56 protein-coding genes and 1 tRNA gene (2 of these 57 only partly in view) are annotated in these 56354 nt (G+C 71.6%); 24 read left to right on the top strand and 33 right to left on the bottom strand.

Translation table 11 applies throughout. From position 1 onward, the window contains the following. The 3 genes from ACIPKM_RS01285 to ACIPKM_RS01275 form a co-directional block, all read left to right on the top strand. On the top strand, positions 1–466 hold the 3' portion of the coding sequence (locus tag ACIPKM_RS01285; RefSeq protein WP_402735982.1) for a Gfo/Idh/MocA family protein. It extends 704 nt beyond the left edge of the window; only the last 466 of its 1170 coding nucleotides appear in the window; its start codon lies beyond the left edge, outside the window; the stop codon is at positions 464–466. Beyond that, positions 463–1386, top strand: a complete 924-nt coding sequence (locus ACIPKM_RS01280; protein WP_402735981.1) for a sugar phosphate isomerase/epimerase family protein — start codon at positions 463–465, stop codon at positions 1384–1386. The genes ACIPKM_RS01285 and ACIPKM_RS01280 overlap by 4 nt, the downstream gene beginning before the upstream one ends. Before the next feature lie 120 nt (positions 1387–1506). Beyond that, positions 1507–3846: a bifunctional metallophosphatase/5'-nucleotidase gene (locus tag ACIPKM_RS01275; RefSeq protein ID WP_402735980.1), complete on the top strand. Its 2340-nt coding sequence runs from the start codon at positions 1507–1509 to the stop codon at positions 3844–3846. Between the two features lie 305 nt (positions 3847–4151). Here ACIPKM_RS01275 and efeB read toward each other — a convergent pair whose 3' ends face one another. Genes efeB through efeU form a run of 3 tightly spaced genes read right to left on the bottom strand, consistent with a single transcriptional unit; the run spans position 4152 to position 8270 of the window. Further along, the gene (gene efeB / locus ACIPKM_RS01270; protein WP_070418156.1) at positions 4152–5477 is read right to left on the bottom strand and encodes an iron uptake transporter deferrochelatase/peroxidase subunit; all 1326 of its coding nucleotides are present in this window, start codon (positions 5475–5477) and stop codon (positions 4152–4154) included. Beyond that, on the bottom strand, positions 5474–6697 hold the full coding sequence (gene efeO, locus ACIPKM_RS01265; protein WP_071296022.1) for an iron uptake system protein EfeO: 1224 nt from the start codon (positions 6695–6697) through the stop codon (positions 5474–5476). The genes efeB and efeO overlap by 4 nt, the downstream gene beginning before the upstream one ends. Then, positions 6684–8270: an iron uptake transporter permease EfeU gene (gene efeU / locus ACIPKM_RS01260; protein WP_402735979.1), complete on the bottom strand. Its 1587-nt coding sequence runs from the start codon at positions 8268–8270 to the stop codon at positions 6684–6686. Before efeU ends, efeO begins: the two co-directional genes overlap by 14 nt. A gap of 69 nt (positions 8271–8339) precedes the next feature. Between efeU and ACIPKM_RS01255 the strand changes: the two genes are divergently transcribed. Together ACIPKM_RS01255 and ACIPKM_RS01250 are read left to right on the top strand one after the other, a co-directional pair. Next, a complete protein-coding gene (locus ACIPKM_RS01255; protein ID WP_070418153.1) occupies positions 8340–9125 on the top strand; it encodes a trimeric intracellular cation channel family protein in 786 nt (261 codons plus the stop codon). Between the two features lie 284 nt (positions 9126–9409). Continuing rightward, positions 9410–10039 carry a TetR/AcrR family transcriptional regulator gene (locus ACIPKM_RS01250; protein WP_070418152.1) on the top strand — a complete coding sequence of 210 codons (630 nt, stop codon included), beginning with the start codon at positions 9410–9412 and terminating at the stop codon, positions 10037–10039. Positions 10040–10181: 142 nt separating this feature from the next. Here the strand turns inward: ACIPKM_RS01250 and ACIPKM_RS01245 are convergent, their stop codons facing one another. The 5 genes from ACIPKM_RS01245 to ACIPKM_RS01225 form a co-directional block, all read right to left on the bottom strand. After that, positions 10182–12533 (bottom strand): transglutaminaseTgpA domain-containing protein, encoded by a 2352-nt coding sequence (locus ACIPKM_RS01245; protein WP_402735978.1) that lies wholly within the window; start codon positions 12531–12533, stop codon positions 10182–10184. After that, positions 12530–13861 carry a DUF58 domain-containing protein gene (locus ACIPKM_RS01240; protein ID WP_071302792.1) on the bottom strand — a complete coding sequence of 444 codons (1332 nt, stop codon included), beginning with the start codon at positions 13859–13861 and terminating at the stop codon, positions 12530–12532. The genes ACIPKM_RS01245 and ACIPKM_RS01240 overlap by 4 nt, the downstream gene beginning before the upstream one ends. Continuing rightward, positions 13861–14853, bottom strand: a complete 993-nt coding sequence (locus ACIPKM_RS01235) for a MoxR family ATPase (protein ID WP_083295231.1) — start codon at positions 14851–14853, stop codon at positions 13861–13863. The genes ACIPKM_RS01240 and ACIPKM_RS01235 overlap by 1 nt, the downstream gene beginning before the upstream one ends. Before the next feature lie 175 nt (positions 14854–15028). Continuing rightward, a complete protein-coding gene (locus tag ACIPKM_RS01230) occupies positions 15029–16033 on the bottom strand; it encodes a sugar phosphate isomerase/epimerase family protein (RefSeq protein WP_402735977.1) in 1005 nt (334 codons plus the stop codon). After that, positions 16030–17253 (bottom strand): Gfo/Idh/MocA family protein, encoded by a 1224-nt coding sequence (locus ACIPKM_RS01225; protein ID WP_402735976.1) that lies wholly within the window; start codon positions 17251–17253, stop codon positions 16030–16032. Before ACIPKM_RS01225 ends, ACIPKM_RS01230 begins: the two co-directional genes overlap by 4 nt. A 96-nt stretch (positions 17254–17349) precedes the next feature. Between ACIPKM_RS01225 and ACIPKM_RS01220 the strand changes: the two genes are divergently transcribed. After that, the gene (locus tag ACIPKM_RS01220) at positions 17350–18348 is read left to right on the top strand and encodes a LacI family DNA-binding transcriptional regulator (RefSeq protein ID WP_229086066.1); all 999 of its coding nucleotides are present in this window, start codon (positions 17350–17352) and stop codon (positions 18346–18348) included. Between the two features lie 91 nt (positions 18349–18439). Here ACIPKM_RS01220 and ACIPKM_RS01215 read toward each other — a convergent pair whose 3' ends face one another. Genes ACIPKM_RS01215 through ACIPKM_RS01205 form a run of 3 tightly spaced genes read right to left on the bottom strand, consistent with a single transcriptional unit; the run spans position 18440 to position 20613 of the window. Continuing rightward, positions 18440–19105: a Type 1 glutamine amidotransferase-like domain-containing protein gene (locus tag ACIPKM_RS01215; RefSeq protein WP_071296030.1), complete on the bottom strand. Its 666-nt coding sequence runs from the start codon at positions 19103–19105 to the stop codon at positions 18440–18442. Next, a complete protein-coding gene (locus ACIPKM_RS01210; RefSeq protein WP_083403426.1) occupies positions 19102–20115 on the bottom strand; it encodes a glycosyl hydrolase family 18 protein in 1014 nt (337 codons plus the stop codon). Before ACIPKM_RS01210 ends, ACIPKM_RS01215 begins: the two co-directional genes overlap by 4 nt. Positions 20116–20163: 48 nt before the next feature. After that, positions 20164–20613 (bottom strand): MarR family winged helix-turn-helix transcriptional regulator, encoded by a 450-nt coding sequence (locus tag ACIPKM_RS01205; RefSeq protein ID WP_070418145.1) that lies wholly within the window; start codon positions 20611–20613, stop codon positions 20164–20166. A gap of 134 nt (positions 20614–20747) precedes the next feature. Between ACIPKM_RS01205 and ACIPKM_RS01200 the strand changes: the two genes are divergently transcribed. Beyond that, positions 20748–21941 (top strand): MFS transporter, encoded by a 1194-nt coding sequence (locus tag ACIPKM_RS01200; protein WP_071296031.1) that lies wholly within the window; start codon positions 20748–20750, stop codon positions 21939–21941. A 262-nt stretch (positions 21942–22203) separates the two neighbouring features. On the opposite strand, the gene ACIPKM_RS01195 is transcribed toward ACIPKM_RS01200, so the two are convergent. From ACIPKM_RS01195 to ACIPKM_RS01180, 4 genes are all read right to left on the bottom strand, one after another. Further along, positions 22204–22293, bottom strand: a tRNA-Ser gene (locus ACIPKM_RS01195). A gap of 396 nt (positions 22294–22689) precedes the next feature. Next, positions 22690–24150 (bottom strand): LCP family protein, encoded by a 1461-nt coding sequence (locus tag ACIPKM_RS01190; protein WP_254790891.1) that lies wholly within the window; start codon positions 24148–24150, stop codon positions 22690–22692. A 195-nt stretch (positions 24151–24345) separates the two neighbouring features. Next, positions 24346–25020 (bottom strand): GntR family transcriptional regulator, encoded by a 675-nt coding sequence (locus tag ACIPKM_RS01185; RefSeq protein WP_402735975.1) that lies wholly within the window; start codon positions 25018–25020, stop codon positions 24346–24348. Positions 25021–25169: 149 nt separating this feature from the next. Then, positions 25170–26627 (bottom strand): MFS transporter, encoded by a 1458-nt coding sequence (locus tag ACIPKM_RS01180; protein WP_368073351.1) that lies wholly within the window; start codon positions 26625–26627, stop codon positions 25170–25172. Positions 26628–26839: 212 nt separating this feature from the next. On the opposite strand from ACIPKM_RS01180, the gene ACIPKM_RS01175 reads away from it, so the two are divergent. After that, positions 26840–28225: an AAA family ATPase gene (locus ACIPKM_RS01175; protein WP_070418142.1), complete on the top strand. Its 1386-nt coding sequence runs from the start codon at positions 26840–26842 to the stop codon at positions 28223–28225. Continuing rightward, positions 28218–30230: a VWA domain-containing protein gene (locus ACIPKM_RS01170; RefSeq protein ID WP_092386028.1), complete on the top strand. Its 2013-nt coding sequence runs from the start codon at positions 28218–28220 to the stop codon at positions 30228–30230. Before ACIPKM_RS01175 ends, ACIPKM_RS01170 begins: the two co-directional genes overlap by 8 nt. Before the next feature lie 352 nt (positions 30231–30582). On the opposite strand, the gene ACIPKM_RS01165 is transcribed toward ACIPKM_RS01170, so the two are convergent. From ACIPKM_RS01165 to ACIPKM_RS01145, 5 genes are read right to left on the bottom strand one after another with little or no spacing between them, the layout of a single operon-like run. Next, a complete protein-coding gene (locus ACIPKM_RS01165; RefSeq protein ID WP_070418141.1) occupies positions 30583–31356 on the bottom strand; it encodes an SCO1664 family protein in 774 nt (257 codons plus the stop codon). Further along, positions 31353–31880, bottom strand: coding sequence for a DUF3090 domain-containing protein (locus ACIPKM_RS01160; RefSeq protein WP_070418140.1), 528 nt, complete (start codon positions 31878–31880; stop codon positions 31353–31355). Before ACIPKM_RS01160 ends, ACIPKM_RS01165 begins: the two co-directional genes overlap by 4 nt. A gap of 34 nt (positions 31881–31914) precedes the next feature. Further along, positions 31915–32637, bottom strand: a complete 723-nt coding sequence (locus tag ACIPKM_RS01155; protein WP_402735974.1) for a histidine phosphatase family protein — start codon at positions 32635–32637, stop codon at positions 31915–31917. 10 nt (positions 32638–32647) lie between these two features. After that, entirely contained in the window at positions 32648–33373 is a 726-nt protein-coding gene (locus tag ACIPKM_RS01150; protein ID WP_402735973.1) for an ABC transporter ATP-binding protein, read from the bottom strand. Beyond that, positions 33370–34470: an FtsX-like permease family protein gene (locus tag ACIPKM_RS01145; protein WP_229086093.1), complete on the bottom strand. Its 1101-nt coding sequence runs from the start codon at positions 34468–34470 to the stop codon at positions 33370–33372. The genes ACIPKM_RS01150 and ACIPKM_RS01145 overlap by 4 nt, the downstream gene beginning before the upstream one ends. 175 nt (positions 34471–34645) lie before the next feature. Here ACIPKM_RS01145 and ACIPKM_RS01140 point away from each other — a divergent pair, with 175 nt between their 5' ends. The 4 genes from ACIPKM_RS01140 (at position 34646) to ACIPKM_RS01125 (ending at position 38209) form a co-directional block, all read left to right on the top strand. After that, the gene (locus ACIPKM_RS01140) at positions 34646–35815 is read left to right on the top strand and encodes a sensor histidine kinase (RefSeq protein ID WP_402735972.1); all 1170 of its coding nucleotides are present in this window, start codon (positions 34646–34648) and stop codon (positions 35813–35815) included. Then, positions 35812–36432, top strand: a complete 621-nt coding sequence (locus ACIPKM_RS01135) for a response regulator transcription factor (RefSeq protein WP_070418136.1) — start codon at positions 35812–35814, stop codon at positions 36430–36432. Before ACIPKM_RS01140 ends, ACIPKM_RS01135 begins: the two co-directional genes overlap by 4 nt. Before the next feature lie 63 nt (positions 36433–36495). Further along, on the top strand, positions 36496–37704 hold the full coding sequence (locus ACIPKM_RS01130; RefSeq protein WP_402735971.1) for an MFS transporter: 1209 nt from the start codon (positions 36496–36498) through the stop codon (positions 37702–37704). Positions 37705–37780: 76 nt separating this feature from the next. Beyond that, complete coding sequence (locus ACIPKM_RS01125) at positions 37781–38209, top strand: BLUF domain-containing protein (protein WP_083295228.1); 429 nt, start codon at positions 37781–37783, stop codon at positions 38207–38209. Positions 38210–38242: 33 nt separating this feature from the next. On the opposite strand, the gene ACIPKM_RS01120 is transcribed toward ACIPKM_RS01125, so the two are convergent. From ACIPKM_RS01120 to ACIPKM_RS01110, 3 genes are all read right to left on the bottom strand, one after another. Beyond that, the gene (locus ACIPKM_RS01120; protein ID WP_402735970.1) at positions 38243–38560 is read right to left on the bottom strand and encodes a hypothetical protein; all 318 of its coding nucleotides are present in this window, start codon (positions 38558–38560) and stop codon (positions 38243–38245) included. Between the two features lie 4 nt (positions 38561–38564). Further along, positions 38565–39176: a ScbR family autoregulator-binding transcription factor gene (locus ACIPKM_RS01115; RefSeq protein ID WP_070418133.1), complete on the bottom strand. Its 612-nt coding sequence runs from the start codon at positions 39174–39176 to the stop codon at positions 38565–38567. Between the two features lie 83 nt (positions 39177–39259). Next, entirely contained in the window at positions 39260–40810 is a 1551-nt protein-coding gene (locus ACIPKM_RS01110) for an alpha-L-fucosidase (RefSeq protein WP_402735969.1), read from the bottom strand. A 120-nt stretch (positions 40811–40930) separates the two neighbouring features. On the opposite strand from ACIPKM_RS01110, the gene ACIPKM_RS01105 reads away from it, so the two are divergent. The 3 genes from ACIPKM_RS01105 to ACIPKM_RS01095 are packed head-to-tail and all read left to right on the top strand — an operon-like array spanning position 40931 to position 43358. Further along, positions 40931–41923 carry an aldo/keto reductase gene (locus tag ACIPKM_RS01105; RefSeq protein WP_402735968.1) on the top strand — a complete coding sequence of 331 codons (993 nt, stop codon included), beginning with the start codon at positions 40931–40933 and terminating at the stop codon, positions 41921–41923. Next, a complete protein-coding gene (locus ACIPKM_RS01100) occupies positions 41920–42930 on the top strand; it encodes a LacI family DNA-binding transcriptional regulator (protein ID WP_402735967.1) in 1011 nt (336 codons plus the stop codon). Before ACIPKM_RS01105 ends, ACIPKM_RS01100 begins: the two co-directional genes overlap by 4 nt. Continuing rightward, positions 42927–43358, top strand: a complete 432-nt coding sequence (locus ACIPKM_RS01095; protein WP_402735966.1) for an RbsD/FucU domain-containing protein — start codon at positions 42927–42929, stop codon at positions 43356–43358. The genes ACIPKM_RS01100 and ACIPKM_RS01095 overlap by 4 nt, the downstream gene beginning before the upstream one ends. A gap of 312 nt (positions 43359–43670) precedes the next feature. Here ACIPKM_RS01095 and ACIPKM_RS01090 read toward each other — a convergent pair whose 3' ends face one another. Genes ACIPKM_RS01090 through ACIPKM_RS01080 form a run of 3 tightly spaced genes read right to left on the bottom strand, consistent with a single transcriptional unit; the run spans position 43671 to position 47015 of the window. Then, positions 43671–45044, bottom strand: a complete 1374-nt coding sequence (locus tag ACIPKM_RS01090) for a sugar ABC transporter substrate-binding protein (RefSeq protein ID WP_071296045.1) — start codon at positions 45042–45044, stop codon at positions 43671–43673. A gap of 10 nt (positions 45045–45054) precedes the next feature. After that, positions 45055–46011, bottom strand: a complete 957-nt coding sequence (locus ACIPKM_RS01085) for a carbohydrate ABC transporter permease (RefSeq protein ID WP_083295227.1) — start codon at positions 46009–46011, stop codon at positions 45055–45057. Between the two features lie 29 nt (positions 46012–46040). Further along, positions 46041–47015, bottom strand: coding sequence for a carbohydrate ABC transporter permease (locus tag ACIPKM_RS01080; RefSeq protein WP_083403428.1), 975 nt, complete (start codon positions 47013–47015; stop codon positions 46041–46043). 199 nt (positions 47016–47214) lie between these two features. On the opposite strand from ACIPKM_RS01080, the gene ACIPKM_RS01075 reads away from it, so the two are divergent. Beyond that, positions 47215–48447, top strand: a complete 1233-nt coding sequence (locus ACIPKM_RS01075) for a Gfo/Idh/MocA family protein (protein WP_402735965.1) — start codon at positions 47215–47217, stop codon at positions 48445–48447. A gap of 74 nt (positions 48448–48521) precedes the next feature. After that, on the top strand, positions 48522–49535 hold the full coding sequence (locus ACIPKM_RS01070) for a LacI family DNA-binding transcriptional regulator (protein ID WP_229087208.1): 1014 nt from the start codon (positions 48522–48524) through the stop codon (positions 49533–49535). 154 nt (positions 49536–49689) lie between these two features. On the opposite strand, the gene ACIPKM_RS01065 is transcribed toward ACIPKM_RS01070, so the two are convergent. After that, positions 49690–50139, bottom strand: coding sequence for a helix-turn-helix domain-containing protein (locus ACIPKM_RS01065; RefSeq protein ID WP_071302807.1), 450 nt, complete (start codon positions 50137–50139; stop codon positions 49690–49692). Positions 50140–50223: 84 nt separating this feature from the next. On the opposite strand from ACIPKM_RS01065, the gene ACIPKM_RS01060 reads away from it, so the two are divergent. Then, a complete protein-coding gene (locus ACIPKM_RS01060) occupies positions 50224–50919 on the top strand; it encodes an SDR family oxidoreductase (protein WP_071302808.1) in 696 nt (231 codons plus the stop codon). 282 nt (positions 50920–51201) lie between these two features. On the opposite strand, the gene ACIPKM_RS01055 is transcribed toward ACIPKM_RS01060, so the two are convergent. Then, a complete protein-coding gene (locus ACIPKM_RS01055) occupies positions 51202–51726 on the bottom strand; it encodes a GrpB family protein (protein ID WP_402735964.1) in 525 nt (174 codons plus the stop codon). 113 nt (positions 51727–51839) lie between these two features. Between ACIPKM_RS01055 and mtnN the strand changes: the two genes are divergently transcribed. Next, on the top strand, positions 51840–52550 hold the full coding sequence (mtnN, locus tag ACIPKM_RS01050; protein ID WP_175473689.1) for a 5'-methylthioadenosine/S-adenosylhomocysteine nucleosidase: 711 nt from the start codon (positions 51840–51842) through the stop codon (positions 52548–52550). A 9-nt stretch (positions 52551–52559) separates the two neighbouring features. On the opposite strand, the gene ACIPKM_RS01045 is transcribed toward mtnN, so the two are convergent. The 3 genes from ACIPKM_RS01045 to ACIPKM_RS01035 form a co-directional block, all read right to left on the bottom strand. Further along, entirely contained in the window at positions 52560–53087 is a 528-nt protein-coding gene (locus ACIPKM_RS01045) for a GNAT family N-acetyltransferase (RefSeq protein ID WP_402735963.1), read from the bottom strand. Between the two features lie 153 nt (positions 53088–53240). After that, entirely contained in the window at positions 53241–53456 is a 216-nt protein-coding gene (locus ACIPKM_RS01040) for a hypothetical protein (protein WP_402735962.1), read from the bottom strand. A 77-nt stretch (positions 53457–53533) separates the two neighbouring features. Continuing rightward, a complete protein-coding gene (locus ACIPKM_RS01035; protein WP_402735961.1) occupies positions 53534–53722 on the bottom strand; it encodes a hypothetical protein in 189 nt (62 codons plus the stop codon). A 112-nt stretch (positions 53723–53834) separates the two neighbouring features. Here ACIPKM_RS01035 and ACIPKM_RS01030 point away from each other — a divergent pair, with 112 nt between their 5' ends. Continuing rightward, on the top strand, positions 53835–54041 hold the full coding sequence (locus ACIPKM_RS01030) for a hypothetical protein (protein ID WP_402735960.1): 207 nt from the start codon (positions 53835–53837) through the stop codon (positions 54039–54041). Positions 54042–54085: 44 nt separating this feature from the next. Here ACIPKM_RS01030 and ACIPKM_RS01025 read toward each other — a convergent pair whose 3' ends face one another. Together ACIPKM_RS01025 and ACIPKM_RS01020 are read right to left on the bottom strand one after the other, a co-directional pair. Further along, positions 54086–54706, bottom strand: a complete 621-nt coding sequence (locus ACIPKM_RS01025; protein ID WP_402735959.1) for a hypothetical protein — start codon at positions 54704–54706, stop codon at positions 54086–54088. Between the two features lie 163 nt (positions 54707–54869). Continuing rightward, positions 54870–55262, bottom strand: coding sequence for a hypothetical protein (locus tag ACIPKM_RS01020; RefSeq protein ID WP_402735958.1), 393 nt, complete (start codon positions 55260–55262; stop codon positions 54870–54872). Between the two features lie 17 nt (positions 55263–55279). Here ACIPKM_RS01020 and ACIPKM_RS01015 point away from each other — a divergent pair, with 17 nt between their 5' ends. The 3 genes from ACIPKM_RS01015 to ACIPKM_RS01005 form a co-directional block, all read left to right on the top strand. Further along, a complete protein-coding gene (locus tag ACIPKM_RS01015; RefSeq protein WP_402735957.1) occupies positions 55280–55654 on the top strand; it encodes a hypothetical protein in 375 nt (124 codons plus the stop codon). A gap of 307 nt (positions 55655–55961) precedes the next feature. Further along, positions 55962–56162 (top strand): hypothetical protein, encoded by a 201-nt coding sequence (locus tag ACIPKM_RS01010; RefSeq protein ID WP_402735956.1) that lies wholly within the window; start codon positions 55962–55964, stop codon positions 56160–56162. 54 nt (positions 56163–56216) lie between these two features. Further along, positions 56217–56354: the 5' end (the start) of a hypothetical protein gene (locus ACIPKM_RS01005; protein WP_402735955.1), read on the top strand. The gene runs 255 nt beyond the window's last position; only the first 138 of its 393 coding nucleotides appear in the window; its start codon is at positions 56217–56219; the stop codon falls past the right edge of the window.

Below are 56354 nucleotides of genomic sequence, written 5' to 3'. Positions count from 1 at the left end.
CGCCTCGCAGCGCGCCGAGGTCACCACCGAGGACACCGCGGTCGCGACCTTCCGGACCGGCACCGGTCGCATCGGCAACGTGGTCATCTCGCAGGTGGCCTCCGGGCGGAAGAACCGGCTGTGGTTCGAGGTCGACGGCACCCGCGGATCTGCCGCCTTCGACCAGGAGCAGCCCGAGTCGGCGTGGTTCGGGAACGAACGCGGCGCGCAGATCGTCGTCCGCGACCCGTCGCTCGGCGTGCCGGACCAGCGGCGCCTGGCCGTGGTGCCGTCGGGGCACCCGCAGGGCTACCTCGACGCGTTCGCCGCGTTCGTCGCCGACACCTACGAAGCGGTCCGGAGCGGCCCCGACCCGGACGGGTGGCCCGAGGGTCTGCCGACGTTCGCGGACGGGGCCCGGTCGGCCCACATCATCGACGCCGTGGTCGGGAGCGCAGCCGACGGCACGTGGGGGGAGATCCGGTGAAGCTCGGGATGCTGACGGCCTGCCTGCCCGGGTGGTCGCTCGACCGCATCGCCGCGTTCGCCCAGCAGCAGGGGTACGAGCGCCTCGAGGTCGGCGTCTGGCCCGGCACCGGCGGGCGTGACTTCGAGGCGGCGCACCTGCCCGTGGCCACCTTCACGGACGACGACGCCCAGGCCACGCGGGAGCTGCTGGACCGCACCGGGCTCGAGATCTCGGCCTTCGCCTACTACGAGAACAACCTGCACCAGGACCTCGACCGCCGGGCCGAGATCAAGGAGCACCTGTTCCACGCGATCGACGCCGCCCAGGTGCTCGGGGTGCCGTACGTCGGCACGTTCATCGGCCGCGACAACAGCAAGTCGGTGCGCGAGAACATGCGCCTGGGTGACCAGGTGCTGCCGGAGCTCGTCGACCACGCCGGCGAACGCGGTGTGCGGTTGATCATCGAGAACTGCGTGATGGAGGGCTGGCACCCGGACGGGTACCCGGGCAACCTCGCGTACTCCCCCGAGCTCTGGGACTGGGTCACCGGGCTCGGCTTCGGCTTGAACTGGGACCCCTCGCACCTGACCTGGATCGGCATCGACCCGGTCGAGACGATCCTGCCGTTCGCCGAGCACATCGTGCACGCGCAGGCGAAGGACGTCGAGCTCTTCCCGCGCAAGCGCGACGAGTACGGGTTCTTCGGCAAGGTCGACAAGGGCGACGACCCGTGGGACATGGGCTGGTGGCGCTTCCGGGTCCCCGGTCGCGGGGTCGTGGACTGGCCGCACGTGGTCGACCGGCTGTACGAGGCCGGCTTCGACGGCACCCTGAGCGTCGAGCACGAGGACCCGCTGTGGGGCGGGACCGACGACAAGGTCCTCGAAGGGCTCCGGATCGCCCACCGCACGCTGCGGCCCCTCATCGCCGTCGACTGAGCCCGGGGTGGCCCGGGGCGGCGCGGGGCGTGCGTGCCCGTGTTGCGTGTGTGAACAACACGTGACGTGTTGCGGCACACCCTGGCGCGTCGGCTGTACGACTTCATAGGTTCTTGGGCGATGAACGCTCACACCTCCCCGCGCCGACGAGGGCGCCTCGTCGGCGGCGCAGCACTCGCCACCGCCGGCGTGCTCGTCGCCCTGTCCGTCCCGTCCGCTGCGATCGCCGCCGACGGGGACACCACGATCGACCTCTACGACGTCAACGACTTCCACGGCCGCATCGCACAGTCGATCTCGCAGACCGACGGCAAGCCGACCCCGCGCGACGGCGACGCCGCCGGTGCCGCGACCCTGGCGGGTGCGCTCGAGCAGCTCCGCGGGCCGGACCCGACGACGTCCGCGTTCGTCAGCTCCGGCGACAACATCGGCGGATCGACGTTCGAGTCCTTCATCCAGGACGACCAGCCGACGATCGACGTCCTGAACCAGATGGACCTCTCCGTCAGCGCCATCGGGAACCACGAGCTCGACAAGGGCCAGGACGACCTGCGCGACCGCGTCATCGGACCCCAGGGCGACCGGAACGCGCAGTGGGACTACGTCTCGGCGAACATCCTCGACACCGCGACGGGTGAGCCCGCGTTCGACCCGTACGCGATCGAGGAGATCAGCGGCAAGCGCGTCGGGTTCATCGGCGCCACGGTCGACCTCGTCGGACAGGGCCTCGTGAGCCCGGCCGGCATCGAGGGCCTCGAGATGGGCGACATCACGACCGAGGTGAACAAGGTCGCAGCGGACCTCACCGACGGCGTCGAGGGCAACGGCGAGGCCGACGTCCTCGTCCTGCTCGTGCACGACGGTGCCGAGTCCGCTGCTGCGACGGACCTCGACGGCGACTCCGACTTCGCCCGTGCCGTCCGCGACGTGGACCCCCGTGTCTCGGCGATCCTCTCCGCGCACACCCACCAGACGTACGTGCACCAGGCGAAGATCGGCGACGGTCCGGCCACCCGCCCGGTGATCCAGACCGGCTCGTACGGCTTCAACCTCGGACACGTGCAGCTCACCGTCGCGGCGGACGGCACCGTCACGTCGACCGTCGCGGAGAACATCCGGCTCGTCGACGGGACCTTCACGCCCGACGCCGACGTGCAGGCCACCGTCGACGACGCGGTTGCCGAGGCCGAGGTCCTCGGTGCGGTCGAGCTCGGCACGGTCGACCGCGACCTGGGCCGTGCGAAGCAGCGCAACGGTTCCGAGAACCGCGGCGGCGAGTCCACGCTGGGGAACTTCGTCGCCGAGGTGCAGCGCGCCGCGACGACCCGCCAGGGCTCGCAGATCGCGTTCATGAACCCCGGCGGGCTCCGGGCCGACATCGCGTCGGGCACGGTCACCTACAAGGAGGCCGCGGTCGTCCAGCCCTTCGCCAACACGCTCGTCGTCCTCGACCTGACCGGCGCGCAGATCCGGCAGGCGCTCGAACAGCAGTGGCAGCCCTCCGGGTCGAGCCGGCCGTTCCTCAAGCTCGGCGCCTCGGACGGCTTCGGGTACACCTACGACCCGGGTGCTCCGGCCGGCTCGCGCATCACCACGATGACCCTCGACGGAACGGCGATCGACGCGGACACGACCTACAAGGTCACCGTCAACTCGTTCCTCGCGGGCGGCGGCGACAACTTCGCCGCGTTCAAGCAGGCGGCGGCGAAGCAGGACAGCGGCAAGGTCGACCTCGAGGCGCAGGTCGAGTACTTCCGCGCGGACCCCACGGTGACGGTCGCCCACGACCAGCGCTCCACCGGCATCCGCACGACGGCGACCCCGGACGGCGGCTTCCAGCCCGGTGACCGGGTCACCATCGAGCTCTCCTCGCTGACGTTCAGCAACGAACCCGACCAGGGCGGCACGGTCACCGTCAGCGCCGGTGGGAAGGAACTCGACCGCGCGACGATCGACACGACGATCGTCGACACGACGGACGAGCAGGGACAGGCGACGCTGTCGTTCCTCGTCCCCGGCGCGACCACGGACCCCGCGACCGCACTCGGCCGGGCAGCCGGCACGACGACCCTCGCGGCAGCCGTGGCCCCGGCCGCCACGACCGACGAGCCCCTCGTCGTCACGCTGCCGAACGGGCAGACGATCACGCTCGCGGTGACGATCCCCGTCGCCGCGGCCGTGGACCCGACCGACCCCGCTGACCCCACGGACCCGGCCGACCCCGGCACGCCGGGCACCCCCGGCGGCGGTGACGACGGTGCGGTCGGTGTCGACACCGACGGTGACGGCGTCGTCGACGGCACGGTCCCGGCGAACGCCGGCGGAGCGCTCGCGTACACCGGTGCCGACATCGCGGGCCCGGCCGTCGCAGCCGGCCTCCTGCTCCTCGCGGGCCTCGTGGCGCTGGTGCTCACGCGTCGGAAGCGCGCCGAGCGCGAGGCGACGGACCTGACGGACTGACGCCGCGCCTCCAGGCAGGAGAACGGGCCGCCCCACCCAGGTGGGACGGCCCGTTCTCGTGGGTCCAGGAGGCGCGGTGCCGGTCCGCAGCGTCGGCGCCCGTCCGCGGGTGGCCCGCGACGCTTGTCCCATCACGGTACTTCCCTGCTGTACCGGCGATCGGCGGGGTACGCTCAGCCCTGTCGCATCGCGACGCGTCGCGCTGGGTCGCCTCTCATCCCGGACGGTGGTTCCGCCCGGGGGACTCCGCGACGCGGGTGCTCTCCGTCTCCAGGGAAACGACGGAGGGCACCCATCTCACTTCCTCAGCGGAAGAGCTGCTCGCCGATGTACGAGCCCTTGCGCGGCGCCGGCGGGACGGCGAACACGCCGCTCCCGATGTGCGAGACGTACTCGTTGAGCCGGTCGGAGGCACCGAGCTTCCGCTGCAGCGTCGTGAAGTGCTCCGGGTCGTTCATGTACGCCGCGAAGAGCAGCCCCGCGTCGAGCTGACCGTACTGGTTGAGCCCGTCGGTGTAGTTGTACGGCCGCCGCAGGATCTTCACGCCGCCGTTCGCCTCGTGGGCCGCGAGCGCGATGTGCGACGTCGGGTCGATCTTCGTCGTGCCGTCGGACGCCGTCGCGTGGAAGTCGGGCGTGGTGTGCTCCGAGCCGCCGGAGAGCGGTGCGCCCTCGATCTTCGTGCGACCGAACACCCGCTGCTGGTCGCTGACGACGTCCGCGTCCCAGATCTCGATGTTCATCCGGATCTTCCGCACCACCTGGTACGTGCCGCCGCGCATCCAGCCGGCCCCGGACCCCGGTTCGTCGACCCAGACGAAGCGGTCGTAGTCCTCGTCGGTGGTGATGTTCCGGGTGCCGTCCTTGAACCCCATGAGGTTGCGGGGCGTGGACTGGTCGGGCCCGGCCGAGGCGCGACCGAAGCCGAGCACAGTCCACCGCACGGTCGCGGTGCCGCGGGCCATCCGGGCGAGGTCGCGGACCGCGTGGTACGCCACCTGCGGGTCGTCCGCACACGCTTGCAGGGACAGGTCTCCCCCGGTGAGGGCACGGTCGAGGTTGTCGCTCGGCAGCGTCGGGATCGCGGCGAGGTGCGCCGGCTTCTTCGACGCGAGACCGAAGCGCTCGTCGAAGAGCCCCGGGCCGAGGCCGACGGTGACCGTCAGGGACGCAGGACCGAGGTCGAGCGCCTCCCCCGTGTCCGCACCGACGCCGTCGCCGTGGGCGGGTTCGACGCTGCCGACGGTCTTCCCGGCCTGCAGCTGCGCGATCGACGCCGACCAGCGGGCGAGGAGCACCTGCAGGTCGGTCCGGACCGTCGAGGACATGTCGAACGTCATGAACACGCAGTAGCGCTGCGGAGCGGTCTGCACCCCGCCCTGCGGCTGCCGCGCGGCGGTCGCGTAGAACGGGTGGCTCCGCGAGAGGTCGATCGACTCGTCGCCGTTCGTCGCCGCGGTGAACGGGTTCACCCCGGTCGCGGCCGTGGCACCGGCGACCCCGGCGGCGGCGCCGAGGCCGGCTCCGGCCGCAGCGACACCGGCGGTCACGCCGGCGCCGAGGAGCCCGCGGCGGGAGAGGGGCGCGGGGCCCGTCCCGTCGCGGGCCGGCTCGTCGTGCGGGGTCGTCACGCGGTGGCGACCTTCTCGGCGAGGCGGGACAGCGGGTCCTGCAGCGCCTGGACCTGCTGCGAGATCGTGTTCGCGTCCGAGGCCTTGGTCGCGGCGTCCCACGTGTCGAAGCCGCCGAGGTCGTCGGCGTTGCGGTAGCCGTCCATGAGCGTGTTCGTGCGGTCGAACTGCGTCGCGATCTGCTTCGTCAGCGTCGGGTCGAGCTTCGTCAGGCCCGGCTTGAGGTACGCGAAGGCCTGGCGGGCGCCCTCCACGTTCGCGGCGAGGTCGACGAGGTCGATGTGGCTGTACGCCTCCTCCTCGCCGGTGATCTTGTTCGACTGGACCTCCTCGAGCAGGCCGGCGGCACCGTTGGCGAGGTCCTCGGGCTTGTAGTCGAGGGTCGGCACGAGCTTCGCGAGCAGCTGCACGTTCTCGGTCAGGTCCGCGGCGGTCTGCTTGGTCGACGCGGTGATCGCCCCGGCCTCGAACAGGTCCTTCTCGACCGCGTGGAACCCGCTCCAGCCGACGGCCGGGTCGAGGTTCGAGGCGCGCATGTCGATGAGGTAGTCGAGGTTGCCGGCGTTGTCGGTGGCCTTGAAGCCCTTCTTCACGAAGCCGTCGACGTCGCTCTCGACGTGCTCGTAGAACGGGCGGGCGTTCGCGTAGTCGGTCTTCGCGGCGGCGAGGTCACCCGCGTCGACGTCCTTCTGCAGCTGCTCGACCGCGGCGACCATGTCGGTGACCTGGCCGTCGACGTACTCGGCGTAGCCCTTCGTGCCCTCGTCGAGGAGGGTCGCGGCGCTGCTGTTCGCCGTCGAGGTCACCTTGCCGGTGACGGTGAAGTCGGTGAGTTCCTGGTCGGCCCCGGGGCAGTACACCTGGTACTTGCCGCCGGTGAGCGTGGCGGTGAACGTGACGGCGGCGAGCCCGGGCGCGAGGTTCTCCTTCTCGCCGAGGATGCGCTGGTCCTGCAGCAGCTCGACCTCGGTGATCGCGGTCGACGACTCGTTCTTGACGGTGAACGTGACCGGGCCGGCGGGGACCTTCGTGGTCGACACGGCGCACTTGTCGGAGCCGTCGTTCGTCAGCGTGACCGAGACGCGGGAGACCTTGCCGGAGCTGCTCGCGGTGTCACCCGCCGACGTGGACGAGTTCGCGCACCCGGTCAGGGCGAGGGCGGTGACGACGCCGAGGGCGCCGAGGGTGGTCAGGGGGCGGGCAGTCCTACCGAACGGCATACTCAGGGCTCCTCGTGGGGTCGTCCGCGGGTGGGCCGCGTGACGGGTCGGTTTCGGGGGTGGTGGTCGTGGGCTCCGGCCGCCGACGGCGGTCGCGGAGGGCGAGCAACGCCTGGGCAGCGGCGGCGACGCCCAGGGCGATCGGCAGCCAGGCCTTCCAGAGCAGCAGCTCGGCGGAGCGGGTGTCCGCGGCCGCCACCGCGGTGGCGGCCTGCTGGACGCGGGCGTCCGGCACGGACCAGACGGTGCGGTCCAGGGTCGTGGTCCGAGCGGACGGGAGGCCCCCACCGCTCAGCGTGAGCACGGTGCGTTCCGCGCGGCTCGCGTCCAGGACCCCACCCCGGACGGTCCAGAGGCTCACGGTGTCGCGGACGGCCCAGCGCGCCGAGAACGGCCCGGGGTTCGTGCTCGGTGAGATGCCGACGGGGACGCGGCCGAACAGGTCGACGAGGTCGTCGAGCGTCAGGCTCGACGGCCGCTGCGCGGCCGACCCGTCCTCGGTCCGCCGCCAGCGGTCGGCGGTCACGCCCGCGCGGGTGACGCTCCGGTGGGTCGACGCCGGGAAGGCGACCCGCGCCTCCTGGCCCGTGCCGCTCGTGCGCATGCTCGCGGCCGTCCCGTCGACGGACGCGGTGACGGAACCGCCGCCGGTCACGGCGGTCGTGGACGGGAGGTCGACGCCGCCGGTCGGGACCGCGATCGCCAGGGTCGCAGCGGCGACGGCGAGGACACCGGCGATGCCGAGTCGCAGGGCGGGGACCCGTTCGCGCGACGGACGCCAGGCACGCGGCCAGAGGGAGATCGCGAGGACGGGGACGACGTAGAGCACCCAGCCGAGCACCTCGATGACCCGGGGGTCCGGCGGGATGCCGAGGACGCCGGTGACGAGGGCGCCCTGCACGGACCCGTTCGGCGCGAGCCAGCTGAGGTCGACCGTGCGCTGCTGCCCGATCACGATCCACCCGGCCTCGTGCGCGCGGCGGAGCACGGTCAGCACGAGGCCGCCGGCGACGAACACGAGGAAGATCCCCGTGCCGGTGAAGAACTTCGACAGGTTCAGCCGGACGCCGCCGGTGTAGATGCCGTACCCGACGACCACGGCGCCCGCGATGCCGATGACCGCACCGAGCGCCGCGAGCCCGGTGTCCGACGACGCCTGGAACGTGGCGAGCAGGAAGACCGCGGTCTCGAAGCCCTCCTTGAGGACGGCGAGGAAGGCCATGCCGGCGAGGGCCCAGGCGGTGCCACGGCCGAGGGCCTCGGTCGCGCTCGCCTCGAGCTCGGTCGTGAGCGTCCGCGCGTGGGTGCGCATCCAGACGATCATGCCCGTCACGAAGACGACGGCGACGATGCCGATGATCGCCTCCATGCCCTCCTGCTGGGCCTGCGGGAGCGCCTGCTCGACGACCTGCAGGCCGAAGCCCACGGCGATGCTGAGCACCACGGCGACCCCGACGCCGAACCACATGGGGGCGAGGGGGACGCGGTTGCGACGGAGGAACGCGGCGATGATGCCGACGATGAGCGTCGCTTCGAGGCCTTCACGGAGGCCGATGACGAGGGTGGCGAGCATGGCAAAGGTGAGGCTAACCTAACCAGCGCGCGACCCGCCACCTCCCGCCGGTGATGTTTGATGGTTCTCATGAACCTGCTGTCCGTCGATGGCCTGGCGTCGGTCACGAACGTGCTCGACCTGGCCGGGGTGTTCGCGTCGGCGCTCCTCGGCGGATCGCTCGCGCGGACGATGGACTTCGACCTCTTCGGGTTCCTCGTCGTCGGGTTCGTGTCCGGCCTCGGCGGCGGCATGCTCCGCGACACCCTGTTGCAGAACGGGCCGCCCGTCGCGCTCGTCGACCCGCTGTACGTGCCGGTCGCGATCGCCGGTGCGCTCATCGCCTTCTTCGTGTCGTTCTCCGAGCTGACCTGGGACCGGTTGTTCACCGTGCTCGACGCCGCGGTCATCGGCTTCTGGTCGGTGGTCGGGGTGCAGCGGACGTTCGACGCCGGTCTCGACTGGCCGGCCGCGATCATCATGGGCACGATCACGGCGGTCGGCGGTGGTGCGATGCGGGACCTGCTGCTCCGCCGGGTCCCCGCGGTGTTCGGCGGCAACGCGCTCTACGCCACGGTCGCCGTCGCCGCGTCCGCCGTGATGGTCGTCGCGTCGCACCTCGGGTCACCCTCGATCGGCATCGTCGCCGCGATCGTGCTCTCCCTCGGGCTACGGTGGGGCGCGGTCCGGCGCGGCTGGGGGCTGCCGAACGGTCGTGAGTGGCAGCCGAAGTCTACGCTCGGATCCCTGCTCCAGCGCGGCCGGAAGCTCCGACCGGACGCGATCCGGTTGCTGCGACGGCCGGGGCGACGGTCCGGCGCGGGAAGCGTGCACCACGAGAACGAGTCGGGGCCCGCGGACGCGTCGGACGGCTGAATCCGCGAAGGGGCTGTCATCTGTCGGTGCTCGGTCGTACAATCAGTACCGCCGGGTATCGACCCGGCATCCATGGTCCGCTGGTGCACCGACGCGACCCGAACGCGCCGGTTCCGTACGGACCTGTGGTTGGGGGCTTCGCTGATGCCGCGCGGGATCAGACGCGCGGCGCGGCAGGTCTCCCGACGCACCCTGCCTCCAGCACAATGGTCGTGACCCACCACCACGCCAGCCCGACGAAGCCGGACCCGACGGATCACGGCGGGCCCGTCGAATCAGGAACAATGAGCGACGACGCCTCCGACCCCAGCCCCTCCGTCACCGGCTCGCCCACGCCCCGGACCCCGCGGGCCGAGGTGCGGGAACGACTCCTCACCGCCGGGGCCCAGGTCTTCGCCGAGCAGGGCGTGCACGAAGCTCGGCTCGACGAGGTCGCCGCCCGCGCCGGGTTCAGCAAGGGCGCCGTCTACTCGAACTTCTCGTCGAAAGAAGACCTCGTCGCGCAGGTCATGCAGCGCGCGACGAACCTGGTGCTCGGGTCGCTGCGGGAACTCGTCCGCGCCGACATCGCCGCGGTGGACATCGGCGACGTCGTCCGGGCAGCGTTCGGGCGGCACGACCAGAGCGGCCAGTTCGCCCTGCTGTCGGAGTTCCGGGGGTACGCCACGCGCCACCCCGAGTTCCTGCCCGAGTTCGTGCGGCAGCGGCGGGAGCTGCAGGACGGCGTGTTCGAGCTCGTGGAGCTGTGGTTCGGGGCGCACCCGGAGATCGATGCGGGGATGTCGCTCGAGGACTTCTCCCGGGTGCTCATCGGGGCGAACGTGGGGATCGTGTTCGATGCGGCGGCGCTGCCCGGGGTGAACCCGGGCGAGGTCGTCGCGGCCCTCGTCGAGGCGGTCATCCGCCGGCGCTGACGCCGCGCCGTGCCGCGGCGCGGCGGGTGACGCAGTGTGCGAGGTTCCGCGCGCGGTGGGACCCTGCGGGCCCCGCACCACGCGCGGAACCTCGCACGCTACGAGCGCGCGGCGCGCGGCGCGCGGCACGCTACGCGCGCCGCTACGCCGCGCTGCGGCGTGCGCGCCGCCCCTCGTGCGACCACGCGGACGAGGGCAGCAGGCTCGGCGGCAGCAGGCGCGACCGGAGCACCCGCGCACCGGAGGCCGAGGCGTCCAGGGCGACCCGCGCCTCCTGGACCGCCACGAGCAACGACGCAGCGTCCACCGAGGCCGCACCGCCCGCGGCGAACCGCTCCCGGTCGACCGCGTCGACGATCGTCTCGAGGTGCGGCAGCACCGTCGCCGGCACCGACGGCCGGAGCCGCCCGAGCACCGCACGTGCCGTCCGCGCTGCGGCGGCGGCGTCACCCGGCGGCGCGAGGCCCGGCGCGTAGCCGTGGTCGGCGACGTCGTCGAGCGCCTCACGCCAGGCGTTCACCGCCGGTGACCTGCCCGATCGCACCGCGCCGAGTCGTGTCCGACGGCGGAGTGCCCGGACGAGCGCCGGGGACACCAGGAGCGCCACGGCGATCACCAGTCCCACCGCGAGCCCGAGCGGTCCGTTGCCCCCACCACCGGTCGACCCGGCGGCACCCGGTACGGCGGACGCGCTCGGCGTCGGCGTCTCGGACGTGGCGGGAGCGGATTCGCCCGGGGCGGGCAGCGGTGTCTCCGGCGCGGCGGCCGAGGGGGTGGAGGTGGCCTCGGTCGAGGGCGTCGCGGCGGCGTCGGAGTCGGGCGTCGGCTCGAACGCGACCCAGCCGGCGCCCTTGATGTAGAGCTCCGGCCACGAGTGCAGCTGCCGGTTCGACACCGTGTACTCGCCGTCGGCCTGCGTGGAGCCCGCCCGGTAGCCGACCGCGATGCGCGACGGGATGCCGAGCGTGCGGGCCATCACCGCCATCGCCGAGGAGAAGTGGACGCAGTAGCCCTCGCGGACCTGCAGGAACTTCGCGACGACGTCCATGCTGTCGCCGTCGTAGCCCTGTTCGACCGGCGCGGTCTCGGAGTAGGTGAACAGGTCGCTGCGGAACCACTGCTCGAGCGCGCGGCCCTTCTCGTAGTCGGTGGCCGCGCTGCCCGCGACGCGCTGCGCCGTCCGCGCGATGCTGACCGGCAGCTTGTCGGGGAGCTCGCGGTCCGTGCGGAGCTGGTTCGCCGAGGGGGTCGCGAACCCCCGGCCGTCGGCTCGCCCGAGCAGGCCGGAGCTCGCGATCGCGTCGAGGTACTCGCCGGACCACGTCGAGGCGCCGTACACCTCGTAGGTGGCACCGCGCGGGGTGGCCGGGCCGGTGGAACGCACCGTGCTCGACTCCCCCATCCAGCGCCACTGCGACAGGTCGAGGTTCGTCGAGCGCGACTCGATCGAGACCGCGCCGGCGGGGACGGGCAGGTAGTTGCTCGACAGCCCCGTGACCCGGATCGTGACGTCGCCGCGGCTGGAGAGCCGCGGGTTGATGCCGACCGCCCACTGCTGCTGGTCGGCGGTCTCGGACTTCGCGGCGTCGGTGGTGGTCGGCACCCAGTCGCCGGTGCCGAATTCGTCGAGGTTCGCGAGCTTCAGGTACTCCGGCCGACCGTCGGACGAGCGGTAGCGGAACACCTCGAGCTCGTTCGGCTGCCGGAGGTCCTGCCCGAGGTTGAGCAGCGTGCCGGGGCGCCCGGGCTGCACGGGCGACTGGATCGCCCCGGTGACGCCGGACAACCAGCTGGCGTTGAGCGGCACGATCGCGGGCAGTCCCACCGCGACGACGAGTCCGATCGCCCCGACGACGGCGGCGGGGAACGCCCGTTGGACCGGCCGCACCGAGAGCCAGAGCAGGACGAGGAAGGCGATGCCGGTGGCGATCACGAGCCCGGGTGCGGCGGGGGCTCCGGTGACGACGCCCGGCACGATGAGGATCACGAGCGCGGGGACGGCGGCGAGTGCGGCGGTCGGGGCGACGGCCGCGAGGAACAGCGAGACGCCGGCGACCCAGCCGATCGCGACCGTGACGATGAGCCGGATCGCGTCGGACTGCGGCAGCGGTGCGGGGTTCAGCCGGATCGCCGCGAGCGTCTCGCCGAGCGCGCCGTTCCGGTCGAGCCACCCGAGTGGCTGGACGTCGTTCACGACCGCAGCGGCGCACGAGCAGACCACGAGCGCCGCGACGAGTGCCACGAACCGCACCCCGGGCGCCCGACGACGGACGGCGAGCATCGTGCCGACGAGGACGGCGGCGACGAGGACGCCGGACACCCACCACGCGACGCCCTGCACGAGGGGACGCATGGCGAGGGCGGCGATGAGGACGGGCACCGGTGCGAGTGCGACGACCCAGGGGCTCGGCGAGTCCGGTCGGTCGACCCGTCGGTCGGGTTCGCGCCGCGCCTCGCCCCGGGGCGGGGCCGGACGGGTGGCGACGCCGCTCACCGGATGCTCCCGGGCGCGTGGGCACCGGCGACCGGGACCACCAGGGTCCGCCACCCGCCGCGGTCGAGGATGCCGCGCACCACCGGGTCCGGCGGGACGATGGTCGCCAGGATCCCCCGGCTCGACCCGGTCGTCGCGGAGACGAGTTCGGCGGCCTGCTCGGCGGTGCAGTTGCCGGTGACGACGGCGGTCATGCCGTGCACGTCGCGGCCGCGGACGTCCGGGAGGACCTCGGTGACCTCGCGGGCGTCGGAGCGGACCCGGACGTCGGCCAGCCCCACGAGCACGTCGGTCAGTCCGCCGGCGTCCCCCGCGTGCCGGGTGCTGCCGGACGGTCCGTCGCTGACGAGCACGACGCGCGAGGTCCGTGCGGCCAGTGCCCGTGCGACGCTCGCCGCGACGACGACCGCGTGCTCGAACGCGGCGTCGCCGCCGAGGTCCGAGAGCTCGGCCAGGTCGTCGCGGCCGAGGCGCTGGTAGGACTCGCGTCGGACGTCGAGCGCGATGACGGCCTCCGGCGGCTGCGCCTGTGTGGTCTGGCGGACGTGGAGTTCCCCGCGGCGGGCGCTCTGGGCCCAGTGCACACGGCGGATCGGGTCACCCGGGCGGTAGGGACGCAGTTCGCTGTCGTCGGCCGACCCGCCCTGCCCCACCCGGCCTTCGTCGGCGGAGACGGCTCCGGCGAGCGCACCCGCGTCGAGCGACGCGAGCGGGGTCGATGCCGGGACGACCACGACCTCTTCCGCGGCGACCACCGGTCGGTCGATGCGGAGCAGGCCGAACGGGTCCTCGACGCGGATCGTCACGGGGCCGACCACGCTGCGCCCGCGGTGCATCGCCAGGGCCTCGACGTCGAGCACCGCCGGCGGGAGGTTCGGCCCGACCGCGGCGTACGTCTCGGCGGTGGACATGCTGACGAGGGCGTCGTCGAGCTGTTCGCGCACGAGGAGCATCGATCGCGGGCCGATCGGCAGGCTCGTCCCGCCGAGGGTGATCCGTTCGCGGTACACCTCGCCGACCTGGACGATCGCGCGCGCCGTGCTCCGGCTGCCGCGCAGCGGTGCGGCGACGACGAACGCCATGACGATGCCGAGCACCACGAGCACGAGGAGCAGCAGCCCCGCGGACACCGCGACGCTCGTCGTCCCCACGAGCCCGCCGCCGATCAGCCCGATGCCGACCGCGATCACGGTCCAGCCGCGCACGGTCGGTCGGGGGAACGGCGTACGGCGCAGCAGCGCGAGGCCCCGCCGCCCGTACCGGAGCGCCCCGGAGCGCAGGGCGCCGGCACGCAGCGCGAGCGACGTCGGCGCCGGGGACCCGGACATCAGGAGCGGACGGGGGTCGCCGTGAACGGCACGGCCGTGTCGGACACGATGCGCACGACGATGTCGCGGACGGTGTCGTCGCCCGTCCCACCGAGGCCGCGGGCGACCGGCACGAGCCGGTGCGCGAGGATGACCGGCGCCAGCGTGGCGACGTCGTCCGGCGTGACGAAGGGACGGCCGAGCAGCGCGGCGTGGGCACGGGCGGCCGAGGCGAGGTGCAACGTGGCACGCGGGCTGGCACCGAGCACGATGTCGGGGTGGCTGCGGGTGGCCCGGACGATCGCGACGATGTACGCCTCGACGTCGGGCGCGACGTGGACCGTGCGCACCGACTGGATGAGGTCGCGGAGGGTGTCCACGTCGACGATCGGACGGAGGTGCGCCAGCGGGTCGCCACCACCGCGGTTGGTCAGCATCTGCCGTTCGGCGTCGGCGCTCGGGTACCCCATCGTCAGGCGGGCCATGAAGCGGTCGCGCTGGGCCTCGGGCAGCGGGTACGTGCCCTCCATGTCGATCGGGTTCTGCGTCGCGACGATCATGAACGGGCTGTCCAGCTTGCGCGTCACGCCGTCGACGGTCACCTGCGCCTCGGCCATCGCCTCGAGCAGCGCCGACTGGGTCTTCGGGCTCGTGCGGTTGATCTCGTCGCCGATGACGACGTTCGCGAACACCGGCCCCGGCGAGAACCGGAACGTGCCGGACGACTGGTCGAAGATGTTCACGCCGGTGACGTCCGACGGCAGCATGTCCGAGGTGAACTGGATGCGGTTCACGGACCCGCCGACCGATGCGCCGAGCGCCTTGGCCAGCACCGTCTTGCCGACACCGGGGACGTCCTCGACGAGCAGGTGCCCCTCGGCCAGCATCACCGTCAGGGCGGTGCGGATGGCCTCGGTCTTGCCGTCGACGACGGTGGAGACGGCGGCGGTGATGTCGTCACCGACGTCCCGGATGCGCTCGATCGGGAAGGCGGGGTCGGTCGGTTCCGGCACGCAGGCCTCCTCGGCTCAGGACAGGTGTCGTGCATGCTACAACGGCCCGGTGACAGGGACCGGGGGATGCGTCACCGACCGGGCCGCCGGACACACGGCGACGGACTGGAGGCGCGGGTCACGTGCGCCGATCAGCGCACGTGATCCGCGCCTCCAGTCCGGATCCCGCAGCAACTCAGACGCGAGCCGCCAGCGACGCGTCGGCGGCCAGCAGGACCTGCGCCGCCACGGCGACGCCCTCCTCGCGCCCGAGCTCGGTGTCCTCGTGCTCGATGTTCACCCACATGTCCGGGTCCACCTCGCGCAGGGCCTCGAGGAACGCCGACCAGTACGCCTCGTCGTGCCCCTTGCCGAGCGCGACGAAGTCCCACGCAGACGGCTTCGGCCACTCGTTCGCCCACTCGTCTCCGCCGAGGTTCGTGCGCGGCTCGTCCGGCGAGAGCCGACGGAACGAGTTGTCGAGCACGCCGTTGATCGCCGCCTGCGGGTTGATCCGGACGTCCTTCGCGGCGGCGTGGAACACGAGCGGACCGAGGTCGCGGACGACCGCCACCGGGTCCATCTGCTGCCAGAACAGGTGCGACGCGTCGAGCTCGACGCCCACGTTGGTCAGCCCGCCGCGCTCGACGAGCTCGCGGATCGTGGCCGGGTTGAAGACGACGTTCTGCGGGTGCAGCTCGAGCGCGACCTTGACCCCGTGCTCGCGGGCGAGGGCGTCGATCTCCTGCCAGAACGGCACCGCGACGCTCCACTGGTACTCGATCACGTCGAGCGCGGCGGAGTTCCAGGCGTTCACGATCCAGTTCGGCCGGGTGCCGCCGGGTTCCCCCGCGGGGAGGCCCGACATCGTCACGACCCGGTCCTGGCCGAGACGGGCCGCGAGCCGGATGCTGCGGCGGACGTCCTCCGCGTGCTTCGGCCCGATCGCGGGGTCCGGGTGCAGCGGGTTGCCGTTGCAGTTCAGGCCGGCGATCGAGACGCCGGTCCCGTCGAACTGCGCGAGGAAGGCGTCGCGCGCCTCGTCGTCGTCGAGGATCTCGTCGACGTTCGGCACGTGCACCGGCGGCAGGAACCCGCCGGTGTTCAGCTCGATGCCGGTGAGGCCGTTGCCCGCGATGGCCTCGAGCGCCGCGGCGAGCGGGCGGTCGTGGAAGATCGCGTTGTAGAGACCGAGCTTCATGCGTGTGCTCCTCCGGTGACGGACGCTGCGGTGAGGTCGACGGTTGCTCCTCCGTCGGCAGCGGACCGGGCCACCGCGTCGAGGATCTCCATGTTGTGGACGCCGTCGTCGAACGTGGCGTTCGCCGGCAGCGGGTCGGCCGTGTTGCCCACGACCTCGTCGAGGAAGGCACGCGCCTGGTACTCGAACATCTGGTTCTGCCCCCAGCCGACACCGGGAGCGTCCATCGCCATGCCGCCGGCGACGTACGGGTGGTCCGGGCCGAGGACGACCTGACGGTAGCCGCCGAGACGGGAGCCGTCGGACTGCAGCGCGAGACCGATCTCGGATGCGCGCTCCTGGTCCCAGCGTGCGGCGCCGCGCTCGCAGAACACCTCGACGACGAGGCCGTTCGGGTGCGAGGTCGCGACCCGGGAGACCTCGAGCGAACCGACCACCGAGCCGTCGCCGAAGCGCGCGTTGAACGTGGCGTAGTCGTCGTTCTCGACGTCGGCGAACTCCCCGGTCAACGGCACGGCCTGGCCACGGAGGGCGAATCCGGCGGCGATCGGCCGCTTGGTGATGGCCGTGGTGAACATGCCGCCGTTGACGCTCTGCACCTCGCCGGCCAGGAACTCGGCGACGTACGCGAGGTGCGACCCGACGTCGGCGAGTGCACCGGTCCCCGGGGCCCCCGCGAAGCGCCACGAGAACGGGACCTCGGGCGAGGAGCCGTAGTCGGTCCAGTACCGCGCGGAGACGTGCAGGACGCGACCGAGGGTGCCGTCCTCGACGAGCTGCTTGATCGCCGCGAGCCCGGGAGCGCGTCGGTAGGTGAAACCGACGCGGGCGGTGAGACCACGACCGGCCGCGAGCGAGGCCGCGGACGCCATCGCGCGGGCGTCGTCGAGCGAGTCCGAGAGCGGCTTCTCGCACAGCACGTGCTTGCCGGCCGCGAGGAGCCCCTCCACGATCTCGCGGTGCAGCGTGTTCGCGACGACGACGCTCACCACGTCGATGTCGTCGGCCTCGGCGATCGCTCGCCAGTCGGTGTCGTGCCGGTCGTACCCGAAGCGCGTCGCAGCCTCGGCCGCGAGCGGTTCGTAGACGTCGCCGACCGACACGAGCCGGACGGGCGGCAGCGTGTGACCGAACAGGGACGGTGCGTTCCGCCACGCGGCCATGTGGGCCTTGCCGGCCATGCCGGCGCCGATGACGGCGACGCCGATGCTGTCGCTCATGTTCTCTCCCTCGAGAAGTCGGTGATGGCTCTGGAACGTTCCAGAGAGCGTCGGTAGACTGTAGACGCATCCACCCATGTCCTGTCAAGGAGCCGCGTGTCCCGACCACCGACGATCATCGACGTCGCGACCCGTGCCGGGGTCTCGAAGTCGCTCGTCTCGATGGTGATGCGCGACGACCCCGGCGTCTCGGACACCCGCCGGGCAGCCGTCCTCGCCGCGGCCGCCGAGCTCGGCTACCGCCCCAACCGTGCCGCCGCGATCCTCGCCGGCACGCGGACGCGCACGATCGGCGTCGTCGTCGACGACTTCCGGAACCCCTGGTACGTCCCGATGCTCGACGGCATCCGCGACGCGCTCGCCCCGCACGGCCTGCGTCTCACGCTCGCGGACACCCGCGCGAACGCCCACCTCGACTCCTCCCCGTTCGACGACCTCGTCTCGCTCCGGGTCGACGGTGTCGTGCTCGCCGCCGAGGGCTTCCCCGACCTCGTCGTCCCCGCGGACACGCCGGTCGTCATCGCCGGCGCACGCGCAGACGTCCCGGGAGGACTCGACGTCGTCGCCTCCGACGAAGCCGCCGGCGGACGCCTGGCCGCGGACCACCTGGTCGGACTCGGTCACCGCCGCATCGCCCACGTCACCGGCGCAGGAGGCCCGGCTGCCGTCCGCCGCGAGGCCACCGTCGCCCGGATGGTCGCCTCCGGCATCGAGCCGCTGGTGTACGGCGAGGGACCGACCTCGGAGCAGACCGGCTACCGCGGCACCGTCCGCGCACTGGAGGACCACCCGGACCTGACCGCGGTGTTCGCGGCGAACGACGTCATGGCGATGGGCGCGATCGCCGCCGTGCACGAGGCCGGGCTCCGGGTACCGCAGGACGTGTCGGTCATGGGCAACGACGAGACCCCGCTCGCCGCGTCACCCCTGCTGCGCCTGACGACGGTGGACCCGCACAACGACGAGGTCGGGCGGCTCGCGGCGGACCGGCTCGTCGAGCTGATCGGTGCCGCCGAGCGGCCGGAGCCGACCCGGGTCCTCGTGCCGCCGTCGCTCGTCGTCCGATCGACGACCGCTCCCCCGCGCGCCCGCTGACCGTCCGGACGGCGGGCATCCCCCGGTCGCCGGCTGACGGGCGTCCGCCGGTCGCCGCCTGACGGGCGTCCGCCGGTCGGTGCCGATCCCGTCACGGCGCGAGCTGCACCCAGCGCCCCTCGGAGACGACCCGGACCGAGCCACCGTCGACCGCCACGGCGGTCTGCTCGTCGATGGCGTAGGCGGTCGGAACGCCGATCTCGGCCGCCCACCGCTCGGCGTTCTCGAGGGTGTTCTCCGGGAACGCGTCGAGGTGCGGGAAGATCGAGAAGTCGACGACTCCCAACGTCACGTCGTCGACCGCTGACGGCCACGCGACGAAGGACGCGCCGATGCGCGGCGTCATGACCATGCTGCCGGCGCTCACGCCCACCCACACCGTGTCGGGCAACGAGGGCAGCAGGTCCGCGAGCCCGGATGTCCGCATCCAGTGGGCGAGGTAGGTGGCGTCCCCGCCGTCGACCAGCAGGACGTCGGCTCCCGTGACCCACCGCCGCCACCGCTCGGGGTCGATCGTCGGCAGCGCCGTGAGCTCCAGCACGCCGATCGACGCCCAGCCGAGGCCGGTGAAGGCGCGGGAGTCGGGACCGCCGGCCACCAGGTCCCGGACCGAGGCCGGTCCACACATCGGATGCCCCCACTGCGCCGTGGGGACGACGAGGGCGTTGGCCTCCTCGACCGGTTTGCCGAGCATCGACACGAGCGCGGCGTGGATCGTCGGGTTGGTGACGCCTCCCGAGGTCAGCAAGAGCTTCACGTCGCCTCCGATCCAGGCAGTTCCAGCGTGTTCAGGGACCACAGTGCCACGCCGTGCAGCCCGAGGTCCTCGGCGAGCGCGACCCGCGCCCGGTAGGAACGTGCGTCGGACCAGTGCAGCTCGCGGCCGTCGTCCAGCGTCGCCGACCACTCGCCGGTCCGGGCCGACCACCGGGCATCGTCGCCCGCGAGCTCCCGCGCCCGCGCCGGGCTCACCTGCGCGTCACCCGAGCCACTCCACACGTACCCGTACCCCGCGATGCCGAGGTCGATCCGGTCGGCCGGGACGCCCGAGCGTTCGGCCGCATCGACCACCCGCTCCGCCCACGGCAGGGACCCGATGGTGCCGGCACCGCTCCAGGGCCCGTGCTGGTCGTACGTCATCAGGACGAACCGGTCGACGTGGTCCGCGAGCGCACCGAGGTCGTACCCGGTGTCGCGGTAGCCCCGCTCGTCCGTCGAGGCCATGACCGCGATCGACACCTCGGCGTCCGACCCGAGCCGCTCGTGCACGGCGTCCTCGAGCGTCGCGGCGAACGCCACGAGCCCGGCACGGTCGCGACTCCGGAGCGACTCGAGGTCGATCTGCACGCCGCGCATGTGCGCATCGGACGCGAGTTCCGCCAGGCGCTCGGCGACCCGCGAGCGGTTCCCGGCGTCCGACAGCAGCGCGGTGCCGACCTCGGGTGAGAAGTCCCCGATCGACTCGGAGAAGTTGCTGACGAGCAGTTCGGGTGCGGCTCCACCGTCATTTGCCGTACGGGCGAGTGCACCGACGCCAGCCGGCAGGTCGTTCAGCCCGGCACCGTCGTCCGCCACCGTGACGCCGTCGATCCCGATCGTCGTCGCACGACGGGACGCGTCCGAGACCGTCACCGCCGATCCGTCACCTGGTTCGACGTACGCCTCGACAGCGAGGTCGGCGTCGGGACCCTGCGTGCCGACGCAGCCACCGAGGGCCAGCGCGACCACGACCGCGCCGCCGACCACGAGTCCTGTCCGCCGCACCACCCGCTCACCGTAGCGTGCGGGGCGGGACCGAGCCGCGCCTCCTGGACCTCAGACGGTGGCACCCTCGAGCCGGTCGACCGCGACGGCGAGCTCCTCGAGCTCGGGGACCTCGCGCGCCTCGGCGAGCGCTTCCTCGAGCGCGGCTGCGTGCACGGGCGTGGCCTCGTCGAGGAGCCGTTGGCCCGCGTGCGTGAGCTCCGTGTAGAGCCCGCGGCGGTCGTCGGCGCAGAGCACGCGGGTGAGGAGGGCGCGCTCCTCCAGGCGGTTCACGAGCCGGGTCGTCGCACTCGGGCTGAGCGCTGCCGCCCGAGCGAGCTGCTGCATGCGCATGTGGAAGCCGTCCTGGCGGCGGAGGGCGTCGAGCACCGTGAACTCGACGACCGACAGGTCGACCGCGCGCAGCGCCCGCTCGAGCCGCGTCTCGATGAGGCCGTGCAGGGCCGCGAGCGTGCGCCAGCCGTGGGCGCGGACGGCGACGGAGGAGTCGTCGACGGACATGAGGGGCCTCCTGGTGTGCTTCCGGGCAGGATTGGTTGCTTGCGCGGATACCCCGCGTGTGCAACTATCGATATCCCGCGTCTGCAACAACCAGCGTACGCGGCCCAGCTGCACCGCACAACGGAAGGACATCCATGCCCGCGGGACTCATCGCCCTCGCACTCGGCGGATTCGGCATCGGCCTGACCGAGTTCGTCATCACCGGGCTCCTGCCCGAGGTCGCCGCCGACTACGGCGTGACCGAGACCACCGCCGGGTGGCTCGTCACCGGGTACGCCCTCGCGGTCATCGTCGGCGCGCTCGGACTCACCGCCGCGACCACCCGGCTCCCCCGCAAGCCGGTGCTCATCGGGTTGCTCGTGCTGTTCGTGATCGGCAACACCCTGTCCGCCCTCGCGCCGGTGTACGGCGTGATGATGCTCGGCCGGGTCATCGCGGCCCTCTGCCACGGGGCGTTCTTCGGCATCGGCTCGGTGGTCGCGTCGAACATGGTCGCGAAGGAGAAGCGGGCGTCCGCGGTCGCCCTGATGTTCACCGGGCTCACCGCCTCGAACGTGCTCGGCGTCCCGTTCGGCACCTTCCTCGGTCAGGCTCTCGGCTGGCGCGCCACGTTCTGGACCATCGCGGCGATCGGTGTCGTCGCCCTCGTCGGGGTCGCCCTGCTCGTCCCCACCGTCCGCTCGGCCGACGCCACGGTCCCCTCCCTCCGCCGGGAGCTCGGCGCCTTCCGCTCCGGCCAGGTGTGGCTCTCGCTCGGCATCACCGTGCTCGGCTACGGCGGGATGTTCGGCGCCTTCACCTACATCGCGTACACGCTGACCTCGGTGTCCGGGTTCTCGTCGGGCGCCGTGCCGTGGCTGCTCATCGTGTTCGGCATCGGGCTGTTCGTCGGCAACTTCGCGGGCGGCAAGCTCGCGTCCCGGTCGATCGACGGCACGCTGCTCGTGGTGCTCGTCGTCCTCACGGTGGTGCTCGCCGTGTTCGCGGCAGTGGCGGCCTCGCCCGTGCTCACCGTGATCGCGCTCGTGCTCATGGGGGCGTTCGGGTTCGCCACCGTGCCGGCGCTGCAGACGCGGGTGATGCAGTACGCGGACCACGCGCCGACCCTGGCGAGCGGGGCGAACATCGCGGCGTTCAACCTCGGGAACGCGCTCGGCGCCTGGATCGGTGGGCTCACGATCGCGGCGGGGCTCGGGTACACGTCGCCGATCTGGGCGGGGGCCGGGATCACGGCGGCGGCCGTGGTGCTGACGTCCGTCGCAGCGGGCGCGGCGCGGCGCGCGCGCTCGCGCGGCGCGGTGCCGACGGGCAGCGTCGCGACGGTCTGACGCGCGGGGCGGGGGCGCGGGGCGCGGGGCGCGCGGGGCGCTCCGCGAGGTTTCGTGAGCAGAAATGGTCGGGTCATGTGCGCGCACCCGACCATTTCTGCTCACGAGGTGCGTGGACGTCACGGCGCGCACGCACGGACGGGAGGTGCGGTGCGGGCTGGCACCGCGCCTCCCGTCCGGCGGCGGTCGCGATGCGCCCGGCCTCGGTGTTCCACGGGAACGACGAAACCCCGGTCCTGGAGGACCGGGGTTTCGTGTGCCGCGGAGACGGAGGGATTTGAACCCTCGGTCCCCTCAAAGGGGACTCCACCTTAGCAGGGTGGTGCACTCGGCCGGACTATGCGACGTCTCCAAGCACTCTCGCGAGCGCTCCCACCACCATACAGGAGGTCGAGCACTGTCTCGACACCGACCCTGCGTCGGGCGCACGGAAGGGTCCCCCGAAGTGGGGACAGTCGGGGGTTGTCCACCCGTACCCCGGTCAATAGCATCGTCGAGGCGCGGCCATCACATTCCGGGGTCTCACCCCGTCGCCGCGACACAGCACCGATGTCGCTCCTGGGCGGCGAGCCCGACGCGCGCCCGATCGCGCGAGGCTCAGACCGAGGAGTGACCAGGGGGCGCGGCCCACCACCGCGCCCCCGCTCTCGGTGGTTCGAGTGAGCGGGCGGTTCTTCGCGCTGGGCGACATCTCACGGGCCGGGGAGCGCGTGGAGTGTCGGTGAGCGCGAAACCTCGGGGACGGGGGTCAGGAGCCGAACGCCTTCGAGCAGGTCTGCTCGTCGGCGGACTGCCCCTGCAAGCCGTCGAGGGTCTCGGCCGGAGCCGTCGCCGCGGGGCTGCTCGCGGGCGCGGTGGCTCCGCCGGCAGCGGCACCGGCTGCACCTGCGCTCGCACCATCCGTACCGAGGTCCGCACCCGAACCGGCAGCCGCGCCCGCGCCGCTCGCACCCGTGCCCGATCCCGCGCCGACAGCCGAGCCACCGGCACCCGAAGCCGACCCCGCGCCCGCGGCCGTGCCCGCAGAGGCTCCCGCAGCGGACCCCGCAGCGGATCCCGCGGCCGACGTCCCGGCGGCGGACTCCGCGCCCGCCGCGCGCTCCGCCCCGATCCCGGTGCTGTCCGCGCCGAGCGAGAACGACTGGTCCGCCCGGATCTTCGCGAACAACTGCGCCGCGAGCTCTGCCGACGGCTGCACCTTCCCCGAGTACACCCCCGTGCCACCGGTCGTCCCCGGGTACTGCACGAAGTTGACCTGCGCGAGCGGGAGGTCCTGGAGCGCCCGCCCCATCTCCACCATCGTGCCGGCGTCGTTCAGGCTCTGCGACAGCTGCATGTTCGAGGCCGCTGCCCGGGCCAGCTTGTACAGGGTGGGCGGCGAGGTGAGGGTGTCGTTCGACTTCACCGTGCGCAGCAGCGAGGACAGGAAGGCCTGCTGGCTGGAGATCCGCCCGAGGTCCGAGCCGTCTCCCACACCGTGCCGGGAGCGGAGGAACGCCAGCGCCTGGTCACCCTGCAGCGTCGAGGTGCCCTGCGGCAGGTCGAGCCCCGTGTAGCGGTCGTGGATCGGCTGCGCGACGCACACCGGCACACCGCCGATCGCGTTCGACATCTCGATGACGCCCTGGAACGACACCGCCGCCGAGTACTGCACGTCGAGGCCGGTCAGCCCCTGCACGGTCTGCACGACGCAGTTCAGCCCGCCCTCGCCCCACGCACTGTTGATCGGCTGCGCTGCCATGGCGGGTGTCGTCCCGGAGCCGTCCTGCTTGCGGCACGCGGGGATCGGCGTGACGAGGTCGCGCGGGATGCTCACCGCGGTGGCGTTGGTGTGGTCGGCCGAGACGTGCAGCAGGATGTTGACGTCGTTCAACGTGGCGTCGCGTTCGCCGTACGCCGTGCCCTGCTCGGGGTCGTTGTCCGTGCCGACGACGAGCATGTTGAAACCGCCCTGGTACGAACTCAGCGCTGCCGGTCCCTTCGCCGGCTGCGCTGGCTGCCCCTGGATCGCGACGCCGTCGCCGAAGTCGTCGGTGACCTGCTTGGCGGCGATCGCGGCGACCGACGCCGTGCTCACGAGGGCGACCGCGGCCACGCCGGAAAGTACCTTCATCGCGGTGCCGACGGGGTTGCGGTGTCGGAGACGTCCGTGCCGTGCGATCCCGGTCGCTCGGTTCAGCCGGTGGGATCGGTCGCGGACGTCGTTCACGGGCACTCCTGTCGTGTGCGGACACGGTGCGTGCTCGAGCGGACGAGCACGCGGGCAGTGCCCTCCCTGTCGGGCACCGTGGGGTCCCGCGCTGGCCCGGTCGGTCCCGGTGCCGCGGGGACGGCAACCGGACCACCCTGCCATGCGCCCGCCTGTCGATTCAGTGCGAGCAGCCCCGGAATCCGCGGTGAGTGCTCAGGCGGCCGCCCGGAACCGTTCCGGCAGGCCGATCAGGGCATCGGCGAGCTCGACCAGAGCCACCGCGCACTCGTCGAGCGCGTCCCGCTCGGCCGCGGTGGTCGCGCGTTCGGCGATCTTCCGGCGTTCCCGACGAGCGACCACGGCGTCGATCCCGTTCGCCAGCGCCACGTCGTCCGTGAAGAACGCGTCGAGCACGGCGCGCTGTGACAGGAGCCAGTCGGCACTGACGGCCGCACCGCTCCGGCGGAGCCACCACGAACCGAGCTCGACGAAGACCCCGCCTTCGGTCACGCACTCGCGGAGCCAGGCGACGTCGAAGCGATCCGCACACCGCACCGCGCCCGCCGAGGGCTCGGTGATCATCGTCCGCGCGATCCGGATCCGCTCGATCATGTGGTCGACGGTCCAGTGCGCGACGACCACCCCGACGTACCGCTGCACCGAGACGAGCCGCAGGTTCTCGAGCGGCACGAGCGCTTCGCGCACCGGCGTCCGGGACACCCGCATGTCCGCCGCGATCGTGTCGAGCCGGATCCGCTGGCCACGGCGGTAGACCCCGCGCAGCACGTTGTCGAGCAGCCGCGCGAAGACCGCGTCCCGCAGCAGACTGCGTCGGATGCCGTTTGGGTCGTCGTCGTCGCGACCCGGTCGGTGCTGTGCTCGCTCCATGCCGCCAGGATCACGCACGGCCCACGCCGCCGGCTTCGCGAGTGGTCGGCCCGTGGACCGTGCAGGACACTGTCGTGCTGTGGAGGACTGCCATGCGAGGACGATGACAGACCCCGGAGCGCGGCGCTAAACACTCCGCATACGGAATACTACTTCCGCGCCGCGTCCGCCTCCTTGGTCAGGACGGACAGGGGTTGCGTGACGTCCTCGAGCCCCTTCCGGGCCGCGTCGACGCCGAAGATCAGCGCCACGACACCGCCCGCGATCATCACCGCGGACCCGAGCAGGTACCCCCAGAACAGCGGCTCGCGGGACGACCCGTCGCCGATGAGCGCGCCGTAGATGAGCGGAGCGACGGCACCGAAGATCTGCGCCAGCGCGAAGAAGTACGAGATCGCCTGCGACCGGAGCTCCAGCGGGAAGATCTCGCTCACGGTCAGGTAGGCGCTGGACGCACCCGCCGAGGCGAAGAAGAACGAGATGCACCAGAAGACGACCTGCACGCCCGCGCTGATCGCGTCCGCCTGGAACAGGAACGCCGAGGTGGCGAGCACGAGCCCGGACACCAGGTACGTCGAGAAGATCATCTGCCGACGACCCCAGGTGTCGAAGAACCGACCGAGGATGATCGGTCCGAGCAGGTTGCCGATCGCGAACGGGAAGAAGTACACGCTCGTCTCGGCGGTCTTCAGGCCGAAGAAGTTCGTGAGCACCAGGGCGTAGGTGAAGAAGATCGCATTGTAGAGGAACGCCTGCGTGATCATCATGGTCGCGCCGACCAGGGTCCGGGTCGGGTACTGCCGGAACAGCACCTTCACGATCGTCCGGAACTTCACGTTCTCCGTCGGCGTGACGGTCATCGCCTTGGACTCGTCGACCTCCGGCAGCCGGTGCCCGGTGGACTTCTCGACCGACTCCTCGATCTGCGTGACCGTCGCCTCGGCTTCCTCCTCGCGTCCGTGCGTCATGAGCCACCGCGGACTCTCCGGGATGTGCCGCCGCAGGAAGATGATCGCGATGCCGAGCACCGGGCCGAGGAAGAAGCCGATGCGCCAGCCGATGTTCTCGGCGAAGTTGGCCGTGTCGAGCAGGTAGATGTTCGCGAACGCGCCGAGTGCCGCGCCGCCCCAGTACGTGCCGTTGATCGCGATGTCGACGTGCCCGCGGTACTTCGCGGGGATGAGCTCGTCGATCGCCGAGTTGATCGCGGCGTACTCACCGCCGATGCCGAGCCCGGCGACGAACCGGAAGGCCGCGAGGAACCAGAAGTCCTGCGCGAGCCCCGCGATGCCGGAGCCGATCAGGTAGATGGCCAGCGTGAGGATGAAGAGCTTCCGACGACCCAGCCGGTCGGACATCCGACCGAAGACGATCGCGCCGACGACCTGCCCGACGAGGTAGATGGTGCCGAGCGAGGTCACCTGCTGCGTCGACAGGTCCAGGTCGGCCTGGAACCCGGCGTTCGACACGATCTGGATCTCGAGGCCGTCGAGGACCCACGAGACGCCGAGTCCCACCACGACACTCCAGTGGAACCGTGTCCACGGCAGTCTGTCCATCCTGGCGGGGACCAGGCTCTTGATCGCCCCGTTCGTCGTGCTGCTCACGAGAGGGGAACGTACGCCCAGATCGACGAGATGGTTCAGATCCGGAAACGAACGGGTTCCGGGCTCGGAGCCGGATCCCCCTAATCGAATCCGGCTCCGATGCCGGAACACCAATCATTGCAATTGCTATGAAAACTCACAAGCAGGTGGCCTGGAGGCGCGGTGCCAGCCCGCACCGCGCCTCCAGGCCCGAACGGCGTAACGTCGAAGAGGTGACCCGACCCGACATCCGAACGGTCGGCGAGCTCCGCACCTCTGGCCACCTCCAGAAGACGGTCCGCGCCGAGATCCGCGACAACCTGCTCAGCGCCCTCCGCGAGGGCCGGGACCCCTGGCCCGGCCTCCACGGCTTCGCCACCACCGTCGTCCCGCAGCTCGAACGCGCCCTGATCGCCGGGCACGACGTCGTCCTGCTCGGCGAACGCGGACAGGGCAAGACCCGACTCCTCCGCACCCTGCAGGGCCTGCTCGACGAGTGGACGCCGGTCATCACCGGCTCCGAACTCGGCGAGCACCCGTACGAACCGATCACGACGGCGAGCATCCGCCGGGCCGCGGACCTCGGCGACGCTCTGCCGATCAGCTGGCGGCACCGCGACGACCGCTACGTCGAGAAGCTCGCGACGCCGGACACGAGCGTCGCGGACCTCATCGGCGACGTCGACCCGATGAAGGTCGCCGAGGGCCGCAGCCTGGGCGACCCCGAGACGATCCACTTCGGCCTCGTCCCCCGGGGCCACCGCGGCATCGTCGCCATCAACGAGCTCCCCGACCTCGCCGAGCGCATCCAGGTCGCGATGCTCAACGTGATGGAGGAGCGCGACGTCCAGATCCGCGGCTACGTCCTGCGGCTGCCGCTCGACGTGCTCGTGGTCGCCAGCGCGAACCCCGAGGACTACACGAACCGCGGTCGGATCATCACCCCGTTGAAGGACCGCTTCGGCGCCGAGATCCGCACCCACTACCCGATCGAGCTCGAGGACGAGATCGCCGTGATCCGCCAGGAGGCGCGGCTCACCGCCGACGTGCCGGACGCGCTGGTCGAGATCCTCGCCCGGTTCACGCGTGCCCTGCGCGGATCGAGTGCGGTCGACCAGCGCAGCGGCGTCAGCGCCCGCTTCGCGATCGCCGGCGCGGAGACGATCTCCGCCGCCGCGGTGCACCGCGCTGCGCGGCAGGGCGAGGAGCACGCGGTCGCGCGGCCGATCGACCTGGAGACCGCGATCGACGTCCTCGGCGGGAAGATCGAGTTCGAGAACGGCGAGGAGGACCGCGCCGACGAGGTGCTGGAGCACCTGCTCCGGACCGCGACCGCCGAGACCGTCCGGGCGCGCTTCCGCGGGCTCGACTTCGCGGTCCTCGTCGAGGCGCTCGACGGGGGCACGATGGTGACCACGGGTGAGCAGGTCAGCGCCCGCGCCTTCCTCGAGGGCCTGCCGTCGATCGGCGAGTCCGACCTGTACGACCAGATCTGCGAACGGCTCGGAGCGACCGACGACGGCGAGCGTGCCGGCGCCATCGAACTCGCGCTCGAGGGGCTCTTCCTCGCCCGGCGGATCAGCAAGGAGTCCGGCGGGGGCGAAGCCGTCTATGGCTAGGGCGAACCGACGCCTGGCGCGGGACGCGCGCTACGGGAAGTACGAGGACGGCCCGGACCCGCTCGCTCCCCCGGTCGACCTGGCCGAGGCGCTCGACGCCATCGGCGAGGACGTCATGGGCGGCACCTCGCCCGAGCGTGCCATCCGGGAGTACCTGCGCCGCGGCGGTCAGGACCAGCGCGGCCTCGACGACCTGGCCCGCCGCGTGGCCGAGCGACGGCGCGAGCTGACGGCGAAGAACAACCTCGACGGCACCCTGCAGCAGGTCAAGCAGCTGCTCGACGAGGCCGTGCTCGCGGAACGCGGACAACTCGCCCGCGACACCGAGATCGACGACGGCGACCGAGCACTCGCCGAGATGCAGCTCGACAGCCTGTCGCCGTCGCCCGCCACCGCGGTGCAGGAACTGAGCGGCTACGACTGGACGAGCCCGTCCGCGCGCCAGAAGTACGAGGAGATCAAGGACCTGCTCGGCCGCGAGGTGCTCGACCAGCGGTTCGCGGGCATGAAGCAGGCGCTCGAGGGCGCCACCGACCAGGACCGCGAGGACGTCGCCGCGATGATGCGCGACCTCAACACCCTGCTCGAGGACCACCGTGCGGGCACGGACACGCAGGAGCAGTTCGACGCGTTCATGGCCGAGCACGGGCAGTACTTCCCGTCGGACCCGCAGAACGTCGAGGAACTGCTCGACGACCTCGCTGCCCGGGCGGCCGCGGCGCAGCGCATGCGCAACTCGATGACCCAGGAGCAGCGCGACGAGCTCGACGCCCTCGCCCAGCAGGCGTTCGGCTCCCCCGACCTGATGGGACAGCTCGCCCAGCTCGACGACACCCTCCGCTCGCTCCGGCCGGGCGAGGACTGGGGCGGCTCCGAGCGGATGGAGGGCGAGCAGGGCCTCGGCCTCGGCGACGGGACCGGGGTGTTCCAGGACATCGCCGACCTCGACGCCCTCGCCGACCAGATCGCGCAGGCCGGACCGGGCTCCGACCTCGACGACCTCGACCTCGATGCCCTCGGCCGCCAGCTCGGGAACGACGCCGTCGTCGACGCGAGGACCCTGCAGCAGCTCGAGAAGGCCCTGCGCAACTCCGGTGCGATGCGCCGCGGTGCCGACGGGCAGCTCCGGCTCACCCCGAAGGCGATGCGGCAGCTCGGGAAGAGCCTGCTCCGGGACGTCGCCGAGCGCATGTCCGGCCGCCAGGGCGCCCGAGACCTCCGCCGCTCCGGTGCGTCCGGCGAGCCGTCCGGTGCGACCCGGCAGTGGCAGTACGGCGACACCGAGCCGTGGGACGTCACCCGGTCGATCACGAACGCGCTCACCCGCACCGCTGCCTCGGGACGGATGGGCCCCGGCGTCCGCCTGGAGATCGACGACGTCGAGGTGCAGGAGACCGAGGCGCGGACGCAGGCCTGTGTCGCCCTGCTCGTCGACACGTCGTTCTCGATGGCGATGGAGGACCGGTGGGTGCCGATGAAGCGCACCGCGCTCGCACTCCACACCCTCGTGTCCACACGGTTCCGCGGCGACGACCTGCAGCTCATCGCCTTCGGCCGCGAAGCCGAGGTGATGGAGATCGAGCAACTCGTCGGCCTCGACGCGATGTGGGACAAGGGCACCAACCTCCACCACGCCCTGCTGCTCGCGAACCGGCACTTCCGGAAGCACCCGACCGCCCAGCCCGTGCTGCTCATCGTCACCGACGGCGAGCCCACCTCCCACCTCGAACCGAACGGCCAGGTGTGGTTCGGGTACCCGCCGGACCCGATCACGATCGCGCTGTCCGTCCGGGAGCTCGAGAACGCCGGACGGCTCGGCGCGCAGACGACCTTCTTCCGGCTCGGCGACGACCCGGGGCTGGCGCGCTTCATCGACGCGATGGCGAAGCGGGTGGACGGCAAGGTCGTCGCGCCCGAGAACGACGACCTCGGCGTCGCGGTGGTCGGGTCGTACCTGGGATCGCGCCGCGGTGGAGCGCTCTTCCGGGACGACTGGACAATCTGACGGCAGGGTCTGTTCCTCCGGCGATCTCGGTCGTATGCTGACGCCACAGCTGCCCCAGACCCCGGCCGCGATCACCGCTCCACCTGACCGACCTCGTCGGTGTACCGACCACGTCGGTGAACCGACGACGTCGGGACACCGACAGCGTCGGTGAGGTGGTGATGACCGACCGATGGCACCTGATCCGTCCTCGGCCGGTCGACCCCCGTGGGGTCCCGGAGGGCAACGGCGCACTCCGTCCGACCGCCACGGGTCACCGCGCCCCGGCAGGCGGGACGCGGTACGGGTCGGTGGGTTCCGCACCCGACGGAACCTGCCGACCCGATCTCCGCGCCGGCGGCCGAGCGCTTCGCTAGAAGAGCGGCCAGGGCACGGCGGGACCGTGTCCCGGTGGCGGCGGGAACAGCCCGACCGCCCGCAGCGCCGCGCACCGGGCGCGCAGGGTGTCGACCTCCGCCACCGTGAGGTGCTCGTCGAGTGCGGCACCGAGATCGCCGTGCAGCGCGTCGGTCACCCGGTCGATGCCCTCGAGCTCGTCCGCGTCGAGCGGTTCGCCGATCCACCCCCACAGCACCGAGCGCAGCTTGTGCTCGACGTGGAAGGTCAGCCCGTGGTCGACACCGAAGCGGTGACCGTCCGGCATCGCGAGGACGTGCCCGCCCTTGCGGTCGGCGTTGTTCACCACGACGTCGAACACCGCCATCCGCCGCAGTGCGGTCGTGTCCTCGTGCACGAGGGTCACCGGACGGTCCGCTTCGTCGATCGCCTCGAGCACCGGCCGCCAGCGGGGTGCGCCGTCGCCGGACAGCTCGGCCTCGGCGTCCTCGGTGGGGACGAGGTCGACCGCGTCCTGCTCGGGATCGACGTCCTGCCACCGCTGGACCATGCCGCGGCCGAACGGCCCCTCGCCCATCCACGTCGGGGGGACGACGTCCCAGCCGAACGCCTCGGACACGAGGTACGCCGCGACCTCTCGATCGGCGAGGGTGCCGTCCGGGAAGTCCCAGAGCGGTCGCTCCCCCTCGATCGGCTTGTAGACGACCGCCTCGCCGTCGAGGTCGGCGAGGAAGGTGGCGTTCGAGGCTTCCCGGATGCGTGCCCGGATGGACAGCGACCCGTCGCTCATGCGGCCCCTGGCGGACGGCCGGCGGCCACGATCTCCCGCGTGCGCTCGACGAACGCGCGAGCGGTGCCGACCGGGATCTTCACCTGGAACAGCTCGGCGGGCTCAGGGATCTCGACCACGGCCTCGATCTCCTCGCCGTCCTCGGTCGTCTCGGCGACGATCTCGAGCTCGTCGTCGATGGGGTACGCCTCGATCACCACCTGGGCGGTGGCGGGGTCGAACCCGAGGCTCAGGGCGCCGGCACGGAACTCGGCCTCGACCGGCTGGTCGAGCGGTTCACCGTCACGGAGTTCTGCGGGCGCGGACGGCGGGACGCTGAACCGGTTGTCCTCGACGGTCGCGACCTCGTCCAGGAGCTCGTCGATCTTGTCCGCGAGGACGGCCGACTGCTCCTTCTCGAGCGCGACGCTCGTGACACGGCGGCCGTCACGCGCCTGGATGTAGAAGGACCGCTCGCCCGGACGGCCGACGGTCCCGACGACGAGACGGTCCGGCCAGTCGAAGCCGTGCACGATGGTGGGCATACCCCGCATTGTAGGAGCGCCGGGCGACAGTCGTTCAGGCTCCGGCAGGAGCCGGCCCGGTGGCGGGGTCGTCGTGGCCGGCGCCGCCCCCGACCGCGGCGTCCGCGCTCGGCGCCGGTGCGGCCGCGAGCCACGTCAGGTCACCCGACTCGGTGTTCGAGGCGACGACCTCGGGACGGTGCTCGCCGTAGCGCACGATGGACACCGACGCCGGTCCGACCGCGATGCGCTGGAACAGGTCGAGGTGCATGCCGAGGGCGTCGGCGAGCACGGACTTGATCACGTCGCCGTGGCTCACCGCGACCCAGACGGCGCCCGGACCGTGGGCGGCCTCGACCTCGGCGTCGATCCGGCGGACGGCGGCGACGGCGCGCGACTGCATCCCCTGCATGGACTCCCCGCCGGGGAACACGACGGCGCTCGGGTTCGCCTGGACCGTCCGCCAGAGCGGCTCCTTCGCGAGGTCCGCGAGCTTCCGGCCCTGCCAGTCGCCGTAGTCGCACTCCGTGATCGCCCGCTCGATGCGGGTCTCCGGCTCGCCGGGCTGGCGTCCGAGCAGCGCGCGGGCGGTCTGCCGACACCGTTCGAGCGGGCTGGACACGACCACGGCGAGCGGGACCGCGGCGAGTCGTCCGGCCGTCCGTGCGGCCTGTTCGCGGCCGACGGCGTCGAGCGCCACCCCTGCCGTCCGTCCGGCGAGGACGCCGGTCGCGTTCGCGGTGGTGCGTCCGTGCCGGACGAGGAGGACGGTCGCCATGTGCCCGATCCTAGGCCGCGATGCGCCCGTCGCCCGTCGCCGCGTCGGACACCACCCGTCCGTCGACGACGGTCACGAGCGAGTCGAGCGCGCCCCGGTGCACGAGGTCGTGCGTCACGAGCATCGTCGCGGTGCCGCGCTCGTGGGTCAGCTGCGCGATGAGCGACATGATCGCCGCGCCGCGCTCCTGGTCGAGTGCGCTCGTGGGTTCGTCGACGAGCAGGACCTCCGGCTCGTGCACGAGTGCGCGGGCGATCGCGATCCGCTGCCGTTGCCCACCGGACAGCTGGGCCGGTCGCTTGTCGGCGTGCCCGGACAGCCCGACCGCGTCGATCAGGTCGTCGGCCCGATCGCGGACCGCCGCACCCCGCCGCCCGGCCCGCGGGCCCCCGAGGTGCGCCATGACGAGGAGCTGCTCGCGGGCGGTCAGCGACGGCAACAGGTTCGACTGCTGGAACACGATGCCGATGCGTTCCCGTCGGAGCGCGGTGGCCTCGTCCCGCGACAGCGTGGCGGCGTCGACCGCGTCGCCCCGCGCACCGGTGATGACGACGCGGCCGGAGTCCGGCCGGATGAGCGTCGCCGCGACGGCCAGGATCGAGGACTTGCCGGAGCCGGAGGGGCCGGTGATCCCGGTGACCTCGCCGGTGCGTGCCGTCAGCGAGACGTGGTCGACCGCGGTGACGCGGCGGTCGCCGTCGGGGAAGGTGAGGGTGACGTCGTCGAGGGTGATCATCGGTTGCTCCCGAGTGCGGTGAGGGGGTCGGCGGCGGTGACGGTGCGGAGGGCGACCGCGGCTCCGGCGAGCCCGAGGGCCGCCATCGCGATCGCCGGGACCAGCGTGGTGAGCGGGCTGAGCAGGAACGGCAGCGCACCGCCGGCGAGCGCCCCGAGACCCACGACCGCGGCGGTCCCGACGCCGATGCCGACGACGAGCACGACGAGCGCCTGGCCGAGGGCGTCCCGGACGAGCGACCGGGTACTCGCACCGAGTGCCTTCAGGACGGCGACGTCGCCCGCGCGCTGCATGGTCCACACCGTGAAGAAGGCGCCGACGACGAGGGCGGAGACGCCGAACAGCATCGCGATCATCAGGGCGAGCGAACCGACCTCCGACCGGAACGTCTCGAGGGCGGTGAGCGAGCCGAGGTGCGACGAGGCCGACGTGTGGGTCGCGGTGGCGACGGCGTCCCAGTCGGGCGACCCGCTCACGGCGAGGACGGTGGGGTCGCCGTCGCCGCCGAGCCGCCGATCGGCCGCGGACCAGGCGTCCGGGGTCATCGCGAGGACCGGCGTGTGGCTGTACCAGGCGTCGCCGCCGACGGAGGCGACCCGGTAGGTGGTGCCCGTGATCGTCACGTGGTCGCCGACGTCGACCCCGAGGTCGGCGGCCGCGCCGGCGGAAAGGCCGACCTCGTCGTCCCGCGTCGGCGCGAGCGAGGCGACCGAGCCACGCGCGTCGGCCGAGCCGCCGTGGTCGGCGGCCAGCCCGAACAGGGCGACCCCGACCGCCGACCCGTCGTCGTGACCCGAGGTCGCCCGCCCCTGGACGATCCCGACCGGGACCACCTCGTCGACGCCGGCCGCCGTCTGCCAGCCGACCCGCGCCTCCTGGCCGATGGTCGACTCGCCGAAGGACGGCTGCCCGTCGGACGGTTGCTGCAGGACCAGTCGGTCACCCGGCAGGTCGAGCACGGCCGAGACGTTCTGGGCGGCGAGTCCGCCGGTGAGGCCCGCGAGGAACCCCACGAGCAGGGTGATGAGCGCGACGACGGAGCCGATGAGCACGAAGCGTCCGCGAGCGAACCGGAGGTCGCGCCAGGCGACGAACACGATGGTCCCTTCCCGGGTCACGGACCCTCCGCGACCACGACGGTCACGGACCCTCCGCGACCACGCCTCCAGCCTCGCCGCGCCGGTCCCAGCGGACATCGTCGACCGGACTGGTCCCCCGATCGAACTTTCGGTTGATCCGGTCCCGCACCCGGCTCCGTACGCTGGGACCGTCATGGCGCACAGCACGCTCACCCCGGTCTTCGTCGGTCTCCGGACCGGCCTGCACGTGCTGTCCGCCGCGCTCCTGGCCCTCGTCGTCATCCGTGTGCTGGTCAGCGACGGCCCGCGGCTATGGGTGCCCCTCGGGCTGAGCGTCGTCTTCGCCGGCGTCTACCTGCTCGGAGCCGTCGCCGCCCGCACCGCCGAGCGCCGTCGTGCGATCGCCGGCGCGGTCTGGCTCGTCGCGCTGAGCCTCGTCTGGATCGCCCTGCTGGTGCTCGTGCCCGAGGCCGCGTACCTCGTCTTCCCGCTGTTCTTCCTGTACCTGCACGTCCTCCCCCGCGTGGTCGGTCCGGTCGCCGTGGTGGTCGCCACCCTCGTCGCGGTCGTCGCGCTCGGGCTGCACGGCGGGTTCACGGTCGGCGGGGTCGTCGGCCCGCTCGTCGGCGCCGGTGTGGCGTTGCTCATCGGGCTCGGGTACCGCGCCCTCGCGCGCGAGGCCACGGAGCGCGAGGCGCTCGTCGCCGAACTCATCGCGACCCGTGACCGCCTGGCCGCGACCGAGCGTGAACAGGGCGTCCTCGCCGAGCGGGCTCGCCTCGCCCGCGAGATCCACGACACCGTCGCGCAGGGCCTGTCGAGCATCCAGATGCTCCTGCACGCCGCGGAACGCGCGGACGGCGACCGCCCCGGGCTGGAGCACATCCGGCTCGCACGTGACACCGCGGCGGACGGACTCGCCGACACCCGGCGGTTCATCCGTGAGCTCACGCCGCCGTCGCTCGACCAGGGGCTCCCGGCGGCGCTCGGACGGCTCGCCGAGCAGCAGTGGTCCCGCGACGGCCTGTCCGTGACCGTCGACGTGCCCGACGTGGTGCTGCCGATGGACGTCCAGACGGCGCTGCTGCGCATCGCCCAGGGCGCGGTCGCGAACGTGGTGCAGCACGCGCACGCCACGAACGTCGCGCTGTCACTCGCGGTCGACGGCCAGGAGGCGCGACTGACGGTCTCGGACGACGGCGTCGGTTTCGACCCGGTCACCGCGCTGTCGCGAGCGGTCGCGTCCGACTCGTTCGGCCTGCGCGCGGCCCGGGACCGCGTCGGCCAGTTCGGCGGACGGCTGGAGATCGACTCGGCGCCCGGACGCGGCACCACCCTCGTCGCCGTCCTGGAGGTGCCGTGATCCGGATCCTGATCGCCGACGACCACCCGGTCGTGCGGGCCGGCCTGCGCGCGCTGCTCGACGCGGAGGACGACCTCGAGGTCGTCGGCGAGGCCGCGACGCCGGGGACCGCGGTCGAGCTCGCCGCCGACCTCTCGCCGGAACTCGTCCTGATGGACCTGCAGTTCGGCCAGGACACCTCCGGTGCCGAAGCCACCCGGCGGATCCGTGCGCTCGACGCCGCGCCGTACGTCCTCGTGCTCACGAACTACGACTCCGACGGCGACATCCTCGGCGCGGTGGAGGCCGGTGCGAGCGGGTACCTCCTCAAGGACGCGCCGCCGCACGACCTGATCGCGGCCGTCCGGGCGGCGGCGTCCGGCCAGAGCGCGCTCGCGCCCGCGATCGCCGGCCGGCTGATGGCCCGGATGCGGACCCCGCAGGTGTCGCTCTCGGCGCGGGAGATCGAGGTCCTCGAGCTCGTCGCCGCCGGCGCTGCGAACGGCGAGGTCGCGGCGCGTCTCCACATCAGCGAGGCGACGGTCAAGTCGCACCTCGTGCACGTGTTCTCGAAGCTCGGGGTCGCCTCGCGAACGGCTGCGGTGTCCACGGCGCGCTCGCTCGGCATGCTGCGCTGACCTCGCACCGGCGGTCTGCGCCGTTCCCTTGACTCGACCACGGTGGGACGTTCTGATGGACCCATGATCGAGCGCCACCGCGCGGCACTCTTCGCCACGTCGACGATGACCGGGTTCGGGATCGCCTCGTGGATCACGCGCACGCCCGCGATCCGCGACGCGCTCGGGGCCTCGATCGAGGCGATGGGCATCGTCATCCTCGGGCTCTCGATCGGCTCGATGATCGGGATCCTCGGCGCCGGTGTGCTCGTCCGGCGCCTCGGGACCCGGCCGCTCATCGTCCTCGGCGGGGTCCTGCCCGTCGTCGGCATGCTCCTTGTCGCCCTGTCCGCCCCCGCGCAGCTCGCCGCCGGGGTGTGGGGCGGGCTGTTCCTCATCGGCTTCGGGTCCGGCGTCGCCGAGATCGGCCTGAACGTCGAGGCGGCCGCGGTCGAGCGGCGGATCGGTCGGCCGGTCGTCCCGCTGCTCCACGCCTGCTTCAGTCTCGGCACGGTCCTCGGCGGGGTGGCGGGCATCGCGGTGACCGCTGCCCGGACGCCGGTCCTCACGCACCTGCTCGGCGCCACCGTCGTCATGGCCGCACTCGCCGCGTTCGCCGCCGTGAACCTCCGTCCGGTCCCCCGCGCTGCGCCCGAGGCGTCGTCCGCGGCCGCACCGGCTCCGCGGCTCCGGGCCGTGCTCACGGTGCAGGTGCTGCTCATCGCCGTGATCACCCTGGCGATGGCGTTCGCCGAGGGTGCCGCGAGCGACTGGCTCCCGCTGCTCATGACGACCGACCACGGCGCTCCCGAGGCCGTCGGGTCCCTCGTCTTCACCGGCTTCGCCCTCGCGATGTTCGTCGGGCGGACGGCCGGCACGCCCCTCGTCGCCCGGTTCGGTCGCGCACCGGTCGTCCGGGTGTGCGCGGCGGTCGGCACCGTCGGCGTGCTGCTCGTCGTGGTGTCGCCGAGCCCCGTGCTGACCGCGGCCGCCGCCGGGGTGTGGGGTCTCGGCATCGCCCTCGGCTTCCCGCTCGCGATCTCGGCCGCCGGCGACCACCCGACCGATGGTGACCGACGGGTGTCCGTCGTCGCGACCGCGGGCTACATCGCGTTCCTGGCGGGTCCTCCGGCACTCGGGTTCCTCGGCGAGCACCTCGGCCTGCAGGCGGCGATGCTCGTCCCCGCCGGACTCCTCGTCGTGGCGCTGCTCGCCGCCCCGGCGACCCGGAACCGCACCACGCTCGACGTGCGGGAGCCCCCGGTCGGCGCACCGGCCCCGTCCGCGGACTGACGGGACGGTTCCGACCACGGACTACGTCTAGCGGACACCATTTCGTGTCGACGGCGGCCCGCGCCAAGATGGAGCCGTGCTCGTCTCCATCGTCTACATGAGCCGGGCGGCCACCCCCTTCGACGACGCCGCCCTGACCGAGCTCCTGCGTGGGTCGCGGCTCCGGAACGAGGCGCTGGGGGTCTCCGGCATCCTGCTGGCGAAGGACGGCCGCTTCATGCAGCTGCTCGAGGGCCCGGCGTGGAGCGTGGACGACCGGTTCGCCGCGATCGCGCGCGACCCCCGCCACGGCGAGGTGAAGTCCCTCGTGCGCGAGGACATCGAACGCCGTCGGTTCGACGGCTGGTCGATGGCCTACCGGTCGCTCGACGACTCCGACATCGCCGCCGAGGAGGGCTTCAGCCCGTTCCTCACCGACGGCGTCGACTTCCCGCGGTCCTTCGACCGCACGAGCGCGGCCTGGCTGCTGAAGTGGTTCCGCGACCGCGAGCTCCACGACCGCTGACCCGCAGCGACCCGGCCCCCGGGCCGTCCCGCGTCAGTGCGCTCGTCGGCGTCGGACACGGGTGACCGCGGCCGCACTGCCCGCAGCGGCGAGCACGACCAGCCCGAGCGCACCGACGCCCAGGCCGAACACCCCGAGGATCCCGGCGCCGATGTTCGCGCCGCCACCGTCGTCGACCGTGACGAACAGGGACCAGAGCGTCACCGCGACGGCGACGAACCCGACCGCGAGCAGCACGGTCGCGACGACGTGCAGCGCGACGACGCTCGCAGACCACCCCACCCGCTCGACCCCGGGCGTCGCGAGCGCCGGGTCGCCGTAAGGAGAAGTGTCGTGCTCGCTGGTGTCCACGGCGTCAGTCTGCCGTGCCGAACGCGTCCGCCACGACCCCCAGCAAGCGGGGCCGGTGCCGAGGGTCCGCGACGGCGGTGAGCACCATCCGCCACATCGTCGCGACCGCGGGGAAGAGGTCCTGCCGGCCGGTCCGCACCGCCGAGACGAGCTGGACTCCGGTGAACATCGGGACGACGGTCGCGCCGAGCTGCTCGGGGGTGAGGTCCGTCCGGAGTTCGCCGCTCGCGATCGCGAGTCGGAACAGGTCGCTGATCCCACCGATCCACTGGTCGTAGAAGGCGGCGGTCGCGGCACCGAACTCGCCGCGTTCGAGGGAGAGCCGGATGCCGGCGCTCACGACGGGGTCGGTCAGCAGCATGCCGGCGATGCCGCGGGAGGCCCGGACGAGCGCCTCGGCGGGCGACGCATCGTGGTGGCTCACGACGTCGAACGTCCGCACGTTCTGCTCGTCGATGACCCCGAGCGCGAGGGACAGCTTGGTGGGGAAGTGGAAGTGCAGGGCGCCCTGCGAGACGCCCGCCTCGCGGGCGACGGCCGCGATCGTCGTGGCGGCGAAGCCGACACGCTCGAACTCACGGGCGGCGGCCTCCAGGATCAGTGCACGTCGTTCCACGCTTCCAGTGTCACGGACTGGAGGCGCGGTGCGGGCCCGCACCGCGCCTCCAGTCCGAGGGTGGTCACCGTCGGACCGCTCGCTCACCCGTGCAGCGAGTCGGTTCGTTCCTGCCGCTCCTCCGGACGCAGCCAGACCTTCACGACCGGGCCGGAATCGGGATCGGTGCCGGTCGGCACCACGACCTCGAGCGCCGTGGCGGTCTGCGTCCACTGCACCTCGCCGCCGGCGCCGAGCACCTCGACGCTGCGGATCGGCCGTCCGAGCAGGTTCGTCCCGCTGCCGAACGAGCGGATGCGCGCGACGCCGTCCGTCGGGTCGGCGAGCAGGACCGCGTAGACGTACTCGCCGGTGACGTCGTGGCGGGTGGTGAACCGGACGTCCTCGGACGTGTGGGCCGGAGCGGCGCCGTCGACGAACGACCCCGCCTGGACGTGCGTCGGACCCTCGCCGAAGACGCGCCAGGGACGGGTGCCGTAGATCGCCTCGCCGTTGGCGGTCAACCACCGGCCGATGCCCTCCAGCAGCCGCTGCTCGGGCTCGGCGATCGTGCCGTCCGGCTTCGGGCCGACGTTGAGCAGGAGGACGCCGTTCTTCGCGACGACGTCGACGAGCTCGGCGACGAGGTCGCGCGCGGTCTTGTAGTCGTGCCCCTCGATCCAGCACCAGGCGGACTTGGACACCGAGGTGTCGTTCTGCCAGACGACCGGCGGGATGTCCCCCATCGCACCGCGCTCGATGTCGTAGACGGCGGAGCCGTCCGCGAACGCCTGCCACTTGTAGTTGATGACGACCTCGCGCCCCCACTCGGCGGCACGGTTGTAGTAGTACGCGGCGAGGGTGCGCAGCCACGGCTCGAACGCTGGCTGCTCGATCCACCAGTCGAACCAGAGCACCTGCGGCCGGTACTTGTCGATGACCTCGACGGTCCGGAGCAGCCAGTCCTCGAGGTGTCGCTCGTTCGGCGCGGTCTCCTCGCGCTGGGCCGGGCCGTAGAAGTCGATGAACCGCGGGTCGAGCACGTCCGAGTCGAACCGTGCTCCCCCGTTCATGAAGAACCAGTGCTCGGCCCGGTGCGAGGAAGCGCCGCGGACCATGAACGCGTCGTCGACCGCCTGGAGCAGGTCCCCGAACACGTCGCGCTCCGGCCCCATCCGCGCCGCGCTCCACCGGGAGCGGTCGGTGTCGTACATCGCGAAGCCGTCGTGGTGCTCGGCGACGGGGACGACGAACTGCGCCCCCGCGCGACGGAACAGGGTCGCCCAGTCCTGCGGGTCGAAGTGCTCCATCGTGAACGACGGGATGAAGTCCTTGTAGCCGAACTCCGACTGCGGTCCGTAGGTGGCCACGTGGTGCTCGAACTCGGGGGTGCCCGCGCGGTACATGTCCCGCGAGTACCACTCGTTCCGGAAGGCCGGCACCGAGTAGACGCCCCAGTGCAGGAAGACCCCGAACTTGGCGTCCTCGTACCAGCGCGGCGGCGTGTACCCGCGGAGAGACTCCCATGTCGCCTCGTACGGGCCGGCAGCGACGACCTCGGCGACGGCAGCGAGCGCCACCGAGTTGTCGCTGACGTCGACCGGCGCCGGCAGGGCTGCCGGGTCGATCCGTGGCAGGTCGTGGGGTTCGGGCATGACTCCTCCTCGAGTCGAGCGAAACGTTTCGTCCTGGAGACGGTTCTACGGTAGCGTGCATTGCACCCGCATGGATGAAACGTTGAGTGATGCGCGACGACGCGCAGGAAGCAGGCCACCGTGGACGTCCCGACGAGCCGACCCCTGCGGACCGGCGCACGCATCCCGACGATCGGGCTCGGCACGTTCGGCTCCGACCGGTACGGCCCGGACGAGGTGGCGGCGGCGGTCCGCGGCGGCCTCGACGCCGGCTACCGGTTGGTCGACTGCGCCTCGGTCTACGGCAACGAGCCCGAGGTCGGCGCAGCGATCGCGGCGAGCGGTGTCCCGCGCGAGGACCTCTTCGTGATGTCGAAGGTCTGGAACGACGCGCACGACCCGGCCGATGCGGTCGCGTCGGTCGAGCGATCGCTCCGGGACCTGCGGGTCGACCACCTCGACGCGGTGTTCGTGCACTGGCCGTTCCCGAACCACCACGCGCCGCACGCCTCGGTCGAGGACCGCGACCGGTCGGCCCGCCCCTACGACCACGCCGCGTACCTGGCGCTCTGGCGGTCGCTCGAGGGGCTCGTCGACGCTGGACTGGTCCGGCACCTCGGCACGTCGAACACGACGGTCCCGAAGCTGCGGCTGCTGCTCCGCGACGCCCGGGTCCTCCCGGCGCTCAACGAGATGGAGCTGCACCCGACGTTCCAGCAACCGGAGCTGTTCGACTTCTGCCGCGCGAACGACATCCAGCCCGTGGGTTACTCGCCGCTCGGGTCACCGTCCCGCCCGGAGCGCGACCGCGAGGACGACGACCCCGTGGACGTCGACCACCCCGTCGTCCGGCGGATCGCCGAGGCGCACGGCGTGCACCCCGCCGTGGTCTGCCTCAAGTGGGCGGTCGCGCGCGGGCAGGTCCCGATCCCGTTCTCGGTGAAGCCCGAGCAGTACCGCGCGAACCTCGACGGTGCGCTGACGGACCCGCTCACCGACGAGGAACTCCGGGCGATCCAGGACGTCGACCGCGGCGTCCGGCTCATCAAGGGGCAGGTGTTCCTGTGGTCGGGCGCCGACAGCTGGCACGACCTGTGGGACGAGGACGGCACGATCCCCGGGGGCGTCGGGTGACGGCGACCTACAAGGACCTGCAGCGGGCGACGGGGCTCTCGCTCGCGACGATCTCGAAGTTCTACAACGGCGGCACCGTCCGCGACGAGAACGCGCAGGCGATCGAACGGGCCGCGGCGACGCTCGGGTTCCGTCCCAACGGGTTCGCCCGGAGCCTGCGCTCCCGGCGGTCCGGCACGATCGGCGTCCTGCTGCCGGCGCTCGACAACGACTTCCACCTCACCGTGATCGCCGGGGTCGAGAGCGCGCTCCGGGCGCACGGGACGAGCGTCATCGTCTCGTCGAGCCCGGACGCCGCCGCGGGCGCGGTCGACCTGCTCCTCAGCCGGATGGTGGACGGCATCATCGCGGTGCCGTCGGACCACGACGTCGAGGCCCTGGCGCGTGCGGCCGAGCGGATGCCGGTCGTGCAGATCGACTGGCGTGCGGACGCCCTCGACACCGACGGCGTCTTCCTCGACAACCGCGGCGCCGGCGCCCTCGCCGCCCGCCACCTCCTCGACCACGGACACCGCCGGGTCGGGGTGGTCGCGGGCGACCCCGCGGTCTCCACCATGCGGGAGCGCACCGCGGGCTTCCGTGCGGTGGTCGAACGGGAGGGCGGTGTCCTCGGACCGAACTCGGTCGTCGAGGGCCCCCTCACGGTGCAGCACGGGCAGGCGGCGATGCAGCGGCTCCTCGTGCAGCAAGACCGCCCGACCGCGGTCTTCTGCGCGAACTACGAACTCACGCTCGGAGCCGTCATCGCACTGAACGAGTCCGGGCTGACCCTCGGCCGGGAGCTCTCCGTGCTCGGGTTCGACGGCCTCGAACTCGCCCAGGCCACCGTCCCGAAGCTCACCGTCATCGTGCAGCCCACGCACGAGCTCGCCGTCCGCGCCGCCGACCTGATCCACGCGCGCCTGACGGACCCCGACGCCGACCCGGCCCCCGTCGACGTCGTCGTCGCACCCCGTCTGGTCGCCGGTGGATCGGTCGCCCGACTCGTCACCCCCACGGAGGCATGATGCTGCGCTACACCCTCACCCACCAGCCGACGCTGAGCGCGCTCGCGTCGCTCGGGCACGGCTCCAAGGTGCTGGTCGCCGACGGGAACTACCCGTTCGCGACGGCGATGCGTCCAGGCGCCGCGCTCGTGCACCTCAACTTCCGCCCCGGACTGCTCGACGTCGACGAGGTCCTGACGACCCTGCTCGACGCGGTCCCGTTCGAGGCGGCGACGGTCATGGAGGCTCCGGCGGACACCGTCGTCGCGGCGGACGAGGGCTACCGGCGCATCCTCGGGCCGGACGTGCCGCTCGGTGCGCTCGACCGGTTCGCGTTCTACGACGCGGTCCGGGCGCCCGAGACCGGGTTGGTCATCGCGACTGGCGACCAGCGCTCGCACGCGAACCTGCTGCTCGAGATCGGGTTCCAGCGCGCGCCGGAGCGGTAGGCGCGCGGGCGCGGTCGCGACGGGGCGCGCGGGCGGCGGGGCGCGCGGGCGGGCGCGGGCGTGAGTGCGCGCGCTGACGACGACTGCGCGCGTTCCACCACGCGCAGTCGTCGTCAGGGTGCGCAGATCCGCGCGTCGGCGTCCCCACGGGCGGACTGGAGGCGCGGTGCGGCCCCGACCCGCGCCTCCAGTCCCCCACGGGCGGACCGGAGGCGCGGTGCGGCCCGGACCCGCGCCTCCAGTCCCCCACGTGCGGACCGGAGGCGCGGTGCGGGCCCGACCCGCGCCTCCAGTCGGTCGACCGACGGCGGCTCAGGTGAGGGCGAGGAGGTTGTTGACCTGCTCGTTCACGCCCGTCAGCGTGCTGATCGGCTTGCCGTTCGCGTAGATGTCGTCGAACGCCGGTTGCACGAGGGCCTGCACGTCGGCCGGGTTCCGGGTCACGGGGAACAGGAACGTCGTGCCGTCCTCGACCTGCTCGGTGAAGGCCGTCACGTCGAGGCCCCGCTTCGCGTACGCCGCCACCGCTGCGTCGGTCCCCGATCGGCGTGCCGGGAAGACGATGCCCGCCCGGCCGACGATCTCCTGGGCGGCAGCGCTGCCGAGGAACGCGACCCACTTCGCCGCTGCCTCCGGGTTCCGCGCCTGCTTCGTGATCGAGTCGCCGAGACCGTTGAACATCGACGCGCGGTGTCCGATCGGCCCGGTCGGCGTCGGCGCGATGCCGACGTCGATGCCCGGGAGGTTCGCGTACGTCCCGATCATCCACGAGCCGTTGAACGAGAGCGCGACCTTCTTCGAGCCGAGCTGGACGTCCGGTCCGGTCGTCGTGGAGAAGACCCCGTACTTCGGCATGTAGCCCTTCTCGGCGAGCCCGAAGTACCACGAGATCGTCTTCTGGAACCCGGCGTCGTCGTAGCGGAACCGGTTTCCCCAGGGGTTCTTGTTCGTGTAGAACCAGTCGATCGACCCGGTGAACGGCGACCACTGGGTCTGCCCGAACCCGTCGCCCCCGCTGCCGTTGGCGCTCATCCCGTAGACGGCGACGTCCGTCTTGTCGAAACCCGGCTCGTCCCCGCGGCGCCCCTTGCCGTCGATCGTGAGGTGCGCGACGGCGCGCTCGAAGGTGCCGCCGTCATCGGGGTTCCAGGACAGGGCGGCCAGGTCGTCGGCGGTGTACCCGGCCTTCGCGATGACCTTCTGGTCGTAGAACATCGCGACCGTGTCCCAGTCCTTCGGCGAGCCGTACCGGTGGCCGTCCCGCCCCTTCCAGAGCTGGGCGAGCCCGGACTGGTAGTCGTCGTCACGGATACCCGACGTCGCCTCGAGCTCGTCGAGCTTGTACAGCACGTCGAGGTCGGCGAACTGCGGGAACTTCGACAGGTGGTCCGTGAACACGTCCGGCGCGGTGCCGGCGATGAACCCGGCGGTGAGCTTCGTCCAGTAGTCGGCCCACCCGAGCTGGGTGATCCTGATCGTGATGCCGGGGTTCTCGCGCTCGAAGGCCTTGGCGACGGCCTGGTACGCCGGCAGCTGGTTCGAGTCCCAGAGCCAGTAGGACACCGTGCCGGTCGCACCGCTCCGCGGGTTCGGGGTGCCCGTGGTGGAGCAGGCGGCGAGCGCACCGAGCGCCAGGGCGGACGCTCCGCCGGCGAAGAGGGCGCGGCGGGTGATGGAGTTCGTCATGTGCGGATCCCTACTTGATGCCGGAGAAGCCGATGGAGTTGACGATCCGCTTGGCGAAGACGCCGAAGAGCACGATCATCGGGAGCGCCGCCACGAGCGTCGCGGCCATGAGCCCGGCCCAGTCGGTGCCGGACTGCGGCGACTGCGACTTGAAGACCCCGAGCGCCACCGTGAGCACGCGGGAGCTGTCGGTGTACGAGACCATCAGCGGCCAGAAGTAGTCGTTCCACGCCGTGATGTACGTCAGGACGGCGAGCGTCGCGATCGGGGCGGAGGCCATCGGGAGGATGAGCCGGAAGAAGACCCGGACCTTGCCGGCGCCGTCGATGAGTGCCGCCTCCTCGACCTCGCGGGAGATCCCGAGGAAGAACTGCCGGAGGAAGAACACCGCGAACGGCGTCATGAGCATCGACGGCAGGGCGATCCCGAACAGGGTGTCGACGAGGCCGAGCGACTTGATCAGCGTGAAGTTCGGCAGGAGCGTGAAGATCGTCGGAACCATCAGTCCGGCGAGGAAGACCGCGAAGACGCGGTCCCGCCCGGGCCACCGCAACCGCGCGAACGCGTAGGCCGCCCCGGCGGAGAAGAACACCTGGCCGACGGTGATCATCGTCGCGGTGAGCACCGAGTTCAGCAGGTACTGCCAGAAGTTGATGGCAGCGCCGGACCCGCCCTGCGCGAGCGCCTCCTTCGTGGACTGCAGGCCGAACACGCGCTCGAAGCCACCGAGGCTGAAGCCCGTGGGGAGGAGCGAGGTGGGGTCGGCCGAGATCGCACCGTTCGAGGACAGGGCGGTGCGGAGGATCCAGTAGAACGGGAACAGGGTCACGACGATGACGGCGATCATCGCGATCCAGGCGATGACCCGTCCGACGGAGGGCTTCCGACGAGGCGGTCGGGGGCCGCCGCGGGTGGTGATCGCGCGGGTGGTCTGCGGTTCGACCACCGGGGGCAGGGTGCTGGTCATCTTCGACTCGCTTCCGTGTGCTCTGGCCGTCAGTCCAGGTCGCTCTCGCCGGAACGCGAGAGTCGGTACTGGATGATCGTGATGATGCTGAGGACGATGAGGAGGGCCACCGAGACGGCGGACGCGTAGCCGAACTGGAACCGGCCGAACGCCAGGTTGTAGATGTAGTTCTGCACGACGTTCGTGGCGTTCGCGGGTCCGCCCTGGGTGGCGATGGCGACGGTGTCGAACACCTGGAACGACCCGATGATCGTGATGATGAGCACGAGCGACAGGATGGGTCGGAGCAGCGGCACGGTGATGCGCCAGAACATCTTCCACTCGCTGGCGCCGTCGATGCGGCCGGCTTCGTAGACCTGCTCCGGCAGTGCCTGCAGGCCCGCGAAGATGAGCAGGGCCGTGTAGCCGACGTTCCGCCACACGTTGATGAACGCGATGGTCGGGATGCCCCAGAAGTCGCTCTGCAGGAACGGGATGCGGCCCACACCGATCGCCGACAGGATCTCGTTGCCGATACCGAGCTGCGTGTCGAGGATCCACAGCCAGATGAGCGCCGCGACGACGTTCGACACGAGGTACGGCGCGAGGACGATGCCCCGGACGAAGGTCGACTTGGTGAGGCGGTGCATCATCACGGCGATGAACAGCGCGAGGATCGTCTGGAACCCGATGTTGAGCAGGACGTACTCGACCGTCACCGCCATCGAGTGCCAGAAGATCGAGTCCTGCACCAGGCGCTCGTAGTTCTGCAGGCCGGTGAACACCGGCGGTGTGAGCAGGTTGAACGACGTGAAGCTGAGGTAGATGCCCCGGACGGTGGGCCACGCGAGGAACACGGCGAAGCCGACCGATGCCGGGGCGATGAAGATCAGCGCCAGCCAGAGGTCGTTCCTGGGCCGGCGTCGCGGGGAGGTGGTGCCGGCACGGGCGAGGTCGGTCGCCCGACTCCTCCGTCTCGTGCTGGCCGTCGTCAAGGGTGACGACACAGGGCTCTCGGTGGCCATCGCGACTCCTTCGTCTGCGGTGGACTGACGTGCAGCAGTCCGTGAGCCGGGAATCTACACGTGGGGACAGCGGGTGGCAAGAGGCTTTTTCTTGGTTTGAATCGGGGGTTGTCACGTGTAGACATCGGTGTCAGGATGGCCCTCGATCGCATCGGAGCGACCTGCCCGGCGACGCATCCCCCACCTGGAAAGGTCACTGATGATCTCTGTCGGAATGGTCGGCGCGGGCCAGTTCGCCCCCCAGTTCGCCAAGCTGTTCAAGCTGCACCCGGACGTCGACCGCGTCTTCGTCACCGACCTCGTCGACGACCGGGCATCCGAGCTCGTCGAGTCACAGCACCTCGACGGCACGTTCCCGGACTTCGACGCCGTGCTCGCCTCGGACGTCGACGCCGTCGCGATCTTCACGCAGCGCTGGACGCACGGGCCGCTCGTCGTGAAGGCCCTCCGCGCGGGCAAGCACGTCTACTCGGCCGTGCCGATGGCGATCTCGGTCGAGGAGATCCAGGCCATCATCGAGGCCGTCCGCGAGACCGGGCTCACCTACATGATGGGCGAGACGAGCTACTACAACCCCGCGACGGTGTTCGCCCGCTCGAAGGTCGCCGAGGGTGCCTTCGGCCGTGTCTTCTACGCCGAGGGCGACTACGTGCACGACATGGATCTCGGCTTCTACGCCGCGTACCAGTTCAGCGGCGGCGAGGACTGGAAGCGCACCGCCAGCTACCCGCCCATGCTCTACCCGACGCACTCGGTCGGCGGGGTCCTCGGCGCGATCCCGGGGCACGCGGTCAGCGTCAGCTGCATCGGCGTCAAGGACGACCGCGGCGACGGGGTCTTCGACAAGGACGTCAGCCAGTTCGACAACGACTTCTCGAACGCCACCGCCCTGTTCGAGCTCGACAACGGCGGGGTCATGCGCATCAACGAGATGCGCCGCGTCGGCTACCCGTCGCACATCCGCGAGTCCCGCTTCCGCTACTTCGGCACCGAGGCGAGCTTCGAGCAGCTCGCCAAGGTCAGCGTCTGGCAGGACAAGGAGGACTCGCACGACATCAGCGACCAGATCGACACCCAGGCGACGATGGAGCTCGACGACCCCCGCCTCGCCGGCGTCGACCCCTCGCTCCGTGACGCGTTCGTCTCCGGCTACGCGGCCGTGCACGACACCGAGCGCCTGCCCGCCGAGTACGCCGGGGTCCCGACCGGACACGAGGGCAGCCACCAGTTCCTCGCCGACGACTTCGTCCGCGCCGTCGTCGACCGGACCCTGCCGCCGGTGAACGCCTGGACCGCCGCCCGGTTCACGCTGCCCGGCATCATCGCCCACCAGTCCGCACTGCAGGGCGGCGTCCGCCTCGAGGTGCCGGACTTCGGCGACGCCCCGGAGACGGTCGAGGCGGTGGGCTCGTCTAGTATCGCCAGCGACTAGCAAGTGGTGTTCGGGTGTCGGTCCGCACGGGCCGGCACCCGAACGCGACTTCCGACCCGACGAAGGTGGCACCCGTGACCGTCCCGACGACCCCGAGGGCGGTCACCCGCGCCGACGTCGCCCGGTACGCCGGCGTGAGCACCTCCGTCGTGAGCTACGTCGTGCACGACGGACCCCGTCCGGTCGCAGCGGCCACCGCGGCCCGCGTCCGCGAGGCGATCCGCGTCCTCGGCTACCGCCCGAACGCGAGCGCGCAGGCCCTCCGCACCGGGTCCTCGAAGATGCTCGGACTCATCGTCCCCGAGCTCGACAACCCGTTCTGGTCCGAGCTCGGCGTCGCGGTCACGCACGCCGCCGCCGCGCGCGGGTACGACGTCCTGCTCGCCAACAGCGACGGCGACGCCGCGCAGGAACGGGAGCGCCTCCGCAGCCTCTCCGCCCGGCAGGTCGACGGCATCATCGTCACGAGCATCATGACGCGGCCGGACCTGTCCACCGTGACGGACCCCGGCATCCCGATGGTCCTGCTCAACACCTTCTTCGAGGTCCCCGACTACGCGAGCATCGGCGTCGACGCCCTCCGTGGCGCGTACGACGGCACGCAGCACCTCGTCGAGCACGGGTACCGCTCGATCGGCCTGGTCATGGGGCACGCCGGCTCGATGGAGCTCCGCGAGCAGGGCTGGATGCGCGCACTCCGCGACGCCGGGCTGCCCGACGGCCCGATCGTCCGCTGCGACTTCACCCGACGGGGCGGCTACGAGGCCGGTCTCCGCATGTTCGGCGAGGGCTCCGGCCCCCGTGCGGTCTTCGTCAGCTCCGACATGCAGGCGGTCGGGCTCCTGCGCGCCCTCTTCGAGCTCGGGCTGTCCGCGCCCGACGACGTCGCGATCGTCTCCTTCGACGGCGCGGTCGAGGCCGACTACACGAACCCGCAGCTCACCACGGTCCGGCAGCCCATCGAGACGATGGCGACCGCCGCCGTCGACCGGGTGCTCGGCCTCGACGCGGACAACCAGTGGCACCGGGACCTCGTCCCCGCCGAGTTGGTGCTCGGCGCCAGTTGCGGGTGCGGCGTGCGTCGCTGACGCACCCGCCTGCGGTCCGGGAGGCGCGGTGCGGGGCCGACCCGCGCCTCCCGTCCGACGGTGGTCACGCCAGCCCGCCTGCTCGCACGAGTGCGCGCGCTGACGACGAGTGCGCGGGGTCCACCGTGCGCAGTCGTCGTCCGGCTGCGCACCATCAGCCCTCCATGACCGCCTCGAGCGCGTCGAGCGCGACGCGGCGGTGCCCGCTGCGCGTCACGGCGACCGCCTCGACCGGCTCGCCGGTGGTGGCCTCGACGAAGCGGAGGTCGGACGTGCGCTCGGACGGCCGGTGCCGGTCCGCCCACCCGCCCAGTGCGAGCAGCACGAGCGAGAGGTCGCGGCCGGCCTCGGTGAGGACGTACTCGTCCCGGACGCGTCCACCGTCCGGCTTGTAGGCGTGGCGTTCGAGGACGCCGCCCTCGACGAGGGAGCCGAGGCGTGCCGTGAGGACCTCCCGCGGGACCCCGAGGCTCTGCTGGAACTGGCTGAAGCGGGTCGACCCCGCGAGGGCGTCGCGGACGATCATGAGCGTCCACTTCTCGCCGAGGACGTCGAGGGACCGCGCGATGGGGCAGCGCTCGTCGCCGCCGAGGATGCCGAGCATGCGTTCATCCTACCTGAGTTCGGAATCCAGACACACCGTGCTAGGTTCACTTTCCGTACTCAACATCTTCGACAGGAGCACACCATGACCACCCTCACCGACGCGACCGTCCTCGTCACCGGAGCGAACGGCGGCCTCGGCGCCGCGTTCGTCCAGCAGGCCCTCGACCGCGGCGCCGCCAAGGTCTACGCCACGGCTCGGACCCCGCGCACCTGGGACGACGAGCGCATCGTGCCGCTCGCCCTCGACGTCACCGACCAGGCGAGCGTCGACGCCGCCGCCCGTGCAGCAGCCGACGCCACGGTCGTCGTGAACAACGCCGGCATCGGTGGCTCCGCGCCGCTCCTCGAGACCTCGGTCGACGAGGTCGAGCACGTCTTCGCCACGAACGTCTTCGGTGCGCTCCGGGTCGCCAAGGCCTTCGCGCCGTCGCTGGCCGGGGGCGCGCTCATCGACGTGCACTCGGTGCTCAGCTGGATCGCGCTGGCCGGGGGCTACTCCGCCTCGAAGGCCGCGTTCTGGTCGATCACGAACTCCCTGCGCCTCGAGCTCGCACCCCAGGGGACCCAGGTCCTCGGAGCGCACCTCGGCTACACGGACACCGGCATGACGGCCGACCTCGACGTCGAGAAGGCCGACCCGGCGGACATCGTGGCGGCGATCTACGACGCCCTCGAGGCCGGCGAGCACGAGGTCCTCGCCGACCAGGTCAGCCGCGACGTCCGCGCGGGACTGAGCGCCCCGCTCACCGCGCTCTACCCGGCGCTGGCGTCGGCCTGACGCCTCCGCCGTCGATGGCCTCGGCGGCGCTCGCGACCCGGCCCGCCGTTCCGCGCGACGGCGAGGCGTCGGGACACGCGGCGGCGAGGCGTCGGGACACGCCGCGGCGCGCTGAAGCGTCGGAACGCGGCGGCACGGCCGGTTCCGCGGGCCGCGTGACCGTTCCGGTTCGCGAATCCCGCGATCCGCGAACCGGAACGGTCACGACGGCAGGACGACGCGCGCACGACCGCCGCGAGCCGGCCGATCGCAGCCGGTCAGGTCACACCCGCGCGTCAGGGGTCAGCCGTGGGCCCCTCGGCCGGTGATGCCCGCGGTGGCATCGGCGATCGACGCGCGCTCGGAGTCGGTGAGACCCGCCGCGCGCAACACCCGGTCGAGCACCGCGGTCTTGCGCACGAGGTAGTCGTCGATGTCCAGCGCCTCGGCGGCAGCCCGACGCTTCACGGTGGCGTACTCCTCGCGGAGTGCGTCGTCCCCACGCAGGACATCGCGCACGCCGATGTGGTTGCGGTGCGCGAGCGATCCCTCGGCCACGACGTAGGTGTTGCTCGGGGCGAAGCGCTCGGGCGTGCGGAACGCCTGCCGCCCCGGGATGCCGAGATCGCCGCGCGGCACGAAGCCGATCGCAGCGAGGGCCTCGACGGCCGCGGGCACGTCCGGCGCCCCGACGACCACGTCGACGTCGATCACGGGCTTCGCCGCGAGGCCGGGCACCGCCGTGCTCCCGACGTGCTCGATGCGGTGCGGGACGCCGGCGGCGAGGAGCGCCGCGCCGTCCGCAGCACCGCGAAGCGCCGCGGCCACTCCGCTCGGTACTCGACGACCTCGACCACACCGCCCCCTGGATCTCCTCGCGCACGGTGCACGGTACGCGTCCCGGTGTCCCGACGGTCGGCGGCCCGTGCGATCATCGATCAGTGCAACTCCCTCCCCCGATCGCGGTCGTCATCGCCGCCATGAGCGAAGAGGTGTCCGCGTTCGCCGGGCTCCTCGGCGGTGTCCCGATCCTCGACGGTCCGGTCGGCGGTCACGACGAACACCACCTGCTCGACGTCGGTGGCGCCACGGTCGCCGTGCGCCGCAGCGGCATCGGGTTCACGAACGCCACGGCAGCGGTCGCCCACGCGTTCCACGACTTCGGCTCCGGCATCCCGGTGATCAGCGTCGGGACGGCCGGTGGGCTGATGCACGGCGTCGAGATCGGCGACGTCGTCGTCGGGGACCGTTACGTCAACCTCAACGCCGACGCGACGGCGTTCGGGTACGCGCTCGGCCAGGTCCCGGGCATGCCCACCGGGTACGAGCCCGACGACCGGCTCGTGGAGCTGGCACTCGCCTCGGACGCCGGGTACCGCCTCCGCTCGGCCACGATCGGCTCGAGCGAGATCTTCGTCACCGAGGGTCGAGCGCGTCTGCTCAGGACGGCCTTCCCCGCGGTCGCGGCGGTCGACATGGAGTCGGCGGCGATCGCGCAGTTCGCGCACGTCCACGCCATGCCGTTCGTCTCCGTCCGGTGCATCAGCGACCTGTGTGCGCCGGACGGCGATGAGTTCAAGGAGCACCTCGACGATGCGGCCGCGCGTGCCGCCCGGGTGGTGCACGACGTGGTGACGGGGCTCGTCAGCTGAGCCGGGGGCTCACCGGTCGGTCGGAGCGAGGAGCTGGAACATGACGTGGTCGCGCCACGCCCCGGCGATCCTGAGGTACTCGGGCGCCAGGCCGTAGCGCGTGAACCCCGCTGCCTGCAGTGCACGCTGCGAGCCCACGTTCTCGGGCAGGGTCTCCGCCTGGACACGGTGGAGCCGCAGCACCTCGAACGCGTGCGCCGCAGCCGCCCGGACCGCTCGGGAGGCATGCCCCTGCCGGACCCGGTCGGCGCGGATCCAGTACCCCATCGCACACGACTGCAACGCGCCACGGGTGATGCCGCTCAGCGTGATCCGGCCGAGCAGTTCGCCGTCGACCGACTCGATCACGAACGGGACGGACGTGCCGGCACGCTCGGCCGCGAGGGCCTGGACGATGACGTCGTGCTGCCCCGCCTCGGTGAAGTAGGCGGGCGAACGGGTCGGTTCCCACGGCCGCAGGTGGTCGGCGCTCGCGGTCACGACGGCCGCGAGCGTCGCAGCGTCGTCGACGCGGATCAGGCGCAGGCGTGTGTCCATGGCGGAGGGTGTGGGATTCGAACCCACCCAGCGCGAGCGGTGCGGCAGCGGCGGAACCTCCGAGGGGCGTATCTCCGGTCTATTGCGGTCATGCCGGGTCATCCTGGTACCCCTCGGTTCCGATCAGTTGTGGGCAGAATGTGGGCACAGCCTCTACCGGTTGCGCTTGCGGCCCAGGGAACGGGCCGACTGCTTCCACGGATCGCGTGGCTGCTGCGTCCAGGCTTTGACCTCGGAGGGCCAGAAGCGATGCTGGTTGCCGTTGCGGAAGGACGGGAACAACGGATCCTTGCCGAGTTCCCGTGCCTTCCACTCGGAGATGCGGAGCATCTGGGCGAGCTCGGCCACCGTGATCGCGCGTTCATCCATGTGTGCACGCTAGGCCCTCATTGAGCTGGGCCTGTTGACGTCGCAGACGTCGCGAGTGTCTTTGACAGGCCCGCCGTTCACTCCGGCTTCGGCGGATCCTCCTTCGGGAAGAGCGGCGTCCGTTCGGGCCGTGGGCGACGCGGCGGGCGTGTGCGCTCCAGATACCGTGAGCCGGCGCGAATGACGATGATCGTCGCCCAGATGTTCAGGATGACGAGGACAAGCGCGACGATCGCGAAGAACGGGCTCGGGCCAGTTGAGTACATGTCGGGAGCCTAGGGCGTAGGTCGTGACAGAGCGCACCTACCTCCAGATGTGGCGATTACGGCGTCAGATCTGCTCGTGGACAGATGGGGCAGCGCCGGGGACCATTGAGCTATGCACGAGCTCGAGCCGTCCTGCACGGACCGTCTTGCCTACTCGATCCCCAACTTCGCCACAGCGGTCGACCTCAGCGTCGACACGATCCGCAAGGCGATCGATTCCGGTGATCTGATCCCTTCGCTTCCTACGCGCGCCGGGAGGAAGCCGATCATCACTCGGGAGGAAGGGTTGCGCTGGTTGCGGTCACTCCCCCAACGCTGATGGCAGGCACTACTTCGCCCGTTGGAAGCTGCCATCGCGACGTATTACGCGGCGGGGGTGACCGGATCAGTCAGGCCAGCTTCCCGAAGCGCGACTAGCGCGTCGTGCTCGTAGTCGGATCGCATGAATCGCCGCGAGAACGAACGTCGATACCAGGCCGGCTGCGAGTCGCGCAGTGTCGCGAAGGCCACGAAATATGCATCGAAGCTGCTCAGACCGGCTGCGAGAGATCTTGCGTAGGCCATGGCAGGCTCCGGCTTGGACGCACCCACGACGAGGAGCCCGCGGACAAAACCTACGTAGTGCATTGCGCGCGCAACGTGCGCACTGTGCCGCTCTACCCATCCACTCGGCAGTCGACTCACGGCCGCGATCAGCTCTTGGGACGCTTGAGTCGCGTCCGCCGCTTGTTGCTTTTGGACGGCCGTCAGTTCTGCCGATCCCCGCGATGTCGCATCGTCGAGCATTGCGGCCATCAGGAGCACGAGCTTTTGGAAGCCAAACACCACTTCGTCGAACTGTTGACGATCACGTAACAGGCGCGCTTTTCGGGCCTCAAGCACTGGTTTCGCGAAGTACTCGACGACAGCAGTCGTGAGGATTGCGGCGACTACAGGGACGAGGAACGCACGGGCGAGCGGATCGTTCAAGAAGTCATCGAGCACACTGCGCAAGTATGCACGCGAGCGCGCCAGCGGGACAGTGCCTGATGTCCGTATCGATGCTAGGAGCTACCCATCGACCGTGCCCTTCCCTTCCACCGCTCGCAGAGGGACCACGGCTTTCCCGATGAGAGACGAAGTGGTCTCGACCCGTCCCGACGTAGCACTACTCCAAGTAATCTACAGAAGTCAGCGTCTTGTCATCGGTCACGGTCACAGTGCACTGGAAGTTGGAGCGCAACATGGCACCGAAGCTGTTCTCAGAGTCGACCGTCCCGGTCACTGTGTACGGTCCCGAACCGCTGACGTCGTCGTTGAAGTCAGCGGATGAAGGCGACTTCAAGGCATCTTTGATCCTGTTCTCGCAGGCGATCTGCGCTTCGACGCTGTTGTCGGACGAGGATGTTCCGCCTCCAAACGCGGCGGATATGGCGAGGAGAATCACGATGACGAGGCCTCCGAAGACCGGGACGCCGCAACACACCCAACCGAAGAACGTGAACGTGGGGTCCGCCTTGCCAGGGGACAGCGGGGGATTGGGCGGAAGCTTGTCGGTCACAAGCAGAACGTAGAGGAGTGCTCAAGAACCTCACATGCCCCAACTGGGGTTACGGCAGGCGTCGGGTGAGTGTCGGTGGTTGTCTCGAGCATCATGATCATGCCCGAGCACAAGTGGGCTCCAGCGGAGCACAAGAGGTGCTGATCCATGCGGCCGAGTCAATGCCGCTAGACAGCATCGGCATCCCGGAGCCGGTCGATCCGCCCCAATGCGTGAACGTCCGCGATCTCCGCTTCGAGGCGATCGGCATGCTTCCCTTCGTGAAGGCGTTCGCCGTCGCACGCTCCGACGTCGCGGTGTACGTCGAGATCGCCTGGCAGGGTCGCCTGCAGCGCGCGTGGGTGCCGCGGGACACCGTGACCACGCGCAAGCTCACGCCGCGCCGAGACTGATGGCTCGCCGGCGACGTGACCGATGGTCACTCGGCCCGCCCTTCTCGCTCCCCGAGCTCGCCCGAGGCGGCCCCGAGGTAGACCTGCACGAGCCCGATCCGGCGCTTGCATGGCTGCAGTACCCCGACCGCATCCTCGAGGTAGAGGCGCGAGTGATCGCGTACACGGAACGAGCGGTTCTGGTCGAGTGGGGTTTCGGGCAGGGTGCGGACTGTGCGTGGTTGTGGCGGGATGCGGTGCGGTACCGCATCCGGCAGTCTAGCAACTAGTTGACAACTTCTGTCTAGCATGTGCTAGACTAGAGCGCATGAAGCAGTCCGAACTGATCAAGTCCATAAAACAACTGGCGAAGGCCCACCAGGTCCCCTGGATCTTCGACAGGCACGGAGGAGATCACGACATATACAAGCTGGACGGCAAGCAGTACCAGATCCCTCGACACCGGGAGATCAACGAACGGCTCGCCAGGGGCATGATCAAGGAGGCAAAGGACCAGCTGGGGGCGTAAGCCCCCAGCCCTTCGGGGCTGCTTCATACACTCGCCGGAGGAGAACCAACTACCATGACCAACAAATCCACAACCCTTCATACCGCTCAGGCTTATCGGGACGGTAACTACTGGCTCATCGACATCGATGGCAAGCTCAGGACTCAAGCCGCGCGGGTCAAAGACATTGAGCGTGTTACCCGCGATTGGCTC

Source organism: Curtobacterium sp. NPDC086286, from assembly GCF_044746255.1.
Classification (GTDB): Bacteria; Actinomycetota; Actinomycetes; order Actinomycetales; family Microbacteriaceae; genus Curtobacterium.
This window is presented reverse-complemented; position numbering and strand designations above follow the sequence as displayed.

What these genes read in the sequence shown, in the direction of transcription:
- ACIPKM_RS01275 (WP_402735980.1), top strand. Translation starts at nt 1,507, where the DNA reads ATGAACGCTCACACCTCCCCGCGCCGACGAGGGCGCCTCGTCGGCGGC.
- efeO (WP_071296022.1), bottom strand. Translation starts at nt 6,697, where the DNA reads ATGCCGTTCGGTAGGACTGCCCGCCCCCTGACCACCCTCGGCGCCCTC.
- efeU (WP_402735979.1), bottom strand. Translation starts at nt 8,270, where the DNA reads ATGCTCGCCACCCTCGTCATCGGCCTCCGTGAAGGCCTCGAAGCGACG.
- ACIPKM_RS01255 (WP_070418153.1), top strand. Translation starts at nt 8,340, where the DNA reads ATGAACCTGCTGTCCGTCGATGGCCTGGCGTCGGTCACGAACGTGCTC.
- ACIPKM_RS01250 (WP_070418152.1), top strand. Translation starts at nt 9,410, where the DNA reads ATGAGCGACGACGCCTCCGACCCCAGCCCCTCCGTCACCGGCTCGCCC.
- ACIPKM_RS01240 (WP_071302792.1), bottom strand. Translation starts at nt 13,861, where the DNA reads ATGTCCGGGTCCCCGGCGCCGACGTCGCTCGCGCTGCGTGCCGGCGCC.
- ACIPKM_RS01230 (WP_402735977.1), bottom strand. Translation starts at nt 16,033, where the DNA reads ATGAAGCTCGGTCTCTACAACGCGATCTTCCACGACCGCCCGCTCGCC.
- ACIPKM_RS01225 (WP_402735976.1), bottom strand. Translation starts at nt 17,253, where the DNA reads ATGAGCGACAGCATCGGCGTCGCCGTCATCGGCGCCGGCATGGCCGGC.
- ACIPKM_RS01205 (WP_070418145.1), bottom strand. Translation starts at nt 20,613, where the DNA reads ATGTCCGTCGACGACTCCTCCGTCGCCGTCCGCGCCCACGGCTGGCGC.
- ACIPKM_RS01200 (WP_071296031.1), top strand. Translation starts at nt 20,748, where the DNA reads ATGCCCGCGGGACTCATCGCCCTCGCACTCGGCGGATTCGGCATCGGC.
- ACIPKM_RS01185 (WP_402735975.1), bottom strand. Translation starts at nt 25,020, where the DNA reads ATGGAGCGAGCACAGCACCGACCGGGTCGCGACGACGACGACCCAAAC.
- ACIPKM_RS01170 (WP_092386028.1), top strand. Translation starts at nt 28,218, where the DNA reads ATGGCTAGGGCGAACCGACGCCTGGCGCGGGACGCGCGCTACGGGAAG.
- ACIPKM_RS01165 (WP_070418141.1), bottom strand. Translation starts at nt 31,356, where the DNA reads ATGAGCGACGGGTCGCTGTCCATCCGGGCACGCATCCGGGAAGCCTCG.
- ACIPKM_RS01160 (WP_070418140.1), bottom strand. Translation starts at nt 31,880, where the DNA reads ATGCCCACCATCGTGCACGGCTTCGACTGGCCGGACCGTCTCGTCGTC.
- ACIPKM_RS01155 (WP_402735974.1), bottom strand. Translation starts at nt 32,637, where the DNA reads ATGGCGACCGTCCTCCTCGTCCGGCACGGACGCACCACCGCGAACGCG.
- ACIPKM_RS01150 (WP_402735973.1), bottom strand. Translation starts at nt 33,373, where the DNA reads ATGATCACCCTCGACGACGTCACCCTCACCTTCCCCGACGGCGACCGC.
- ACIPKM_RS01140 (WP_402735972.1), top strand. Translation starts at nt 34,646, where the DNA reads ATGGCGCACAGCACGCTCACCCCGGTCTTCGTCGGTCTCCGGACCGGC.
- ACIPKM_RS01130 (WP_402735971.1), top strand. Translation starts at nt 36,496, where the DNA reads ATGATCGAGCGCCACCGCGCGGCACTCTTCGCCACGTCGACGATGACC.
- ACIPKM_RS01110 (WP_402735969.1), bottom strand. Translation starts at nt 40,810, where the DNA reads ATGCCCGAACCCCACGACCTGCCACGGATCGACCCGGCAGCCCTGCCG.
- ACIPKM_RS01095 (WP_402735966.1), top strand. Translation starts at nt 42,927, where the DNA reads ATGATGCTGCGCTACACCCTCACCCACCAGCCGACGCTGAGCGCGCTC.
- ACIPKM_RS01090 (WP_071296045.1), bottom strand. Translation starts at nt 45,044, where the DNA reads ATGACGAACTCCATCACCCGCCGCGCCCTCTTCGCCGGCGGAGCGTCC.
- ACIPKM_RS01085 (WP_083295227.1), bottom strand. Translation starts at nt 46,011, where the DNA reads ATGACCAGCACCCTGCCCCCGGTGGTCGAACCGCAGACCACCCGCGCG.
- ACIPKM_RS01080 (WP_083403428.1), bottom strand. Translation starts at nt 47,015, where the DNA reads ATGGCCACCGAGAGCCCTGTGTCGTCACCCTTGACGACGGCCAGCACG.
- ACIPKM_RS01075 (WP_402735965.1), top strand. Translation starts at nt 47,215, where the DNA reads ATGATCTCTGTCGGAATGGTCGGCGCGGGCCAGTTCGCCCCCCAGTTC.
- ACIPKM_RS01065 (WP_071302807.1), bottom strand. Translation starts at nt 50,139, where the DNA reads ATGCTCGGCATCCTCGGCGGCGACGAGCGCTGCCCCATCGCGCGGTCC.
- ACIPKM_RS01060 (WP_071302808.1), top strand. Translation starts at nt 50,224, where the DNA reads ATGACCACCCTCACCGACGCGACCGTCCTCGTCACCGGAGCGAACGGC.
- ACIPKM_RS01045 (WP_402735963.1), bottom strand. Translation starts at nt 53,087, where the DNA reads ATGGACACACGCCTGCGCCTGATCCGCGTCGACGACGCTGCGACGCTC.
- ACIPKM_RS01040 (WP_402735962.1), bottom strand. Translation starts at nt 53,456, where the DNA reads ATGGATGAACGCGCGATCACGGTGGCCGAGCTCGCCCAGATGCTCCGC.
- ACIPKM_RS01035 (WP_402735961.1), bottom strand. Translation starts at nt 53,722, where the DNA reads ATGTACTCAACTGGCCCGAGCCCGTTCTTCGCGATCGTCGCGCTTGTC.
- ACIPKM_RS01030 (WP_402735960.1), top strand. Translation starts at nt 53,835, where the DNA reads ATGCACGAGCTCGAGCCGTCCTGCACGGACCGTCTTGCCTACTCGATC.
- ACIPKM_RS01010 (WP_402735956.1), top strand. Translation starts at nt 55,962, where the DNA reads ATGAAGCAGTCCGAACTGATCAAGTCCATAAAACAACTGGCGAAGGCC.